A 56,372-nucleotide genomic window follows, 5' to 3' on the forward strand; every position below is an offset into this window, starting at 1 on the left:
CATGAACACCCACAGCACGCCAGTCGCGTCGGAACAACTGATGGCCAATGCCATTCGCGTTCTGGCCATGGACGCGGTTCAGGCCGCCAATTCGGGCCACCCCGGTGCGCCCATGGGCATGGCCGATGTCGCCACCGTCCTGTTCAACCGGTTCATGAACATCGACCCCAGCGCCGACAAATGGGCCGACCGCGACCGCTTTGTCATGAGCGCGGGCCACGGATCGATGCTGGTCTATGCCATAAACCACCTGCTGGGCTATGACGACATGGACATGGACCAGTTGCGCAACTTCCGCCAGATGGGCGCGCGCACCGCGGGTCATCCGGAATATGGTCACGCCAAGGGCATCGAAACCACCACCGGCCCGCTGGGGCAGGGGATTTCGACCGCAGTTGGCATGGCGCTGGCCGAACGCATGCTGAACGCCCGGTATGGCGACGACCTGGTCGATCACTATACATATGTGATCGCGGGCGACGGCTGCCTGATGGAAGGCATCAGCCACGAAGCCATCGACATGGCCGGCCACATGAAGCTGGGCCGCCTGATTGTGCTGTGGGATGACAACGGCATTACCATCGACGGTGGCACCGACATGTCGACCTCGACCGACCAGCAGGCGCGCTTTGCCGCCAGCGGCTGGCACGTGCAGGGCGTCGATGGCCACGACCCCGACGCCGTCGCCAAGGCGATCGAGGCCGCCCGCGCCGATGACCGTCCTTCGATGATCGCCTGCAAGACCATCATCGGTTTCGGCGCGCCCAACAAGCAGGGCAGCCATTCGGTTCACGGCGCGCCGCTGGGTGACGCGGAAATCGCCGCTGCCCGCGAAGGCATGGGCTGGGACCTGCCGCCGTTCGAAATGCCGCAAGAGGTCTATGACGGTTGGCACGCGATTGCTGCCCGCGGTCGCGCGGCCCGCGAAGCCTGGGTTGCGCGCCTGGCCAAGAGCGACAAGAAAGACGCGTTCCGCGCCGATTTCGCGCCGGTGGATGCCGCCGCGCTGGACGCCTCGATCAACGCATTCAAGCACCAGATCAGCGAAAGCGCCCCCAAGGTTGCCACCCGCAAGTCCAGCGAAATGGCGCTGGAGGTGGTCAATGGCTGCCTGCCCAACACCGTGGGCGGGTCTGCCGACCTGACCGGCTCGAACAACACCAAGACCTCGGGCATGACCCCGGTCAAGTCGGCGGACTACAGCGGCAACTACATGCACTATGGCATCCGGGAACACGGCATGGCCGCGGCGATGAACGGGATCGCGCTGCACGGTGGGCTGAAGCCCTATGGCGGCACCTTCCTGGCCTTTGCCGACTACATGCGCGGCTCGATGCGCCTGTCGGCGCTGATGGGGGTGCCGGTGGCCTATGTGCTGACCCACGACTCGATCGGGTTGGGCGAAGACGGGCCGACCCACCAGCCGGTGGAAACCGTCGCCAGCCTGCGCGCCATGCCGAACATGCTGGTGTTCCGCCCCGCCGATACCGTGGAAACCGCCGAGGCCTGGCAGATCGCGATGACCGAGGAAACCACGCCCTCCGCGTTGTGCCTGTCGCGGCAGAACCTGCCGACCGTGCGCACCACGCACAGCGACGCGAACTTGACCGCCAAGGGCGCCTACGTCCTGCGCGACACCGATGGTGCCCGCGACGTGACCCTGATCGCCACCGGCTCTGAGGTCGAGATCGCCATCGCAGCCGCCGAAGCGCTGGCCAGCGACGGGATCAAGGCGGCGGTGGTCTCGGCCCCGTGTTTCGAGCTTTTCGCCAAGCAGGACGCGGCCTATCACGCCGAGGTTCTGGGCGATGCGCCCCGGATCGGGATCGAAGCCGCCATCCGCCAGGGCTGGGACCTGCTGCTGCGCCCCGAAGACGGGTTTGTCGGCATGACCGGTTTCGGGGCATCGGCCCCGGCGCCCGAGCTTTACCGCCATTTTGGCATCACCCCCGAGGCCACCGCCGACCTGGCGCGCAGCCTTTGCAAGTGAGGACATAATCCATGACGATCAAGATTGGTATCAATGGTATGGGCCGGATTGGCCGCTGTACCTTCAACCACATTGCAGAAAGCGGCCGGAACGACATTCAGGTCGTCAAGATGAACGCCACCGGGCCGATTGAAACCAACGCCCACCTGCTGCGGTATGACTCGGTTCATGGCCGGTTCCGCGGCGATATCCGGGTGGACGGCAACACCATGGACGTGGGCAACGGTCCGATCGAGGTGATGTCGACCTACAACCCCGAAGAACTGGACTGGTCGGGCTGCGACGTGGTGCTGGAATGCTCGGGTGTGTTCAACTCGAAGGAGCAGACCCAGATTCACGTCAAGAACGGCGCCAAGTCGGTGCTGATCTCGGCCCCGGCCAAGGGCGTGGACAAGACCATGGTCTTTGGTGTGAACCACCGCGATCTGACCAAGGACCAGATTTTCGTGTCGAACGGCTCTTGCACCACAAACTGCCTGGCGCCTATGGCCAAGGTCCTGAACGACACAATCGGCATCGAGCAGGGCATCATGACCACCGTGCACAGCTACACCGGCGATCAGCCGACGCTGGACCGTCGCCACAAGGACCTGTACCGCGCCCGCGCTGCGGCGATGTCGCTGATCCCGACCTCGACCGGGGCCGCCGCCGCGATTGGCGAAGTGCTGCCAGAGTTGAAGGGCAAGCTGGACGGCTCTGCGATCCGGGTGCCGACGCCGAATGTCTCTGCCGTCGACCTGACCTTTGTCGCCAGCAAGGACGTGACCGTCGCCGACATCAACGAGATCATGGCCGAGGCCGCCGCCGGCTCCATGCATGGCGTGATGAGCTATGAGACCGAGCCCAAAGTGTCGGTCGACTACAACCACGACAGCCACAGCTGCAACTTTGCCAGTGACCAGACCAAGATCATGGGCACGCGGCTGGTGCGCGTGATGGCGTGGTACGACAACGAATGGGGCTTCAGCTGCCGCATGGCAGACAACGCCGTGCACATGGGCCGCGTGATCGGCTGAGACCGGAACAGACAGGAGAGAACGACAAATGGCACTCATCACCCTGCGCCAGCTGCTGGATCACGCCGCCGAGTACGGCTATGGCGTTCCGGCCTTCAATATCAACAACATGGAACAGGGCCTTGCAATCATGCAGGCGGCGCAGAAATGTGACAGCCCGGTCATCATGCAGGCCAGCCGCGGCGCCCGGTCCTATGCCGGCGACATCATGCTGAGCCACATGATCCAGGCCCTGTCGGAAATGTATCCCGACATTCCGATCTGTATGCACCAGGACCATGGCAACAACGAACAGACCTGCCTGTCGGCGATCAAGCACGGCTTCACCTCGGTGATGATGGACGGCTCGCTCAAGGCTGACATGAAGACCCCCGCCGACTGGGACTACAACGTCGACATCACCCGCCGCGTGGCCGAGATGGCGCATTGGGTCGGTGCGTCTGTCGAAGGCGAACTGGGTGTTCTGGGTTCTCTGGAAACCGGCGAGGCAGCGCAGGAAGATGGTTCGGGTGCCGAAGGCAAGCTCAGCCATGACCAGTTGCTGACCGACCCGGACGAGGCGGCCGAGTTCGTCAAGATGACCAAGGTCGACGCGCTGGCGATTGCCTGCGGCACGTCGCACGGGGCGTACAAGTTCAGTTCCAAACCGACCGGCGAAACGCTCGCGATTTCGCGGATCGAGGAAATCCACGCCCGTATCCCGGACGTGCACCTTGTCATGCACGGTTCGTCGTCGGTGCCGCAATACCTGCAGGACCTGATCAACGATTTCGGCGGCGAGATGCCCCAGACCTACGGCGTGCCGGTCGAGGAAATCGAGCGCGGCATCAAGTCGGGTGTGCGCAAGGTCAACATCGACACCGACAACCGGATGGCCATCACCGGCCAGTTCCGCAAGGTTGCGATGGAGAAAAAGACCGAATTCGACCCGCGCAAGTTCACCATCCCCGCCATGCAGGAAATGGAAAAGCTGTGCCTGGATCGTTTCGAACGGTTCGGCACCGCCGGCAACGCGTCCAAGATCAAGGTCATCGACCAGGACGAAATGGCCAAGCGCTATGCCTCGGGCGCACTTGACCCGCAGGTGGCGCCGAAAGCCGCAGCCGAGTAACGGCTTGCCAAGAGCGGCATGGCGGGGCTACCCCCGCCGTGCCAGCAACATTGCCCAAGGAGGAGTGGCAAGATGTCCTTTGACCGTTCGATCAAGATCGCCCCGTCGATCCTGTCCGCCGATTTTGCCAATTTCGGTGCCGAGATCCGCGCCATCGAGGCGCAGGGCGCCGACTGGGTCCATGTCGACGTGATGGACGGCCATTTCGTGCCGAACCTCACTTTCGGCCCGCCCGCCGTCAAGGCGTTCCGCCCGCACGTCAAGACCTTCATGGACGTGCACCTGATGATCGCCCCGGTGGACCCTTATATCGAGGCCTATGCCGAGGCCGGTGCCGACATGATCGTCGCCCACTGGGAAGCCGGCCCGCACCCGCACCGCACGCTTCAGGCGATCAAGGCGCAGGGCGTCAAATGCGGCATCAGCCTGAACCCGGGCACCCCCGCATCGGTCATTTCCGAGCTGCTGGACCTCGTCGACATGGTTCTGGTGATGAGCGTCAACCCCGGTTTCGGCGGTCAGAAGTTCATCCCCACCAGTATCGAAAAGGTGCGCCAGGTGCGTGAAATGATCGGCGACCGTGAAATCCACATCCAGGTGGATGGCGGTGTCGATCCGACCACCGTTGGCCCGCTGGTTGCTGCCGGGGCCGATTGCTTCGTTGCGGGCTCTGCCGTGTTCAAGGGCGGGTCTGTCGACAACCCCGATGTCTATGGCGCCAACATCCGCGCGATCCGCGACGCCGCGGAAGGCGCGCTGAAGGCGGCCTGAGGCATGGCGGTTACCCCCCCTGTCTGTGACTTCGGCTGGGCGGCGGCGGATTTCGCGCTGCCCGGCACCGACGGCAAGACCTGGACCCTTGCCGACGTGAAGGGTGAAAAGGGCACGCTGGTGATGTTCATCTGCAACCACTGCCCCTATGTGCTGGCCGTGATGGACCGCATCCTGCGCGATGCGCGCGACCTGCAGGCCATGGGCATCGGCGTGGTCGCGATCAGCGCCAATGACGCCGAAAGCTATCCCGCGGACAGCTTTGACAACATGAAAGTCTTCGCCCAAGATCGCGGCTTTACCTTCCCCTATCTCTATGACGAAAGCCAGGACGTCGCCCGCGCCTATGACGCGGCCTGTACGCCGGATTTCTTCGGCTTCGACGCCGGGCTTGGTCTGCAATACCGCGGCCGCCTGGATGCCAGCCGCAAAGAAGCCGGCCCGCCCGACCTGCGCCGCGACCTGTTCGAGGCGATGAAGCAGGTTGCCGAAACCGGTCAGGGGCCCGCGGATCAGATCCCCTCCATGGGGTGTTCAATCAAATGGAAGGCGGCATAACCATGGCCCGTATCGTATTCGACCTAGACGGCACGCTGATCGACAGCGCGCCGGACATTCACGGCATCGCCAATGCCCTGCTGGCCGAAGAGGGGATCGACCCGATCACGCTGGCCCAGGCGCGCGATTTCATCGGCAACGGCGCGGCGGTGTTCGTCAAGAAAATGCGCCTGGCCTGCGGCATTCCCGACAGCGAGCAGGACCGGCTGCACGAGGCCTTCGTCGGGCGCTATGACGATGCGGTCAACCTGACCGTGCCGTACCCCCATGTCGAAGCCGCGCTGAAGGCGCTGAAGGCCGAGGGGCATATCCTTGGCATTTGCACCAACAAGCCGATCCGCCCGACCCACGCGGTACTGAAGCACCTGAAGCTCGATGGCTATTTCGACACGTTCTGGGGCGGCGACAGCCTGCCCACGCACAAGCCCGACCCGGCGCCGCTGTTCGCCGCGTTCGAGGCGCTGGGCGATGGCCCGATGCTTTATGTCGGGGACAGCGACGTGGACGCGGGCACCGCTGTGAACGCCAAGGTGCCGTTCCTGCTGTTTACCGAAGGCTACCGCAAGCAGCCGGTCGCCGAGATGCCGCATGACGTGGCGTTTTCCGACTTTGCCGACCTTCCGGGGATCGTGGCGCAGATGCTGGTGGATGCCGCATGACGATCGAGGCGCTGATCTTCGACGTGGACGGCACGCTTTCGGAAACCGAAGAGGCGCATCGCGCCGCGTTCAACCAGACCTTCGACGCCCATGACATGGGCTGGCACTGGACACGCGCGGATTACACCCGGCTGCTGAAGACCACCGGCGGCAAGGAACGGATGCGCGCCCATCGCGATGCCGAGGGGCTGGACGGCCCCGACGACGACACGATCGCGGCGCTGCACAAGGAAAAGACCGCGCGCTATGCCGCGCTGGTCGAAAGCGGCGGGCTGGGGCTGCGCCCCGGCGTGGCCGACCTGATCTTCCGGGCGCGCGCGGCCGGTCTGCGCGTGGCCGTGGCCACCACCACCAACCGCCCGAACGTCGAGGCGCTGTGCCGGTCCTGCTGGGGCAAAGAGGCGGAAGAGGTGTTCGAGGTCATCGCCGCCGGCGACGAGGTCGCCGCCAAGAAACCCGCGCCCGACGTGTTCCAGCTTGCGCTGGACCGGCTGGGCATCACCGCCGACAAGGCGCTGGCGTTCGAGGACAGCCGCAACGGTGTGCTGTCCGCCACGGGGGCGGGGATCGCCACCATCGTCACCCCGTCGGCCTATACCGAAACGGATGATTTCAGCGGCGCCGTGGCGATCATCGCGGACCTGACGGAACCGCACTGGCCCGAGGTTCTGGCCGACGCGATGGGGCAGGGTGCCAACGCCTGAGCCTTTCGTCGATGCTGAAAGCGCCCGGCCCCGCGTGCCGGGCGCTTTTGCGTTTGCCGCCTAAGACCAAAGTGGAATTTCCGTGCCCGCGTGGCTTGCCTAGTCTGACCCGAGGCGCGGTGCCTGTCCGGCCCCGCCGCAAGGGAGGACATACCATGCTCAAGCACATCCTGTGCGCCGCGGCCCTGTGGCTGGGCGCGACCACGCTGGCCCAGGCGGATATGCCGGTGCTGCGCGCCGCCATGCTGGAAACCGGCACGGTGAACTGGGAACTGGACACGATCAAGCACAACGGGTTCGACGCCGCGAACGGGTTCGATTTGCAGGTGCAAGGCATGGCGGGCAACCCCGCGACCCGCATCGCGTTCCAGGCGGGCGAGGCCGATCTTATGGTGGCCGACTGGATCTGGGTGGCGCGGCAGCGCGCGGCCGGCAAGGATTACGTCTTCGTGCCCTATTCCAAGGCGGTGGGGGCGCTGCTGGTTGCCGCGGACGACCCGGCACGGACACTGGCCGACATGGCAGGCCGCAAGATCGGCATCGCGGGCGGGCCCGTCGACAAAAGCTGGCTGATCCTGCGCGCCTATGCCCGGCAGGCGTATGGCATGGACCTTGCGGCGGAAACCGAACAGGTCTTCGGCGCGCCGCCGCTGATTTTCAAGGCGGGCCTGTCGGGTGACATCGACGGGGCGATCAATTTCTGGCACTTCGCCGCAAAGATGGAGGCCAAGGGCATGCGCCCGCTGATCACCGTGTCCGACGCGGCCATGGCGCTGGGGCTGGACCCGGAGGTGCCGCTGCTGGGCTATGTCTTTCACGGGGCGATGGTGGCCGAACACCCCGAGCTTGTCGCGGGGTTTGTCGCCGCCTCGCGCGCAGCCAAGGATGCGCTGGCCACCGATCCCGCCGCGTGGGACCGTTTGCGCCCGATGATGCGGGCCGCATCAGATGCCGATTTCGCGGCGCTGAAAGCCGGGTTTCTGGCCGGGATCCCGGCCCCCGGTCCGATCGACACCGACGCCGCCGCGAAGATGCTGCACCTGATGGCCGAACTGGGGGGCGAAAAGCTGGTCGGCGCGGCGGACAGTCTGCCCGAGGGCGTCTTTGTCCAGCCGCTGAACTGACATGTGGGTCGGTCGCGCAGCCTCTTTGCTGATCATGCTGGGTGCCTGGGCGCTGGCGGCGCATTGGGTGGCCGACCCGCAGACCCTGCCCACGCCGTTGACCGTGGGCGGGATCATCGTGACCGAAGCGCGCAACGGGGATTTGGCCCACCACATGATCGCCACGCTGGGCCGCGTTACCGCGGCCTTTCTGCTGGCCATGTCTGCGGGGCTGGCCGCCGGGCTGGCGCTGGGGCGCAGGCCGGGGCTGAATGCCTGGGTCGACAACCTGCTGGTGGTGATGCTGAACCTGCCCGCGCTGGTGGTGATCGTGCTGTGCTATGTCTGGATCGGGCTGAACGAGGTCGCGGCGATCACCGCGGTCGCGCTGAACAAGATCCCGATGGTGACATTGATGATCCGCGAAGGCGCGCGGGCGGTGGATGCCCAACTGTCGGCGATGGTACGGGTCTACCGTCCGTCTGCGGTGATCGTGCTGCGCGACGTGATGCTGCCGCAGATGGCCCCGCAGATCGCCGCCGCCGGCCGGTCCGGGCTGGCGCTGATCTGGAAGATCGTGCTGGTGGTGGAATTCCTGGGCCGCCCGGACGGGGTCGGCTTTCAGATCCACCTCGGGTTTCAACTGTTCGACGTGGGACTGGTGCTGGCCTATGCGCTCTGCTTCGTGGTGGTGATGCTGTGTGTCGAAGGCGCGATCCTGCGCCCGTGGGAAGCCCGCGCCAACCGCTGGAGGCTGGCGTGATCCGGGTCTCGCTGAACCGCAAGGGGCAAGGCGCTGTGCCGGTGCTGGGTCCGATGGAACTGTTGGTGCCACCGGGTGAAACCGCAGCGATCCTGGGGCCGTCGGGGGTGGGCAAGTCCACGCTTCTGCGGATCGTGGCGGGATTGGACAGCGCGTTTGACGGCACGCGGCAGGTGCCCGGGCGTCTGGGCGTGGTGTTCCAGGAACCCGCGCTGTTGAAATGGCGCAGCGTGGTCAAGAACCTGACGCTGATGACGGGTGTGTCTCGGGCCGGTGCCCTTGACCTGCTGGCAGAGGTCGGGCTGTCAGGCAAAGCGCATCTGTTCCCCGGCCAGCTGTCGCTTGGTCAGCAACGCCGCCTGTCCATCGCCCGCGCGCTGGCGGCAGAGCCGCAGGTGCTGCTGCTTGATGAACCCTTCGCGTCGCTTGACCCCGCGCTGGTCGCGGACATGGCGATGCTGATCCGCCGCGCGGTGCGGGGCCGTGGCGCGACCTGCCTGCTTGTCACGCACAGCCTGAACGAGGCGCAGATGCTGGCCGACAAGTCGTACCGGCTGATCGGCCAACCGGCCCGGCTGGTGCCGTTGGAAAGCCGGTTAGAGCCTTTGCGGCGTGCGGTTTCCGGCGACTGATCCGGACCGCTTGAAAGGGGGCGGTCGGGCCTTGTGCTTTGGTCGCATCCGGTGAGATCGGAAAGCCGGGCGGCTGCTGATGCGATAGATTGAAAGCGGCGCACAACCGACTGAAAAAGATATATTTATGTGATGAAATATACTTGGGAATTGTCCCGGCTTCCCCCGGTGTGGGCCCCCCGTGCGATCCAGGGAAAAGCCGCTACGACCATGGTCCAATTTGCCCCTTCATCCGTCGCTCATAAGGTCCAAACCATCGCCGGAGACCGGGTGCGCAGAGCCGCTGCTCATCCCCTCCGGGACGCTGAATTCAACATCACTGTTCCATGGGAGGACTGACATGAACGTACAATCCGCACGCCAGATGAGCGCCGCTCTCGATACCACGCACCTTGGGGTCGCGTTCCCGTTCAAGGCGCGTTACGGCAACTTCATCAACGGCCAGTTCGTCGAGCCGAAGTCGGGCCAGTATTTCGAAAACACCACGCCGATCACCGGCGAAGTGATCTGCGAATGCGCCCGGTCGAACGCCGATGACATCGACGCAGCCCTGGACGCGGCACATGCGGCGTTCCCGGCCTGGGGCAAGACCTCGACCACGGAACGGTCGAACATGCTGCTGAAGATCGCGGACATCATGGAGGCCAACATCAACCTGCTGGCGGCGGCGGAAACGCTGGACAATGGCAAGCCGATCCGGGAATCCATCGCCGCCGACGTGGCGCTGGGGATCGACCACTGGCGGTATTTCGCGGGCTGCATCCGCGCCGAAGAAGGGCATATCTCGGAAATCGACGCGACCACCTATGCCTATCACATCCCCGAGCCGCTGGGCGTCGTCGGCCAGATCATCCCGTGGAACTTTCCGCTGCTGATGGCGATCTGGAAACTGGCCCCGGCGCTGGCAGCGGGCAATTGCGTGGTGCTGAAGCCTGCGGAACAGACCCCGGCGTCGATCATGGTGCTGATGGAACTGATCGCTGACGTTCTGCCTGCGGGCGTGCTGAACGTGGTCAACGGTTTCGGCCTTGAGGCAGGCAAGCCGCTGGCCAGCTCCAACCGGATCGCCAAGATCGCCTTCACCGGCGAAACCACCACCGGCCGGCTGATCATGCAATATGCCAGCCAGAACCTGATCCCGGTGACGCTGGAACTGGGGGGCAAGTCGCCCAACATCTTCTTTGCCGACGTGATGGATGCCGACGACACCTATTTCGACAAATGCCTGGAAGGCTTTGCCATGTTTGCGCTGAACCAGGGCGAGGTCTGCACCTGCCCGAGCCGCGCGTTGATCCAGGAATCGATCTATGACGATTTCATCGCCCGCGCCATCGAACGGGTGAAGGCGATCAAGCAAGGCAACCCGCTTGAAATGGGTACGATGATCGGCGCCCAGGCCTCGACCGAGCAAAAGGAAAAGATCAGTTCCTATCTGCAACTGGGCAAGGACGAAGGGGCCGAGGTGCTGTGCGGCGGCGACGTCGCCACGCTGGCGGGTCTTGAGGGCGGCAACTACATCACTCCGACCGTGTTCAAGGGCGACAACAAGATGCGGATTTTCCAGGAAGAGATCTTTGGCCCGGTGCTGTCGGTCACGACCTTCAAGGACGACGCCGAGGCGCTGGAAATCGCCAATGACACGCTGTACGGCCTTGGTGCCGGCGTCTGGACCCGCAATGGCAACCGCGCCTTCCAGTTCGGCCGCGAAATCCAGGCCGGCCGGGTCTGGACCAACTGCTACCACGCCTATCCGGCGCATGCGGCCTTTGGCGGATACAAGCAGTCGGGCATCGGCCGCGAGACCCACAAGATGATGCTGGATCACTACCGCCAGACCAAGAACCTGCTGGTCAGCTACAGCCCCAATGCGCTCGGGTTCTTCTGAAACCACCTCCCTGGGTCAGTTCTGACCTTCCTGGCCGGTCCCGCCCCCGTGGTGGGGCCGGTGTATGTTTTTGCAGACCATGGAAAGGAGCCTACGATGCCACAGGCAAAAGTGTCAGAGATGACGGTGACCGCAACCCCCGCCGCGCTGGACCTGCTGGACCAGATCAAGGCGCGCCACGGGGCGGACTTGCTGTTTCACCAATCGGGGGGCTGCTGCGACGGGTCGGCACCGATGTGTTTCGCGCAAGGCGACTACATCGTCGGGGACTATGACGTGATGGTCGGGCGGATCGGCGGCGTTCCGTTCTACATGAACGGCGAACAGTACGAAAAGTGGAAGCATACCGACCTTGTGATCGATGCGATCCGGGGGATCGGCGGGATGTTCTCGCTCGACAACGGGACGGACTGGCGCTTTCTGACCCGGTCGGATGTCTGCATCCGATAGGGGGGTCAGGCCACGGCCTGCGTCAGGAACCGGCGCAGGTCGGCCAGGTTCAGCGGCTTGTGCAGCAGCGCGGCGCCGATCCGGTCGCAGGTCTGTTGCAGGTCGGGCGCGCGGTTGGCGGTGATCACGCAGGACGGCAGCGGGCCATAGCGGTCCTTGAGCCGCTGGATCGCATCGGTGCCGAACGTCCCGTGATCCAGCTGGTAATCGGCCAGGATCGCATCTGGGGCGATGTCGATTTCATCCAACAGCGTTTCTGCCTCTTCCAGCCCGGCACAGGGCAGGGCGTCGATGCCCCAGCCTTCCAGCGTCAGGGTGATGGCATTGCGCAGGTTGTCGTCGTTTTCGATCAGCAGGACGATGCGGTTGTGCAGGCTGCCGATGCCGGTGGCTGATCCGCTGTCGTCGGGTTTTGGCAGCCCGTCGGGGGCGGCAAGTGGCAGTTCGACGGAAAACACCGTGCCCTTGCCGACCTCTGAGCGCAGTCGCAGCGGGTGGCCCAGCAGCCGGCAGGCGCGTTCGACGATGGCAAGGCCCAGCCCCAGGTCTTCGGCGCTGCTGGCGGCGTCGAGCCGGTGGAATTCGTCAAAGACGCGGTCCTGCTGGTTGTCTGGGATGCCGGGGCCGGTATCCCAGATCTCGACCCGCAGGGTGCGGGCGGTGCGACGTGCCCCGACAAGGACCTTGCCGGTCTGGGTATAGCGGATCGCGTTCGACAGCAGGTTTTGCAGGATGCGGCGCAGATAGGTGGCATCGCTTTGGGCAAAGGCCCGCGTCGGCACCATGCGGAACCGCAGGCCTTTGCGTTCGGCCATGGGCTGCAATTCGTCCCTGAGCTGGTCAAGCATCACCCCAAGAGAAACCGCGCCGACGTTCAGTTCGGTCCGCCCGGAGTCCAGTTTCGAAATGTCCAGAAGCGCACCAAGGATGTTTTCCACGCTGGCCAGCGCGCTGCTGGCTTTCGACAGCCGTTCGGCCAGCTCTGGCGAATGCACATCGTTTTCCAGCGAGGCGACATATAGCTTGGCTGCCGACAGTGGTTGCAGCAGGTCATGGCTGGCCGCTGCGACGAAGCGCGATTTCGACGCGTTGGCGCGTTCGGCCACCCGCAGCGCATCCTGCAATTCCAGCGTGCGTTCCGCGACCCGCCGTTCCAGCGTTTCGTTCACTTCGTTCACCGCGCGGATCGCGTCGCGTTCCGACGTGATGTCGGTAAAGCTCATCACGAAGCCTTCGTTCGGCATTTGTTGGGCAAAGACGGCCAGGGTCCGGCTGCCGATGCCGATTTCGAACGACAGCGGCACACGCCGGGTGGAATGGGCGACCCAGTCCTCGATGCTGCGTTCGTCGGCATGGTCGATGAAACGCAGTTCCGACCGGATGCGGTCATAGAGCGTGCCGAAGAACGCGCCCAGGTGAAACCGGTTGATCGGGATCGACAGCAATTCCCCCGCGCGCCGGTTCCAGCCCAGAAGGCGTCCTTGCCGGTCGAAGATGCAGACCCCCTGGTTCAGGTGTTCCAGCGTGGCGCGGATCAGCTTGTCCTGGTCGTCCAGCAGGCGCTCGCGTTCCTGCCGCTCCAGCCGCATGATGTCGGTCACGTCGGTTTGCAGCACCACGGTGCCGCCGTCCGGCGTGCGGTGTTCACTGACTTGCAACCAGCGGCTGCCGGCCATGCGGGCATTGAACACAACGTGGTTGTCGCGGTGCCGCAGCATCCGCTGTGCGGCCCAGTTTTCCGGCGTTTCGCCATCGGGCAGGGACAGGTAAGGGCTGCGCGACACCAGCCGGACGTAATCGGCAAAGGCCAGCCCGGGGCGGAACAGGTGATAGATGTCGCGCATGTGCTTGCCGAAGCGGCTGTTGCACATGACCAGCCGTTCCTCGGCATCGAACAGCGCGAACCCTTCCTGCACGGTTTCGATCGCGTTGGCGAGGTTGGCGCGCGCCTCTTCTGCCTCGGCATTGGCGCTGGCCAGCTTCGCGTTCGAAACGTTCAGCAATTCCAGCGTGCGTTCCAGTTCGCGGGTGCGGTCGCGCACGACCTCTTCCAGCATCGCGGCGCGCTGGAACTGGGCATAGGCGGCCCCGGAATCGTCGGTGCTTTGCTCGACGCGGCGCATCAGCGCCTCGGTGATCTTGCGCAGCTTTTCGTTTTGGCGCTCAAGCGAATCCGCGTCGTTGATAAGGCTTGTCAGCATGGTCACTCTGGGGGCGGATAGATGGCAACGCCGGTCAGCGTCTGGTTGACATGCATGGAATTGATCTGCTCGCCATAGGTTGAAAAACCCACCACCCGGTGTTCGCGAAACAGTTGGGAAATGCGCCCGGTCAGCTGTTGCTGCTCTGCCTCGATCCGGCGGAACAGGCAGTCGCAGGCCAGGATCGCGTCGGGCTTGCCGTGGGTTTCCAGCGTCCGAAGCTGGGTTTCCAGGTGCTCGATCATGTCGCTGGCCCGCGCCAGTGTCAGCACCAGGCCCTCGTCTATGGCCGAGAAAAACGCCAAGTCACCTTCCTCGGTCACCTGCTGGATCGAACGGACATGGTGCCGCCCGCCGATCCGCACCACCAGCGGGTTTGCGGCAAAGGTGAAGGTGGACAGCTGTTCGGGATCCTTGCCCAGCATCCGCGCGTATTCGCGCGCGGCGGGTTCGGCGTTGATTTCATGCACGATCCGCCGGTCGGGCGAGGCGCGGGTGACGACCATGCGCCGCTCTGTCGGTTCATAATGGTCGGTCTTGAACACCTTGACCCGACAGCGGGTGCGCAGTTGCGCAATGACGGCGGCGTTGGTCAGCACCGCGCCGTCATGCAGCACAAAGGTGGCTTCGAACCGGTCGTCATCGCCCGCCGATCCGCCGAACAGCGGCACCGGACCCAGCCCCGCGGCGATCTGCGACGTCAGCGTGTCTTCCTGGGTCGAAACACCGTCGATCATCAGGAAGTTGAAGTCGGATTCCCAATCGGGGGTTTCCCGGATCAGGGCGTTGCGGCTTTGGATCATGCGGTCGATCACGGCGGTGGCGTCGAAGTTGTCCAGGTCCTCGACCACCACGGTATTGGCGCGGAAATGGGCCTGCGGAAACCCGACGGCGACGATCTTGCCAGAGTCATAACCCTGACAGGAAATTTCCCCGGCGGTGGTGCAGCCGATGACCAACGTACCGGGAAACGCGGCATTTGCCTCGGCGGCAATCGCGGGAATGTCGGCACTGGACGAAATGAACAGGGCCACAAGCGTCAACGGCGCATCGCCCATCAATCCGGCCAGTTTGGTCACAGGGGTCGGCATGTCGTGTTCGACCGTTGCTGCACGCACGATTTCCGGGGCGCAGACACGCGCCCCGGACGGACCTGAAAGCTGGTCCATCTCCTCTCCTCCCTCAAAACGTCGTGCAGGTTAGGCGGACGGGCCCGGATCGTGCAAGACGTTTGCAAAGCTGGCTTCAGAGGCCAGCAGCACAGCCTGGGTGCGGCTTTGCACCCCCAGTTTGCGCATGATCGCCGTGACATGCGCCTTTACCGTTGTCTCGGCAATCGACAGGTCATAGGCGATCTGTTTGTTCAGCTTGCCCGCGCAGATCAGTTGCAGGATGCGGGCCTGTTGGTTGGTCAGTGTCGACAGGCGGCTGATGGCGTCATCGGTGTCGGGCGCCGTGCTGTCCTCCAACAGCACGTAACCCGCGGGGATATACCGCCCGCCGCCCGCAATCGCGTCGATCGCCTCGCGGAAAACGTCGCGCTGGCTGTGCTTGGGCACGAAGCCCGCGGCCCCGGCATGAATGACCGAACTCACGATGCGGTTGTCGGCCATGGACGACACCACGATGATCGGCGTGTCGCTGGCGTTCCGCAGCCGCAACAGCCCCTCCAGCCCGTTCACGTCGGGCAGGTTCAGGTCAAGGATCACAAGGTCGGGCTTGCCATCGCTTGCGATCCGGTCCAGTGCGTCCTGCAGGCAGGCGGCGGTGGTGATGGTGTTGACCGATGACAGCGCCTTCAACGTCATCGACAGCGCATCGCAGAACAACGGGTGATCGTCGACGATCAGAGCCTTGTCGAACGCGGTCTTGTCCGCGTTCCGGTCCAGCACGGCAGCAAGCATGGCCGATGTCCTTTCTCCCAACCTGTCGAAGCGTAGCGCACAGAGGGCGCAAATCCAAATACGCCTAAAGTCGTAGAGCGGACAAAGAGAACGCGCGCCTCGCAGGGCGCGCGTTCCGGTTTGGCCTGTCGGGGGAAGGGTCAGTTCGCCGAGGCCAGTTGCTTGGGCAGTTTGAACGTCCAGACCATGCCGCCCTGGTTGAGGTAGTTCACCTTCTTGGCGACCTCGCCCCCCCAGAGCGGAACCGCGCCGCCCCAGCCGGATACGATCGAGACATATTGCTCGCCGTCGCTTTCCCAGGTCACCGGCTGGCCAACGATGCCAGAGCCGGTCTGGAACGACCACAGCACCTCGCCGGTCTCGTCATCCAGCGCGAGGAACTTGCCCTCGGGCGTGCCAAAGAACACCAGCCCGCCAGCGGTGGTCATCACGCCGCCCCAAAGCGGGGCGTCGTTCTTGTATTCCCACTTCCATTCGCCGGTGTTGGGGTCGATCGCCTTGAGGCTGCCGATATGGTCCTCGTAGTTGGGCTTGATGGTAAAGCCCGCGCCAAGATAGGCCGCGCCCTTCTTGTAGCTGATCGGCTCGTTCCAGATGTCCATGCCCCATTCGTTCGACGGCACGTAGAAATTGCCGGTCTTCTGGCTATAGGCCATCGGCATCCAGTTCTTGCCCCCCAGGAAGGACGGCGAGGCGAAGATCACGTCGCCCTTCTTGCCATCGGCGGCGGCGGCCGGGTTGCCGGGGCGGTTGGCCTCGACAAAAATCGGCCGGCCGGTGTCGTCGATGCCCTCGGCCCAGGAAATGTCCTTGACGAAAGGGGTGGCAGAGACGAACGCGCCGTCTTCGCGGTTCAGCACATAGAAGAACCCGTTGCGGTCGGCGGTGGCAAAGCGTTTGTTGCCGGCGGCGTCGGTAAAGGCCACCACCTCGTTCACGCCGTCATAGTCCCAGCCTTCGCGCGGGGTGGTCTGGAAGTGCCACTTGATTTCGCCTGTCTCGGGGTCGATGCCAACGCGGCTGGCGGCATAGAGATTGTCGCCGGTGTTGCCGTCGACCGGCGTGCCCGCGCCGCGCAGGTGGCTGTTCCACGGTGCCGGGTTGCCGGCGCCAAAGACCAGCGTGTCGGTGTCGGCGTCATACGATCCGCCCAGCCAGGTCGCGCCGCCGCCGGTCTTCCACATGTCGCCCGGCCAGGTCGCGTTCAGCGTGCCGGTCATGGTACTTTCCTGCCCCATGTAAGTGCCCATGTGGCCCTCGATCATCGGGCGGGTCCAGACCAGGTCGCCGTTTTCGGCGTCATAGGCATAGACCATGCCGACAATCCCGAATTCGCCGCCGGAATTGCCGACGATCACCTTGCCGTCGACGATCAGCGGCGCGGCGGTATAGCTGTAGCCCGCCTTGTAGTCCGCGATCTTCTTGCGCCAGACCACGTTGCCGGTCTTGCGGTCCAACGCCACCAGCCGCGCGTCCAGCGTGCCGAAATAGACGTTGTCACCATAGATCGTGGCACCGCGGTTGATCACGTCGCAGCAGGGCAGGATCCCTTCGGGCAGGCGGGCGTCGTATTGCCAAAGCTCAGTGCCAGTCTTCACGTCGATGGCATAGATCCGGCTGTAAGAGCCGGTGATATACATGATGCCGTCATAGATCAGCGGCTGGGTTTCCTGCCCGCGCTGCTTTTCGCCGCCAAGGCTGAAGGCCCAGGCCGGGATAAGGTTGTCGATATTGTCCTTGTTGAGCGTGTCCAGCGGGCTGTAGCGTTGCAGGTGCCGCCCCATCCCGTTGGTGACCACCTGGGTGGTGATCGTCTGGTCGTTGGCCAGATCGTCCTCGGTCACGCCTGCCTGGGCCATGCCCGCGATCAGGGTGCCAGCGACGACTGCTGTCATAAACCGGTTCATTTGCGTCCTCCCGCCGAAAAATCAGTTGCTCCGACGGGGCGGATGCCCCCCCGGCGCTGACAGTATCGGGGCGGCCTTGGCACGGCGAAATTGCACAATGGTCGTAGGGCGCGGCAGTCGGGCCCGGGCGCGCGGCGGCAAACGCCAAAGGGCACGCCGGTCCCTGGTCGAAACCGGCGTGCAACGCTGTGTTTGAAAGAGGATCGGCTGATTATCTGCTGATTTTACTTAGAAATCTCGGACCCATCCCGCGTGGTGATCGATTCCAGATACGCGAGGATGAACGCTTGAACCGTGGCGTCTTCGATGCCCACATGGCGCATCTTGGTGCCGGGCATGAACCCGTCATTGTCTTCCATCCATGCGCGCAGCGCGGCGGGTGTCCAGACGATGCCCGACGCCTCCAGCGCGATGGAATAGTCATAGTCGGGATAGCTGCCCGCGGCGCGCCCGATGATGTTTTCCAGCGGCGGGCCATAGCTGGCGTCCGACGCATCCGCGGCATGGCAGCGGCGGCATTCGGCCTCGAACAGGGTGGCGCCGGCGGCGACCTTCACCTGCTGAAAGGTGGTTTCACTGGCAATCGCGGGCAGGCCCGGCACGCACAGCGCCAGAACAAGGGGGGAGAACAGGGGTTTCATGGATCGTATCCTTTGGCTTGGACGGTTCCGGGCAGGCATGCGCCCTTCGCGGATCCAAGCGCAAAACGCCCTGAATTGCATTTGTCCTTTGGTCGTACCCTTGGTGATAGAGTAACCTTTGCAAAAGGTTATAGGGCCTTGTTGAGGGTTTTTAAGTCTTGCGGCGTAGCATTCCGCGCGCCGGGTCGTATCCCCAAAGCGCCAGCGCCAGAAATCCTGCCGCCCAAAGGCCGGTCCAGCCAAGCGCCGGCAGGTTCGCCTGGGCGTAAAGCGCGAAACGGATCGCCTCGACCGCCTGGGTAAAGGGGTTGGCGGCGCAGATACCGTACAAAAAAGCCGAACTTTCGGCCATTTTCCACAGCGGGTACAGCGCCGAAGACAGAAAGAACATCGGGAAGATGACAAAGTTCATCACCCCGGCGAAATTCTCCAGCTGCCGGATCGCCGAAGACAGCGCCAGCCCCAGCGCCCCCAGCATGATCCCCGCCAATGCCAGCGCCGGCAGGGCGGTGACATACCCCAGCGCCGGAAAGGTGATGCCAAACCCGGCGGCGATGCCAAGGAACGCGGCAACCTGAAGGATCGACACCAGCGTGCTGGCAAGGATGCGGGACAAGAGCAGCCACCAGCGTGGCTGTGGACTGGTCAGCAAAAGGCGCATCGAGCCCATTTCCCGGTCATAGACCAGAGAAAGCGAGCTTTGCATCCCGTTGAACAGCAAGATCATCCCGCAAAGCCCTGGAACGATGTAGATTTCATAGGTGATGTAGGTCTCGTAGGGCGGCGTGATCGACAAGCCAAGCGCGGCGCGAAAGCCCGCGGCAAAGACCAAGAGCCAGACCAGCGGTCGCACCAGCGCGGACAGGAAGCGCCCGCGCTGGCGGACGAAGCGGGCGGCCTCGCGCAGGGCGATGGCGCGCAGGGCGATCAGGCTGCCGCGCATGTCGGGGCCTTGCTTTGTCTTTGGAAATAGTCGGCCAGCGGCTGCGCGCCGCGCAGGGTGGCGCAGGTGCCATCAGTGCGGACCTGGCCGTGGTTCAGGATCACAAGCTGGTCTGAATCGCGCACCTCATCTGACAAATGTGTGGTCCAGAGAATTGTTTTCCCGTTATTTTCCGACAGGTCGTGCACATGGCGCGTGATCGCCGCGCGGCTGGCCGCGTCAAGCCCCACGGTTGGTTCGTCCAGCAAAAGGACCGCCGGATCGTGCAGCAGGCAGCGGGCGATTTCCGTCCGGCGCCGGTGCCCGCCGTTCAGGTCGCGCACCCGTTCACGGGCGCGTTCGCCCATGTCCAGCCGGTCCAGCGCTGCGGCGATCCGGCGCCGCGCGTCGCGCCCGCACAGCCCCTGCAGCGCAGCGAAATAGGTCAGGTTGGCCTGCACCGTCAGGTCCAGGTCCAGCGTCGGTTGCTGGAACACCACGCCGATCTGCGCCAGCGCCTTGCGCGGGGTCCGGGCAAGGTCGTGCCCCATGATCTGAATCCGCCCCGTCCGCGTCGTGAAAAGCCGTGTCAGCAGGGCGAACAACGTCGATTTCCCGGCCCCGTTCGGGCCCAGCAGCGCGCAGAACCGTCCCGGCTCGACCCGAAAACTGACATCGCGCAGCGCCTGTTTTCGGCCGTAGCTGAACGACAGGCCGTCGACCACCAGCCCGGTCATTTGATCTCGATCTCCAGCCGCTGGGTGTCGCCGGTCGTGCCGGGAACCTTCAGGTGATAGCGCCCCGGCTTGATCGCGACAAAGCCGATCTCCATCACGCCCGCCGCGTCGAATTCGACGCTGTCGAGGCCCAGCGGACGGATCTCCAGCCCCTCGATCACGATCTCGTCGATCCAGATCGCGCGAAAGAACCCGGGCCCGACAAGCCCCAGTTCCTGGCTGCCGTCGGACTGGATTTCGACCTCGTAATAGGTGCCGGACCGCAGCGCCCACGCGGTGTCTGCCAGCGGCATTCCCGCCGACAGGGTGATGGGCCGCAGGTCGTGTTTGTTGCTGCGGGACAACAGCCCGGCAAGGCCGAAGGCGTGGCCGTCTTCAACCGCCAGCGCGGGCGTGGCGATCAGGGCAAGGATCAGGGGCAGACGGTGCATGGCGGGTTCCTTCGGGCTGGGTCAGGGGCGAAAGGCCGCGCCCCAGGGGAAGCGGCCAACCTTGATGGTCTTGATCGGCTTGCGGCGGGCGACGTCGATCACGGTGACGTCACCGGACACGCCGTTGGTGGTAAACAGCAGCGACTTGTCGCCGTTGAAGGCCATGTGCCAGACCCTGCGCCCGACCAGGATGTAGTCCTCGACCTCGTAGGTTTCGGCATTGACCACGGCGACATGATTGGCCGGGCCAAGCGCCACGAACGCGGTCTTTTCATCGGCGGTCAGCTCGAATCCCACGGGCTGCACCCGGTCGGGATGCACGCCTTTGACAGCGAAGCGGATCTTGCCCTTTTCACCCTGTGTCGCGGTGTCGAAGACGGAAATCGTCCCGCCAATTTCCGCGCTCACCCACAGCTCTGTTCCGCGCTTGACGAATTCGGCATGGCGCGGGCGGGCATCGACCAGCGTATTGGCAAACAGCTGGCGGGTTCCGGTGTCGATCCAATGCGCCATGTTGGTGGTTTCCGACGTGGTGATCGCGATCGTGCCGTCGGGGCTGATGGCCATGCCTTCGGGTTCGATCCCCACGTCGATCTGGGCCAGGACGGTGCGGGTTTCGGTATCGACCACGGTGGTGATCGCGTCGTCTTCGTTCGCAATGTAGAGGTGCCGGTCGTTCGGGTGCAGCACGAACTGTTCAGGGTCTTCGCCCGACGGCAGGTTGTGCAGGATTTCACCGGTTTCCGGGTCCATCACCTGCACCGTGTCGCTGTCCGAGGCGCAGATATACAGCCGCGAATAATCCTGGTTGAAGGTGATCCCGCGCGGGCGGTCGCCGGTGGGCAGGGTGCGGATCACCGCCAGCGTGTCGATGTCGATCACGCTCAGCGTGTCGTCCTTTTCGTTCGATACCCAGATTTCGCCGGCGATCAGGGGGCTGGCGGTCAGCATGGCGCAAAGCGCGGTGGTCAGGCGCAGGGTCATCGGAAAGCCTCGCAGGTGGTTTCGGGGCGATCCTGCCCCAGCGTGTCCAACTCGCTGTGCTGGTGCAGGTAACCGGGCAGGGGCGCCTGTTCGGCAAGCGCCGTTCGGGTGACCAGCGGAATGGGCTGGCGCATCTGGCCGTTCCAGGCGCGGAAGGACAGCGGACGGCCCTTGAAACCCGCCAGCGCGAAATCGGGCCCAAGCAGGTAGGCGCGCAGCGTGGCGGGGTCGGCAGAGCCGGTGCGGGTTACCGCCTCTCCGATCGCGCGGACGGCGGCCCAGGCGGCATAGTCCTGCGCCTGCATGTCCCGGCCGGCGTGGTCGGTGAACCGCGCTTGCAGTTGCGCCGCGCCCCATTGTTCGACCGGTGCCGCCCAGGCCAGCGCGCGCAACCCTTCCGACCCGGCCACCGGGCGCGGCAGCCAGGTGTTGAAGGGGATGTAGCGGGCGAAGTCGTGCAGTTCGTCCGCCACCAGCAGCAGGTCGTAGGCGCCAAGCTCCTGCGTGAAAACCGGCACTTCCTGCGCGGCGTTGCGGCGCATGTCGGCATCGAAGGCCCAGGTTTTCTCGGCCCGCAGCGTCAGCCCGTATTTGCGCGCGCTGACCCGCAGGGCCTGGGCAAAGGCGGTATCGTCGGGGTGCGTGCCGGAAATCAACGCAAGGTCGGACCAGCGCTTGAACCGGGCAAATTGCATCAGCGCATCGGCCCGCATGGCAAAGGACGGCAGGCTGTGCAGCAGGTTGGCGCGGCAGTCCGCCCCACGCAGCGCGTCATCGGCGCGGGCGGTGTTGAACAACAGCGCGCCCCGCGCCTCTGGCAGGTCGGCGATCCGCACGAGCACCGGCGCGGGCGCATCAACGATCAGCAGCGACGCCAGCGCCAGCGCGTTTTTCGCGGTTTTCAGCGGGTCCGCGCCCGGCGGCACGTCCATGATTTCCAGCCGATGGGTCTGGCCAAGAAACCGCCCCGTCGTGACGTTGTCGGCCAGCGCGATCTCGGCCCCGTCAAGGCCCAGCCGATCCGGCACCGGGTCAAGGTTGGACAGAACCGGCGGGCGGTCCTGTTCGACGCGCAGGTAGACCATGGTCACGGTGACCTCTGCGCGCAGGGGCAGGGCGGCGAAAAGCGCGAAAAGCAGAAACAGGACGCGCATGTCTCCTCCCTCGATCCACGCTGCGGGTGTCAGGCCCCGACGATACGGCGCGCGCCACCCGCGCGGCCATTCGACCATCGTCGTAGGCCCGCACGGCCCAACCTGAACCTTGGTCGAATATCGTCCGGTCCGGGGGCGGGATAGAACGGGGCACCACTGACGAAAGGGAGGACCGAGATGTTCAGACTGCCCCACGCCACCGCCGCCGCGCTCATTGCTTCTGCCGTGCTTGTGCAGGCCCATGGCGACGTGGCCCCCCAGCCGATGAACACCGACGCGCTGCCCGAGGTGGGCGAGGACTGGCTGACCGAGAACCCTTATCGCGACATGGGCCCCGACGTCTGGCAGACCGCGGTCGAAATCGGCGACAGCGGGTACAACCAGAATTGCGCGCGCTGTCATGGTCTGGGCGTCGTGTCGGGCGGTCTGGCCCCCGACCTGCGCTTTCTCGAGGCCGAGGAATACGGCGACGAATGGTTCATAGAGCGGTTCCGCCACGGCTATACCCAGAACGGCACCACCAAGATGCCTGCCTTCGGAGAGCTTCTGGGCCAGAAAGCCGCTTGGGCGATCCGCACCTATATCGAAACCCGGCCCGATGACTACGGGGTCGAGGAGGCCACACCGCGCCTGACCGAGATCCGCGACACTCTGATGGATATGGCGCAGGGCGGGCAAGGGGCGGACATCGCGGCCTTGCAGGCGGAGCTGACAGACATTGCGGCGGAAATCGAAACCGCTTCTGGCGCGCCGGTGGCCGACAGCGTGGCCTTCCGCGCCGCACACCTGATTTCTGGCGACACCCCGAACCCTGCCGCGGCGGCCGAGGCGCTGACCATCGGCCTGTCCGCCGCGCATTGAGGGATGGGGCACATGCCGGGAACACTGCGCGCGGGGCTGCTCTCCTCACTGCTTCTGGCCATTTGGCCGGCTTTGCCCGCGCAGGCCCGCTGTTCCGAGCATGTGCCCCAGGCACGGCCGCAGAACGCATCGCGCGATATCGTCGGACAGGACCTCGACACGATCCTGGAGCGCGGGTTCATCACCTTCGCCGCCTACGAGGATTTCCCGCCCTGGTCCTATGAACAGGGCGGCAACCCCGTCGGCGTCGATATCGATATCGGCCGCTTGATCGCCGAGGCTTTGGGCGTGACGGCGCGTTTCATCCTGGTCGCCCCTGGCGAAACACTGGAAGACGACCTGCGCAACTGGATCTGGAAAGGCCCGGTGGTGGGCGGATCGGTGGCCAACGTGATGCTGCATGTGCCCTATGACAGCGCTTTTGCCTGCCGGGTGGAACAGTTTGTCTTTACCGGTCAATACCATGTCGAAGAGGTCGCCATCGCCTATCGCCGCGACGCCTATCCCGACGATCCGCCGGTTCCGGCCTATTTCCGCTTTGACAGCGTGGCGGTCGAAAATGACTCGATTGCCGATTTCTACCTGTCTGCCTTTCCGGGCGGGCAGGTGTCGCGCAACGTCCAACGCTTTCCGACCATGGCAGCGGCGATGAAGGGCCTGACAGACGGAAAGACCAAGGCCGCGATGGGCCCGCTTGCGCAGCTCGAGGCCGGTTTGAGCGATGAACTGGCCGTCCACGCGCCGCCGCTGCCGGGGTTTGCCGTTGGCAGTTGGGTCGCCGGCGTCGGGGTGCATGTCCGCTATCGCGCGCTGGCCTATGCCGTCGATGACGCGATCGTCGCGGCCATTCAGGACGGGCGGATGGCGCAGATCTTTGCCGCCCATGGCCTCAGCTTTCGCCCGCCCGAGATGCGCTAGCCGATCCGGGTAATCCGCCCCGTGGCATCGACCAGCAGCACCCGCGCGCCCTGACCCGGCAGGCGGGACAGGCAACCGTCGATTTCCGTTTCTGACATCAGGCAGAACGCGGTCGAGGCCGCGTCGGCCACCGCCGCGCTGTCGGCCTCGACGCTGACCGTGGACCACAGCGGTTGGCGCTGGCCTTTGGGGTCCAGGATATGCGGCGTGCCAGAGTTCAGCACCATCGCCCCGGGGCTGGAGGTCGCGCGCGCGCGGTTGGTCAGGGGCTCTACCGCCAGCATGGCGCCCGCCGGATCCGCGACGCCCAGGCGAAACGGCCCGCCAAGCGCCGCGAATTCCCCGATATTGACCAATGCCCGCGTCAGCCCGTGGCGCACAAGACAGGCGCGGGCAAGGTCGGTGGCATATCCCTGCGCGATGCCGTTGAACGTCAGCGCCTGACCGGGGGCAAGCCGGATGCCTGTCGCATCCTGGCGCAGCGCGGTCCAGTCCGGCACATCGGGGACGCTGTCGCCGCGTGCCAGGGCCTGCCACATGGGCTGCACCGACGGGTCGAACAGGTCCGCCGTAGCAAGGTGCAGATCGTCACACAGGTGCATCAGTGCCGCGAAATCGGGATCAGGCCGCGCCAAACGCCCGTCCCGGTTCAACCGCGACAGGGCGGACCCGGGGTCATACAGGCTGAACTGTTGCTCGATATGGGTCAGCACGGCGCGCACCGCGGTCAGGGCGGCCTTTGCCTGTGGCGCGGGCGCATGAAGGGTCAGCGCCACCTCTGCCCCCAGGGCGTAGCCTTGCCAGCGCAATGGCGCGGCATCCGCGGGCAGGGCCAGCGCGGCGGCGCTGAGGGTCAGGAAACGGCGGCGGGTCAGGGTCATTCGGCGGCGTCCTTCCGGGGGGCACGCGCCGCGCGCTTCGCCGACAGGATCAACGGCACGCAACGGTTTGGATCGTCGTGGATGGTTACGCAGTCAAGGCACTGGAAGCATTCGGAATAGTCGATGCCGCCGGTAGGCCGGATCGCGCCATAGGCGCATTTCACCCGGCACAACTGGCACGGGCTGCCGCAGTCCCGCCGCCGCGCGATCCAGTCACGTCCGCGCAAGAGCCCGCCAAGTGCCATCACCGCGCCCAGCGGGCAGACATAGCGGCAGTAGCCCTTGAACAGCAGCAGCGATGTCGCAAGGATCGCCACGGCATAGGCGACAAAGGGCCAGTCACGAAGGAAGACGGTGGTGATCGCGGTCTTGAACGGTTCGACCTCGGCCACGGTATCGATCTCGTCCGGGGCGACGAACACGGTCGCGACCAACCCCGCCAGCAAGACATATTTCCCCAGTTTCATCCGTTCGTCCCACAGTGCCGTGGGCTCTACCGTGGGCAGGCGCATACGGCGGCCAAGGGCAAAGGCGAATTCCTGCATCGCACCGAAGGGGCAAAGCCAGCCGCAGAACAGCCCGCGCCCCCATAGCACGAAGCCGAGGATGGCAAAGGCCCAGACGATCAACGAAAACGGATCGTAAAGCAGGAAGGCAAGGCTGCCGCCCTCGGTCACGGTGCGCAGCACGCCCAGCACGGTGACGATCGACAACTGCCCCTGTCCCCACCAGCCGACAAAGCCCAGAACGGCGGCCAGAACCGTCAGGCGGATCGCCGGAAAGGCGCGCAGCCCGGCCAGGCGGTTCATCCGCAGCAGCAGGATGGCGCACAGACCCGTCAGCATCAGCGACAGGGCGATCAGGTCTGTCGCCCGGTCGCGCAGCGCGGTCAGCCACGGCGGCGCGGGGGCCGCGGGCGCCTTGGGATGGGTGAAGAACCGCGCCGCTGTCCGATGCGGCACATCAAGGGTGACGGTGCCGATCTGTGGCTGGAACATGCCGTGTTCGCGCACGGCGGCAACCTTCAGAACCCAGTCGCGGCTTGGGTCGAACCCCAACCGCCGGTCGGTGCGCAGGATCATCGCCACGCCCTCGGGCACGCCGCTGGCCAGCTCGACCAACAGGTCGCTGTCGCGCAGCGCCACCGGCAGCCCGTCCTGTTCCGCCTGCAACCAGTCGGGCGCGGTGTTGCGCACGAAATCAGGGCTGACCAGCCCGTGACGGGCGGTTTCGATGACAAGGATCGGTTCCTCGTCGGGGAAAATCGACAGGAAGCCCCGCAATTCGTCATAGCCCGCGTCCGACAGTGCCGCGCGGGCGATCGAGGCGGGGCCAAGATCGACGACCCAAAGATCCAGATAGGGCGCATCGGGATCGGCCTGCGCCTCTGGATCGTCCTCGGCCCAGATCGTGCCGGCAAATTCGGCGTCGATCCGGGCGTTGGTGACCACCTTGTGCGTCGCCAGCCCTTGCGCGACCAGATCGGCCCAGGTCAGCGGCTCGGAATGGTCGGGGTCGGGAAAGCCGGTGGGACCCTTGGCGATGCCCTGCATCTTTTCGCGCGCCACCGCCAGCGCTGCGCCCATGATCGATTCATGCGCGATCCGGACCGAGGCGGTGGCCTTGGTCACTCCGTCCAGATAGGTGACCCCGCTGCCCGTCGCGCCATGGCCATAGGGGGTACCGACAACCATCGGCTGGTTGATCGACAGGCCCTGGTATTGTTCCACGAACTTGTGGAACGGCGCCTGGCCAAGGCCAGAGACAAAGATCGGCTCGTTGTGTTCGATCAGGCGCACGTCGATGAACCGGCCATCCAGATCCAGCAGGACCAGCAGGTTGATCGGTGCGCCGGAAAAGCCGGGCAGGGGCGCCAATGGCTCGGTCTGAAAGACATAGCCCGCCTCGGCCCCGCCGGAATTGAGCAGGGCATGAACACCGTCCTCACCCAGCGGCTCGCCCAGGGCGTAGGGCGGCAGGATCAGCGCGGCCAGCCCGTCACGATCCAGCGGATCGGCCAGAACCGGTCCGGTCACGGACAGCAGCAACACAAGAAGGGCAAGGACAAGGCGCATGGGCACAGGTTAGGACCAGCGCCCCTGCGGGAACCATTGGACCTTGGTCGCGCTTGGTCAGCGTTGGTCTGACAGGCGCTGGCGGCTTTCCAGCCGGGCAAACAGCCGCGACAGGCCGAAACACAGCACGAAATACAGAACCGCGACGACGATATAGGTTTCGAACCGGCGTTGCGACGACACGGCGATTTCCGTACCGACAAAGGTCAATTCCTGTACGGAAATCAGCGATACGATGGAACTGTCCTTGACCAGCATGATGAACTGGTTGGCCAGCGGCGGCGTCACCGCGCGCAGCGCCTGCGGAAAGACTACCAGCCGGAAAACGTAGAACGGCTTCAGCCCGACGCTCTTGGCGGCTTCGATCTGCGATTGCGGGACGGATTCGATTCCGGCCCGGACGATGACCGCGATATAGGCCGCCTCGAACATGGCAAGGCTGATGACGCCCGCGATGAAGTTTTCCAGCAATACCGGCGGCCCGGCAACAAGGCCGGTGATGCGTTCGGCGCTGGGGCCCATGTTGCGGGCCCAGCTGTCGATGCCGAGCGCCGGGATGATCTGGGACGACACGAAGAAATAGAAGACGAAGATGAAAACCAGCGGCGGCACGTTGCGGATCAGCCCGACATAGGCGCTGCTGGTCAGACGCGGAAGCAGCCGCGTGCGACTGGCGAGGATCCCAAGGGTCAGCCCGATGATGCTGGCCAGAAGCATGGACCACAGCGACAGGCGGATCGTGGTCAGGAACCCTTCGAGCAGGAGGTTCGGTTCCCACCAGCCGGTTTCGGCGTTGGGGCGGAACAGGGCGCGGGGCAGAAAGCTCCAGTTCCATTTGTAGACCAGCACGTCGGACACGCGGTACCACAAGAACAGCACGAACCCCAGCACAAGGCCGATGATCACCAGGTCAAAGAGGCCGAAGTGGCGTTTCCGGTCGGGATCTGGATACATGAAGGCGCCTGTCGTGGTCTTGCGATGTGGGGCGGCACGTGACCGCCCCGACTGTTTTCAAACTCAGTCCGGAACCTGGTCGGCCCAGGGACGACCGCCGAACCAGTACTGGTGCCGCTCTTCCAGCCAGCCGTCGCGGGTGCGCAGGCGGATCCAGTTGTTGAAGAAGTTCAGCGCATCCGGATCCCCCTTGCGCAGGGCAAAGGCTTCGTCCGACGGGTCGATCTTGGTGTCGGTCGCGGCAAAGACCACCTCGGGGTTGTCATAGATCACGAAGGCGGGCAGCGGCTGCGAGCCAAGCATGATGTTGGCATTGCCGTTCAGCACTTCCTGCACCACCTGGTTCTGGTCGTCGAACAGCCGCAGCGTGGCCTTGGGGAAATGTTTCTTGATGTATTCGCACGGGGTTGCACCGCGACGGCACGAGAAGGTCACGTCGGTCGAATTGTAGCCTTCGGGCCAGACGATATCCTTGGAATTGCCGATGTTGGCCATCGTGCCCACGGACGAATGGGCGTAAGGCTCGGTGAAATTGACGGTCAGGTTGCGCGCCGGGGTGACCGACATGCCGCCGATGATCACGTCGAACTTGCCAGAGATCAGGGCGGGAATGATGCCGTCCCAGGCGGTGGGCACGAATTCAACCTCGACGCCCATGTCTTCGGCGACTTTCTTGGCGACGTCGATTTCAAAGCCGATCAGGTTGCCGTCCTTGTCGCGCATCGCCCAGGGCACGAAGGTGGCCATGCCGACCTTGAGCACGCCGCGGCGCTTGATGGTTTCGATCACGCTGTCGCCGGACAACGCTTGCTGGGTGTCCTGCGCCTGCACCGGCGCGGGGCCGGTCAAGGCAAGAGCCGCGACCGCGGCGATGGCAAGGTTTCGAAGGAATTTCATTGTCTTACTCCCGTTGGATGAAGGCGTTTGCTGCATTGTTATCGTTGGGCGCGTCTGCTGCGCCGTTCCAGCCATCCTGCAATGGCCGACAGGGTGATCGTCAGGCACAGGTAGATGCCGGCAACGGTCAGCCAGATTTCAAAGGTCATGAACGTGTCGGCGATGACGGTTCGGCCTTCGTTGGTCAGGTCGAAGATCGCGATCGTCGACACGATGGCCGAGCTTTTGGTCAGGTTGACCATGGAGGATGTCAGCGGCGGCAGCATCAGCGGCACCGCCTGCGGCAGCACGACCTTGCCATAGACCACCCGCGAGCGCAGGCCCAGCGATGATGCGGCTTCCCACTGGTCGCGGGGTACCGACAGAATGCCGCCGCGAATGATTTCCGAAATGAAAGACGCCTCGAACACCGCAAGGCACAGGACGCCGGTCCAGAATCGTTCGATCCCCAGAATGGGGGACAGGACGAAGTAGAACAGGTACATCTGCACCAACAGCGGCGTATTGCGGATCAGCTCAAGATAAACCGTCGCCAGCGCATGCCCGGCATAGGACCGCGACAGGCGCAGCAACGCCACCGCCAGCCCGATGCCAAAGGCCAGCACCGCACCCCAAAGCGTGATTTGCAGCGTGACGATCAGGCCCTTGATCAGCGGGCCCCAGATGATTTCCCCGTCGATTTCGCGATAGAAATAGCGCGGCACGCGGTACCACTGCCAGTTATAGCGCATCGCGCCGGCACCGGCGACGACGCCCCAGATGATCAGCGCCACACCGGCCAAGAAGATCACCCAGTCCGACGTGTTGCGCCGCAACAGGCCAAGCCGCGCCTTGCGGTCATGTGCCCGAAGCATTTCGATGGTGTCTGGTCCGGGTGTGGTCATCTGTGCCTCGCGCTCGGACCAAGGGTATTTTCTGCGCGCGGATTTGCACAGACATCAGGAAAGATTTTACTGGCAGTAAAAGATTTTTCCTGAAGCGGTGCAATTTTTTTATGCAGCGCGGCCATTGCGGCCGCGCCACGACATAGGTCAGCCAAGGATGCCTGGCAAGCGCAGCCCGTGGGTGCGGGCGCAGTCCAGCGCCTCGTCATAGCCGGCGTCTGCGTGGCGCATGACGCCGGTGGCGGGGTCGTTCCACAGCACACGTTCCAGCCGGCGCGCCGCGTCGTCGGTGCCGTCGGCGCAGATCACCATGCCGGCGTGCTGGGAAAAGCCCATGCCGACGCCGCCGCCGTGATGCAGGCTGACCCAGGTTGCGCCGCTGGCGGTGTTCAGCAGCGCGTTCAGCAGCGGCCAGTCGCTGACCGCGTCAGAGCCGTCCTTCATCGCTTCGGTTTCCCGGTTCGGGCTGGCGACCGATCCGCTGTCAAGGTGGTCACGCCCGATCACCACCGGGGCCTTCAGTTCGCCCTTGGCCACCATGTCGTTGAACGCTAGCCCCAGCCGGTGCCGGTCGCCCAGCCCCACCCAGCAGATCCGCGCCGGCAGACCCTGAAAGGCGATGCGGTCGCGGGCCATGTCCAGCCAGTTGTGCAGGTGGGTGTTGCCGGGGGTCAGTTCCTTGACCTTCTGGTCGGTGCGATAGATGTCCTCGGGGTCGCCCGACAGCGCGGCCCAGCGGAACGGACCGACGCCCCGGCAGAACAGCGGGCGGATATAGGCGGGCACGAAGCCGGGGAAGGCAAAGGCATCGTCCAGCCCTTCTTCCAGCGCGACCTGGCGGATGTTGTTGCCGTAATCCAGCGTCGGCACGCCCGCGTTCCAGAAATCCACCATCGCGGCGACATGGATCTTCATGCTGGCACGGGCAGCGGCCTCGACCTCTTTCGGGGCGGTTTCGCGTTTCGCGCGCCAGTCCGCCAGCGTCCAGCCCTGCGGCAGATAGCCGTTCACCGGGTCATGGGCCGAGGTCTGGTCGGTCACGATATCCGGGCGCACGCCCCGGCGCACCAGTTCGGGGAAGATGTCGGCGGCATTGCCGTGCAGGCCCACCGATTTCGCCTCGCCCGCGGCGGTCCAGCGCGCGATCATTTCCAGCGCCTCGTCCAGCGTTTCGGCCTGTTCGTCGACATAGCGGGTGCGCTTGCGGAACGCGATCCGGTCGGGGTCGCATTCGACCGCCAGACAACAGGCCCCGGCCATGACGGCGGCCAGCGGCTGCGCGCCGCCCATGCCGCCCAGGCCCCCGGTCAGGATCCACTTGCCGCGCAGGTTGCCGCCATAGTGCTGGCGCCCGGCCTCGACAAAGGTTTCATAGGTGCCCTGCACGATGCCCTGCGAGCCGATGTAAATCCACGACCCGGCGGTCATCTGGCCGTACATCATCAGCCCCTTGCGGTCCAATTCGTTGAAATGGTCCCACGTGGCCCAATGCGGCACAAGGTTGGAATTGGCGATCAGCACGCGCGGCGCGTCCGCATGGGTGCGGAAGATGCCGACCGGTTTGCCGGATTGCACCAGCAGGGTTTCATCCGCTTCCAGGTCGGTCAGGGCGGCGGTGATGCGGTCGAAATCTTGCCAGGTTCGGGCGGCGCGGCCGATGCCGCCATAGACCACCAGTTCGCCGGGGTTTTCGGCCACCTCGGCGTCCAGGTTGTTCATCAGCATCCGCAGCGGGGCCTCGGTCTGCCAGCTTTTCGCGCTGATCTCGGGACCACGGGCGGCGCGGATGGTGCGGGCGTTGGGAAGATGGGTCATCGGGGCAGCTCCAGTATCGTTTCGGTCAACGCGGCCAGGATATCCCCCAGCCAGCGGCGCAGGTGCGTGGCCTTGGGCGTGTCATAGGCCCAGGGCGCGGCTTCGTCGGTCAGGTAGGCGGATTGCGCCAGTTCCATCTGAATGGCGTGGATGCCGTCCGCCGGGCGGCCATAGTGGCGCGTGGTCCAGCCGCCCTTGAACCGGCCGTTCAGGACAGTGCGATAGCCCGTGGCGCCTTGCGCGATCCGCAGCGCGGCCTGTTCGATGTCCGGCGCACAGCTTTGGCCGTCGGCGGTGCCGATGTTGAAATCGGGCAGGGTGCCGTCAAACAGATAGGGAATCCGCGACCGGATCGAATGGCAATCATACAGCAGCACCGCGCCGTGTTTCGACCGCAGCCGCTGCAGTTCCAGCGACAGCGCGGCGTGATAGGGCGCGTGAAAGGCATCGCGGCGCCGCGCGATTTCCGCCGCGTCTGGTTGGTGCCCGTCGCGATACAGGGGCCGGCCGTCGAAATCGGTCAGCGGGCACAGGGCGGTTGTGTTCTGCCCGGGATACAGGCTTTCGCCATCCGGCGGGCGGTTCACGTCCACGGCATAGCGATGGGTCCCGGTGCGCACCACGGTCGCGCCGGGCAGCAGCCCGTCGTACAGCCGGTCGATGTGCCAGTCGGTGTCGGCGAGGGCCAGCCCAACAGGCGACAAGGCCGCGCGGACCTCGTCCGGCAGATCGGTGCCGGTATGGGGCAGGGCAAGGATGACGGGCAGGTCGCCCCGGGAGACTTCGATGGTCATGCGTCCTCCAGCTGCAGCAGCGGCCCGACATCGGCGGCGTCCAGCAGTGCGCGGCTGCGCAGCAGCGCGGCGGCGGTTTCCAGATCGGGGGCAAGGAACCGGTCCTGCGCCAGTTCGGGAACATGGCCGCGCAGTTCCGCGATCACCGCCTGCAACGTCAGGCTGGTTTGCAGCGGCGCGCGGTATTGCACGCCCTGGGCGGCGCACAACAGTTCGACCCCAAGGATATGACCCAGGTTGTCGGCCATCCGCATCAGCCGCCGGGCCCCATGCGCGGCCATCGACACATGGTCTTCCTGATTGGCCGAGGTGGGGGTTGAATCGGTGGTGCAGGGGTTGGCGAGGTGCTTGTTCTCGCTCATCAGCGCGGCGGTCGTCACCTCGGCGATCATGTAGCCGGAATTCAGCCCCGGCTCTTTCGTCAGGAACGGCGGCAGGTCAAAGCTCAGCGTCGGGTCCACCATCAGCGCCACGCGGCGCTGCGCAATCGCGCCGATCTCGGCCAGGGCCAGCGCGATCTGGTCGGCGGCAAAGCCCACCGGTTCGGCATGGAAATTCCCGCCCGACACGATGCGCCCGCAGTCGCGCAGCACCAGCGGGTTGTCGGTGGCGGCGTTGGCCTCGATCACCAGCGTAGAGGCGGCGTGGCGCAGCAGGTCGATACAGGCGCCCATCACCTGTGGCTGGCAGCGGATGCAATAGGGGTCCTGCACCCGACTGTCGCCGTCGCGGTGGCTTTCGCGGATTTCCGATCCGTCCATCAGCCTGCGGATCGCGGCGGCGGCTTCGATCTGGCCGCGGTGGCCGCGCAGGGCGTGGATTTCCGGCAAGAGCGGCGCAGTCGATCCCATGATCGCGTCGGTGGTCAGCGCAGAGGTGACCAGCGCCGCGCCCGCCAGCCGCCAGGTTTCGAACAGGCCCGCCAAGGCATAGGCGGTGCTGAACTGCGTGCCGTTGATCAGCGCCAGCCCCTCTTTCGGGCCCAGCGTCACCGGCGCCAGCCCGACCAGCGCCAATGCCTGCGCCCCGGGCAGGGTTTCCCCGCCCACGCGCGCGTGCCCTTCGCCGATCATCACCGCCGCCATATGCGCCAGCGGGGCCAGGTCGCCCGAGGCCCCGACGGACCCCTGATCGGGCACCACGGGCATCACGCCACGGGCCAGCATGCCTTCGATCAAGTGCACCACGTCCAGCCGCACACCCGAGGCGCCGCGCCCAAGCGACAGCAGTTTCAGCGCCATCATCAGGCGCAAGACGCTGTCGGGCATCGGTGCGCCGACACCGGCGCAATGCGACAGGATCAGGTTGCGCTGCAAGGTTGCGGTCTGGTCGGGGGCGATGCGGACATGGGCCAGTTTGCCGAAGCCGGTGTTGACGCCATAGATTGCGGCGTCACCCGCCGCCGCCCCGGCGATCACCTGCGCCGCTGCAACGATTTCCGGGTGGGCCGAAGGGTGCAGGCCCATAGGGCCTGTCCCACGATAGACCTGCTCCAGTTCGGTCAGCGTGGTTGCGCCGGGGCGCAGGATCAGTTCGGTCAAAGGGTGCCTCCGAAGATGCGGGTGTGCAGGGGGTTGAACCCGATGCGATAGGACAGTTCCGCCGGGTGGCCGACGTTCCAGAGCGCGATATCGCCGCGCATGCCGGGCGCAAGCGTGCCGCAATCGGTCAGCCCAAGGGCGCGGGCGGCGTGGCGCGTGGCCCCGGCCAGCGCTTCTTCGGGGGTCAGGCCAAAGAAGGTCGCCGCCATGTTCATCGCCAGCAGGATCGACGTCATCGGGCTGGTGCCGGGGTTGCAGTCGGTGGCGACCGCCATCGGCACGCCCGCTGCGCGCAAGCCCTCGACCGGCGGTTTGCGGGTTTCGTGCAGGGTGTAGAACGCGCCGGGCAACAGAACGGCCACCGTGCCGGCGCGCGCCATTTCGGCGATGCCCGCACCGTCCAGATATTCCAGATGATCGGCCGACAGCGCCCCGCGTTGCGCCGCCAGCGCCGCGCCACCTAGGTTCGACAGCTGTTCGGCATGCAGCCGCAGCGGCAGGCCAAGCGCCTGCGCCCGGTCGAACACAAGCGCGATCTGGTCAGGGGAAAAGGCGATGCCTTCGCAGAAACCATCGACGGAATCGACCAGCCCTTCGGCATGGGCGGCCATCAGCGCGGGCAGACAGACCTCGTCAAGATAGGCATCCGGGCGGCCCGCGTATTCCGGCGGGATCGCGTGGGCGCCCAGAAAGCTGCGGTGAACGCGGATCGGGCGTGCGTCGGCAATCCGCGTGGCAGCGCGCAGCATCTTCAGCTCGTCCGCGATGGAAAGGCCGTAGCCCGATTTGACCTCGATCGCGGTCACGCCCTCGGCGATCAGCGCATCGACGCGGGGCAGGGCCGCGGCCAGCAGGTCGGCTTCGGTCAGGGCGCGCGTTGCGCGCACGGTTGAAACGATGCCGCCGCCCGCTTTTGCGATGTCCTGATAGCTGGCCCCCTGCTGGCGCATTTCGAATTCGCGTGCGCGGTCGCCGCCGAACACCACATGCGTATGGCAATCGATCAGCGACGGCGTGGCCAATCGTCCGCCGCAGTCCCGCGCGGGCAGGGCGGCAAGGTTCGCAGGCAGGTCGGCGGCGGGGCCGGCAAAGTCGATCCGGCCATTGCGCAGGGCAATCGCGCCGTCTGGGATCAACCCGTAGGGGGCGCCGCCGGGCAGCATCGTGGCCAGCGTCAGGTGGGTAAGGAGGGTGTCGGACATCGCAGAATCGGACTTGCTTGATCTGCGTATATTCATATTATGTGCATACATAAATTCAAGCCCACAAAAAACAGGTGTTCTCAGAATGACCGTGTTGATCGCCAAGACCGCCCTGCTGCCCGACGGCTGGCACGACGACGTGCGGATCGAGATCGGAGACGATGGCCGTATTGCTTCGGTGCAGGCGGGCGTGGCGGGCAAGGCGACCCACGACATCCTGCTGCCCGCGCCGGTCAATCTGCACAGCCACGGGTTTCAGCGCGCCATGGCCGGGCTGACCGAGGCGCGCGGCCCCGGCGGACAAGACAGTTTCTGGACCTGGCGGCGGCTGATATACCGCTTCCTTGCCGTGCTGGACCCCGACGATATCGAGGCGATCACCGCCTTCGCGCAGGTCGAGATGCTGGAAGCGGGCTTTGCCACGGTCTGCGAATTCCACTACCTGCACCACGGGCCGGGCGGGGCTCTCTATGCCAACCTGGCGGAACTGTCGGCGCGGGTTGCGGCGGCGGCGGACCTGACCGGGATCGGACTGACGCTGTTGCCGGTGCTGTATACGCATGGCGGCTGCGACGGGCGGGCGCTGGCGGGTGGACAGCTGCGGTTCGGCAATGACGTCGACCGGTACGCGGCGCTTCTGGACGGGGCGCAGGCGGCGCTGGGCCCCCGGCCCGATGCGGTGCTGGGCCTTTCGGCCCATTCGTTGCGGGCGGTGTCCCCCGATGTTGCGGCGGCGCTGCCGCAGATGCGGGCCGGGGCCCCGATCCACATGCATGTGGCCGAACAGAAGGCCGAGGCCGCCGAGGTGCATGCCGCCCATGGCGCGCGCCCGGTGGAACTGGCGCTGAACGCGGTTGGCGTCGATGCGCGCTGGTGCCTGATCCATTGCACCCAGATGACCGATGCCGAAACTGCGGGGTTGGCGCAAAGCGGTGCCGTGGCCGGGCTTTGCCCGGTGACAGAGGCAAGCCTTGGCGACGGGATTTTCCCGGCTGCGGACTTTGCTGCGCGTGGCGGGCGCTTTGGCGTAGGGACGGATTCCAACATCCGGATCTCTCTGGCCGAGGAACTGCGCCTGCTGGAATACGGCCAGCGTCTGCGCGACCGCGCCCGGGCGGTTCTGGCGGACGCGGGTGTCTCGACCGGGCGACGGATGTATGACGCGGCGCTTGCCGGGGGCGCGCAGGCGGCAGGCCGCGCGACTGGCGCGATCCGGGTCGGGATGTGGGCCGACCTTTTGACCTTGAATGCCAGCGCGGTCGACCTGATCGGGCGTCGGGGCGACGCGATCCTCGATGCGTTCACCTTTGCCCGGGGCGATGCCATCAACGAGGTCTGGAGCGCGGGCCGGGCTGTGGTAAGACAGGGAACCCATGTTGCGCGGGCGGCGGTGGAACGCCGGTATGCCATGCGCCTTGCCCGGATACTGGACCGCCTATGACCGCACCGCGCCTGCAAAGCTGGACCGCTATCGTCGAGGAAGTGACCCGCCGGATCGCCAGCGGTGACTGGGCGCCGGGGGCGTTGATCCCGAACGAGGCCGACCTGGCCGCGGAATTCGGCTGTTCCCGCACCACGGTCAACCGCGCGCTGCGGGACCTGGCGGACAAGGGGGTGCTGGACCGGCGTCGCAAGGCCGGAACCCGTGTGCGCGACCTGCCCGACAGCCGCGCGCGGCTGGATATCCCCATCGTGCGCAAGCAGGTCGAACGGCGCGGCGCGCAGCATGGCTATCACCTGCTGCACCGCGATCATAGCGCGCCGCCACCGGCCATTGCGGCGCAGCTGGAGCTGGAGGCGGGGCAAAAGGCGCTGCACCTGACCAGCCTGCACACCGCCGATGGCCAGCCTTTCGTGCTGGAAGACCGCTGGATTTCCACCCTGGCCGTGCCCGACGCGCTTCAGGCCGATTTCGCCGCTTGCAACGCGAACGAATGGCTGGTGCAGAACGTGCCGCTCAGCACCGGGGAAATCGGCCTGTCCGCCGCCCCGGCCGGCGCGGAAGAGGCCGAGGTTCTGGGCTGCGCGCCGGGGACGGCTTTGTTCCGGCAGGACCGGCTGACGCGCAACGCCGGGATGCCTGTCACTGCCGTCACAATGCTCTTTGCGCCCGGCTACCGGATGCGTCTGGACCTCTGAGGGTTGCATTTGCGCGCCGCTTCGGGTCTGACCAGAAGAGGGCGGCAAAGGGCCAGCGATGCAGCAGGACAAATCCAGCGGGAAAGAAAAGCAGGGGCTCGACCTTCTGGTCGGGCTGGCGGTCAAGGCCGAACGCAGCCAGGCCGGGCTGACGCTGGCGGAACTGTCAGAGCGCTCTGGCGTGTCGGTGCCGATGATTTCCAAGATCGAACGCGGACAGGTGTCGGCCTCGCTCAGCACGCTGAACGCGCTGGCGCGCGGGGTGGGCGTGCCGATCATCAACTTCTTTGCCGAAACCGTCGAGATCGGAGAGGTGTCGCTGGTCCGTGCGGGCGAGGGCATTACGGTGCGGCGTGCCGGGTCGACCTATGGCCATGTCTACAAGCAGATGGGCCGGGTCGAAACCGACGGGATGGAGCTGGAAACCTACCTGATCACGCTGGAGGCACCGGTCACCGGCACGCCGATCTTTCAGCACGGCGGGATCGAGCTGACTCATATGTTCGACGGGGCGCTGACCTATCGCGTGGGCGAAGAAACCTATGACTTGAAGCCCGGCGATACCCTGACGTTCGAAGCCAGCGTGCCGCATGGTCCGGTGCGCATGGATTCAGCAACGGCCACGTTCTTGACGGTGATCACGCGCGCGAAGTAGAATTTTCCCTTGAGGAAAATTTTTTCTCGTGAATACGTTTCCTTGTTGCCAAGCGAGGGAGGCCGCGATGTCGGCAGAGGTGCTGACCCCTATCACGCAAGCATTGAACGATGGCGCGCTGACACGGCGCGAACTGAAGGCGCTGATGCAGCGCTCGGACGGCCCGGCGCTTTGGCGGCTGGGGGTCTGGGCGCTGGCGCTGCTGGGGACCGGGTCGCTGATCTGGCTCAGTCTGGGGACGTGGCTGGTCTGGCCCGCGATGTTCCTGCACGGCATCCTGATGGTGCATCATTTTGCCCTGCAGCACGAATGTGTGCACTACACCCCGTTCAAGACGCGCTGGCTGAACGACGTGATGGGCAACCTTTGTGGGTTCATCATCGCGCTGCCGCACCAGTTCTTTCGCTATGAACATTGCGACCACCACACCCACACGCAACTGAAAGGCAAGGACCCCGAACTGATCGAGCTGCCGATCTCGGTCTGGAGATACCTGTGGTATATCTCTTCGGTGCCGTACTGGTGGGCCAAGATCAAGGAATTCACCCGCCACAGCCTTGGCAGGATCGCCCCGCACGAGGCAGAGTTTCTGCCGAAAGAGGCCTATGCCACCGTGTTCTGGGAAGCGCGGATCATGCTGGCGCTATACGCCGCGATCGTGCTGTTTTGCGCGGTGACCGGCTGGTGGGCGCCGGTCTGGTACTGGTGGCTGCCGGTGCTGCTGGGCGAGCCGGTGATGCGCTGGATCCGCCTGACCGAACATGTCGGCCGCCCCAATGTGCGCGACATGCGGGAAAATACGCGGACCAACCTGATTTCGGCACCGCTGGCCTTTCTCAGCTGGAACATGAACTACCACGCGGAACACCACTACGCCGCGTCGGTGCCGTTCCATGCCCTGCCCAAGCTGCACAAGAAGCTGGACGGCTACGTCTATGTCGAGCCGCGCGGCTACCTGGGCGCGCACCTGGATATCCTGGCGCAACTGACCGGGCGCCAGCCGCGCAGCGACCGGCCCGGGGGGCAGACGTGACCGCAGCGGCGCGGGACAAGACCTGGCAGGACCTGATCGCGGTCGCAGAGCTTGAGGCGGGCGACGCCACACCGGTGCAGCTGGGACGCAGGGAACTGGCGGTTTTTGACACGGTGGACGGGATCTTTGTCAGCTATGCACGCTGCACCCACGGGGCGGCGAACCTGTGCGACGGCTATTTCGACGGGCGGCGCATCGAATGCCCGCTTCACCAGGGGCTGTTCGATGCCCGCACCGGTGCGTCGCTGGCGGCCCCGGCGCGGGTGCCGCTGCGGATGATCGAGGCACGGGTGATCGACGGCCGCGTGCAGGTGTTGGTCTGATTTGGAACGGAAAGGATTGGCCGATGTCGGCATGGATCAAGATGATTTCGGACGAAGAGGCGGACGCCGACCTGATGGACGCGCTTTCCCTTGCGCGCACGCCGCATGGAACGGTGGACAACGTGATGCGCGTGCATTCGCTGCGCCCCAACACGATGCGCGGGCACGTCATCCTGTACCGCGCGGCGCTGCATGACGATGCCAACACGCTGCCGATGTGGTTGCAGGAAACCCTCAGCTCTTATGTCTCGATCCTGAACGATTGCCCCTATTCGCTGGCCAACCACTGGAAAAACGCCCGCCACCTGATCGGGGACGCGGCCAAGGCCGACGCGATCGAGGCGGCGATGGCCGCCCGCGCACCGGAACGCGCGCTGGGCGGGGCGGAACTGGCGCTGATGCGCTATGCCGAGAAACTGACCCTGCGCCCGGGACGGATGGAAAAGGCGGATGTGGATGCGTTGAAGGATGAGGGGCTGGATGACGGGCAGATCCTCGAAGCCAACCAGATCATCGGATATTTCAACTATGTCAACCGCTTGCTGAACGGTCTTGGGGTAACAACGGACGGCGACGTGGTGGGATATTACGCGGGGGACGAGGGCTGATGCACGCGCCCGATTTCTCTGCCAGCCGCCTGCTGCCGGGGGTCGATCTGACCGCCCCGGGCAAGCGCGCCGGCCAGATCGGGCTGTTGCATTCAGACAATGACAACCCGCTGGGGGTCTACCCGATCCCGGCGATGTGCATCGTCGGCGGTGTGGGGCCGACGGTGCTGCTGCTGGCCGGCGTGCATGGCGACGAATACGAAGGCCCCGCCGCGCTGACCCGGCTTTACCAGGCGTTGGAACCGTCGGACGTGACCGGGCGGCTGATCTTCCTGCCGCAGCTGAACGCCCCGGCCTGCACGGCGGGCACACGGGTGTCGCCGCTGGATGGCGGCAACCTGAACCGCGCCTTTCCCGGCGCGGCAGATGGCGGACCGACGGCGCAGATCGCCCACATGGTATCGGCCTGCCTGATGCCTGTTTGCGATGCGGTGATCGACCTGCATTCCGGCGGCAAGGCGTCCTGGTTCGTGCCCTGTGCGCTGGCCGCACGCGGGCGGGACGGCGCGCCCGACGTGGCGAACATGGCGCTGGCGCGGGCCTTCAGGGCGGATGTGATCTGGCAACTGGGCGCGGCGAATGACGACCGGTCGGTGAACGGCGCGGCAACCGCGCACGGCATCCCCTGCATCGCGGCGGAACTGGGGGGTGGCGGGTATGTCGGCATCGATGCGTTGCAGATCGGCGAGGCCGGCGTGCGCCATGCCCTGATCCAGCTTGGCGTTCTGCAAGGCAAGGTGCCCGAGGCCATGCCGCGCGTGGTCGAACTGTCCGCGCCGGGCCACCGGGTGACCGCGCCGGTCGCGGGTGTATACCTGCCCGCGCGTGCCGCCGGCGAAGACATCGCGGCGGGCGAACGGCTGGGCCAGATCGTGACGCCCGCGCAGCCCGACGCCGCACCAACCGAGATCCGTGCCGAAACCTCTGGCCTGATCCTTGCCGAAACCCGTCGCGCCGCGGTTGTGCCCGGTGCCTTTCTTGCCTTCATCGCGGGGGCGGCCTGAGCCGCCCGCGCCCGTACCCGGAGAGCCGTCATGAGCTATGCCACCGCCCGCAAGACCGAAGCGGATGAAATCCCGGTCATCGACATCACGCCGCTGCGCGACGGCACCGACCCGGGCGGCGTGGCCAAGGCCTTGCACGCCGCCAGCACCGGGTTGGGTTTCATCTATGTCCGCGGGCATGGCATCCCCGACGCGGTGATCGACGCCGCCCGAACCGCGGCCTATGCGTTCTTTCATGCCGAGCCCGCGCAGAAGGAAAGCGTGCGGGTGTCGTCCAGTCACCGGGGCTGGCTGGGACGGGGCGGCGCCAAGATGCAGGACGATGCCAAGGCCGATCTGAAGGAAAGCTTTATCTGGGGGTTCCAGGACGAAACCGGCAGCACGCCGGACGATCACCCGTTGCGCGGCGACAACCGCTGGCCGGCGTTCCAGCCCGGTCTGGAAACAGCGGCGATGACCTATTTTCACCACGCGCACGCGGTGGCGCATCACCTGATGCGCGGCTTTGCGCTGGGGCTGGACCTACCCGAAGGGTTTTTCCTGAAAACCGCCGACACGCCGCTGAGCCGCTGTTCCTTTGTCTATTACCCGCCGCAGGACGCCGACGCGGGCGCCGACCAGTTCGGCGTCGGTCCGCACACCGATTTCGGTGTGCTGACGGTGCTGTGCCAAGACAATGTCGGCGGTTTGCAGGTCGAGGATGCCAATGGCGACTGGATCGAAGCGCCGCCGATCCCCGGAACGCTGCTGGTGAACGTCGCCGATTTGTTGGCGCGCTGGACCGACGGGGCCTATAAATCCACGACGCACCGGGTGGTCAACAGTTCGGGGCGGGAACGCATGTCGCTGGTGCTGGCCTTCGACCCGAACCCCGAAACCGTGATCGACGCGCGCGAGGTGTTCGGCGCCGAACACCCCCCGAAGTCCGAGGCGATCACCTGTGGCGACTACCTTGTCTGGCGGTTCGCCAAGGCCTTTGCCTATCGCAAGGAGGCGCAGAATGCAGCATCTGGCCGATGACACCCGGCAGGCGCTGTCGCGGGCGGCGCGCAACCTGTTGTGCGACTGCGGCGGGTTTGCCCCGGGCGACGAACTGCTGATCTACCGCGAGGACGCGCGCCACGGCTGGTATGACGCCGCCGTTGCCGACGCCGTGGCGCAAGAGGCCGCGCGCATGGGCATCGCGGTGCGCCTGACCGATGCACCGCCGCCCGCCGCCACGCCGGACCCGGCGGTGGCAGGGGTCTTGGCGTCGCCGGCCAACATCGTCTATTTCGCCCGGATCGGCGACCAGGACCGGTTCGGCGCTGCCGGCGCGGCGGGCCGCCGGGTGATGGTCTATGCCCGCAATGCGGCTGACCTGGCCTCGCCCTTCGGGCAGGTGCCGCACCAGGCGATGCGCGCGTTCAAGGCCGCCGTCGATGGTGTTCTGATCCGCGCGCAGCAGATCGAGATCACCTGTCCCGCCGGCACCCGCATCACCGGATCGGTGGCGCAAAAGACCGCGACGCCACAGGACACCACGATCCGCCGGTTCCCGCTGGGGGTGCCCGCGCCGGTGTCTGCGACGGATTTCAGCGGGCGCGTGGCGCTTGTTGGCGGGTTGACGCCCACCGGCAACCGGGCCTACGACCCCGCCGTTCTGGCGCTGCAAGCGCCGCTTTTCGCGCATGTCGAACAGGGGCGCATCACCGGGTTCGACGGGCCCGAGGATCAGGTCGCAAAGGTCACGGCGCACTATACGGCGCTGGCCGAAGCCTTTGGGCTGGACCCGTTCGTGGTGCATTCCTGGCACGCCGGGCTGCACCCGGGTTGCCCGTTCTTCGACGCCATGGACGACAGTCGGGACTATTGGTCGAACACCGTGTTCAGCAATCCGCGTCTGCTGCATTTCCACACCTGCGGCACAGAACCGCCGGGTGAGATCAGCTGGAACCTTGTCGATGCAACGGTCAGGGTGGATGGCGCGCCGCTTTGGGATGCGGGCGTTCTGAAGCCGCGCGGTTTCGGGGCGCTGTCAGCCTGCCTGGATGCCTATCCCGTGCTTCGTGACCTGTTTCCGGGCTGATTCCGGGCCGCGACGACACCGCCCGCGTGCCCGTTGCGCCTTGCCATGTGCAGCACCGACCGGCGCCGTGCGGTCAGGCCCGGTCCGCCCGCACCAGCCATTCCAGGCATCCGGCCGCCGCTTCGACCGGGTCGATCACCGGAACGGGCAGGCGGGCGCGCAGGCCGTTGACCACCCTGACCATTCCCGCGCAGCCCAGCACGATGGCATCGATCCCGTCTTCGGCAATGGCCGCCCCAGCCTCTGCCGCGATCCGGTCGATCACGCCGTCGGGGTCATCTTCCAGCGCAAGCACTGGCACCTCTGAGGCACGCACGCGGCCAAGCAATCCCGCCAGGCCATAGCGGTGGATATTCTCCTCGATCACCGGGACCGAGACCGATAGGGTCGTCACAACGCTGAACTGCCATCCGCGCAATGCACAAAGATGATAGGCGGCCTGGCCGATCCCGATCAACGGCACGGGCACGCTGAGCGCCGCCGGTTCCAGCGCAGTGTCGTCGAAACAGCCAATCACGATGCCGGCGGCCCGACGCTCTGCCGCTTCGCGCACCCGCACCAAAAGGGGAGGCGACGCGGCTTCGCCATCCTCTCGCCTCTGGATCGCGGGCGGTCCACCGAAGGATGTCCAGCCCTCCCAATGCAATGCGGGAGCTGCGCGTTTCGCCACGCCCAGCATCGCGTCTGTCATGGCCGCTGTGCAGTTGGGATTGATTATGATTGCCGACATGCGCTCAGACCATGCCCTTGCCCGCATCCGACCCGGCCCGCGCCCGGCGGCGTCCCAGGATCCAGACCACCAGGATAAAGACCCCGATCACGACGAAGGAAAACACCGTGGTCAACGTCCCCAGCGCAAAGATCACCGGGGTGGTGACATTGGTTGTCATGCCAAAGATTTCCAACGGCAGCGTGTTGTAGCTGCCCGCGGTCAGCAGGGTGCGGGCGAATTCGTCATAGCTGAGCGTGAAGCCGAACAGCGCGACCCCGATCAGCGACGGCGCGATGATCGGCAGCACCACGTGGCGGATCGTCTGCCACGCGCTTGCGCCAAGGTCGCGCGCGGCCTCTTCATAGCTGCGGTCGAAGCGGTTGAAGACAGCGAACATGATCAGCAGGCCAAAGAGCAGGGTCCAGGTCAGCTGCGCGCCAAAGCCCGATGTCGCCCAATGCACCTTCAGCCCCGATTGAGAAAAGATCAGCCCGACGCCCAGCGAGATCAGGATCGACGGAATCACCAGCGCGGTGATGATCAGGTATAACAGCACGGTCGATCCGGCGAAGCGCTTGCGGAAGGCCAGCCCCCCCATCACCGATACGACGACCGTGGTCACCATGACCATCAGCCCCAGCGCAAAGGACCGCCGGAACGAGCCCCAGATGTCGCCCACCGCCTGTTCCTGGAACAGGTCGTAGAACCAGTGCAGCGACACGCCGCGCATCGGGAAGGTCAGCCCGCCCTGCGGCCCCTGGAACGACAGGATCGCAATGGTGATCGTCGGGCCGTACAGAAAGATCAGGAACAGCGTGAAGAACGCGGCGAGGATATAGAACGAACGCGGGCGCGGTTCCATGTTACAGTTCCTTCCGGATATCGACGAAGCGCAGCAGGATAGCGATCACCAGCAACACGGTCACCAGCAGCACCACCGCCGTGGCCGAAGCCGAGGGATATTGCAAAAGCCCGATGTCGTTGGAAATCAGCCGCCCCACGTTGGCCTTCTGGCTGCCCGACATGAAGCGCACGGTGATGAAATCGCCCATCACCAGCGTGACGACAAAGATCGTGCCGATCATGATGCCGGGCTTGGTCAGCGGCACGATCACATGCCACAGCGTCTGCCAGCCGGTCGCCCCCGCATCCGCCGCCGCCTCGATCAGCGACCGGTCGATGCGCATCATCGTGTTGAAGATCGGCACCACCATGAACAGCGTGTACAGGTGGACAAAGGCCAGGATCACGCTGAAATCGCTGAACAACAGCCAGTCCAGCGGTTCGTCGATCACGCCCCAGGACAGCAGCGTCGAATTGGCCAGCCCGTTGCGGCCCAGGAACGGGATCCACGAGATCATCCGGATGATATTCGAGGTCCAGAACGGGATCGTGCACAGCAAGAACAGCGCGATCTGCCAGTTGAGCGACCGGATGTGGAAGGCCAGGAAATAGGCCACCGTAAAGCCGATCGCCAGGGTAAACGCCCAGGTGATCGCAGCATATTTGAAGGTGTTCAGGAACACCCGCCAGGTCACGCTGGACCCGAACAGGTAGTCGTAGTTGTCGAACTGGAAGGCGGGGTAGATCGACCATTCGGTCGCGCCCCAGAAACTGACGATGACGATCATGATGACCGGCAAAACCAGGAAGCCCCCCAGCACAAGCGCCAGTGGTCCGGCCATCAGCCAGCCGCTCACATGCCGGTTCTTGAGAAAGTCAGCCGCCATTCCCGCGCCTTTGCATCTTTTGCTTTGAAAATACCCTCAAGGGGGGTCTGGGGGGACGGAACGTCCCCCCAGCCGGGGGGGGGGGGGGGCGGCCGGCCCCCCCCCCCCCCCCCCCCCCCCCCCCCCCCCCGGTCGCTTGCGTCAGCAAGCGAAACCCGGGTTCATCAGGCCGCGATGAACTCGTTCCATTTGTGCACCATGTACTGGTTTTCGTCCATGACGGCGTTCCAGCAGGCCACGGCCCCCATGCGGTCATAGAACGATCCGCCGTCGCGGGTGTCGCCCGCGCCCGCCAGCTTGTCGCCAAACGGAGAGGTGATCTCGCCGGTTGCCGGCTTGCCTTCGAACCAATAGCCCCACTCGTCCGCGGTCATGAAGTTCTTCGAGGTTTCCGGCACCGCCGAGTAATAGCCCTGGCGCATCAGGAAGCCGCCGACCCAGCCGTCGAGATACCAGTTGATGTATTCGTAGGCCGCGTCCAGCTCCATGCCCGAGAGCGATTTCGACAGGCCGATGCCGCCACCCCAGCTGCGATAGCCCTCTTCCAGCGGCTGGTAGACGCAGGGGATGCCGCGCGACTTGACCGCGGTGATGGCGGGCGACCACATCGACTGGATCACCACCTCGCCCGAGGCCATCAGGTTGACGCTTTCGTCGAAGGTCTTCCAGAAGGCGCGGAACTGGCCCATCTTCTTGGCCTCGGTGAAGATGCCGATGGTCAGGTCGATTTCTTCGCGGGTCATGTTGCCCTTGTCGGCATATTTGTGTTCGCCCATGGATTCCACGACCATCGCCATGTCCATGATGCCGATCGAACTGATGTCGAGGATCGACGCCTTGCCCTTGAACTCGGGGTTCAGCAGTTCCGACCAGTTGTTGATCGGGCGGCCGATCAGGTCGGGGCGGATGCCCAGCGTATCGGCGTTGTAGATCGTCGGGATCAGGGTCATCCAGCCGGTTTCCTCGCTGGCGAACCTGGTCGAGCCGGGGCCGTCGACAAACCCGACGGTATGCGGCGCGGTGCCCTGCGCGATTTCAGAGGTCGGCGTCAGCTTGCCCGACCGGAAGATGCCGACGATCTTGTCGTCGTTCTTGATCTTCGAGGTATCCATCGCCTGCAGGTTGCCGGTCGGCCAGACCTTCTTGCAGATCCAGTATTCGATGTCGGCGATGTCGAAGCTGTCGGGCTGGGTCGCTGCGCGCTGGGTCACGCTGTCGGAATCGAGCGCGGTCATTTCCAGCGTGATGCCCAGGTCTTCCTTCACCTTGGTCGCCACCTCGTTGAGGTTGGACACGCCGGTGCCAAACTGGCGCAGGACGATATTCTTGCTTTCCTGGCCCCAGACCATCGGCGCGGGCAGCGCGGATGCTGCGAAAGCCGCGCCGCCGGCCTTGAGGAGCGAACGCCGCGAATAGCGGACTTTCGAAATGGTCGTCATGTCAGTTTCCCTGTGTTGATTGTGCGTAATTCGTCACCGGCGCAGCGCGTGGGCCGCGGCGCCGTCCCAACCAAGGCCCACGGCCTCGCCCACATTCTTCGGTGCGCCGAAGAAATCCTTGTCCGTCAGCAGCGCCGTGACTTCCTGATCGCCAGCGATGGCGGCGGTCAGGGCGACATGCGTGCCCTGGTATTCGATGGCGGTAATCCGGCCTTCCAGCTTCGCGCCCTCGGACGGGCCCAGTTTCAACTGGTCGGACCGCACGGCAATCTGCCCCTCGGGCAGGGCGATCACGTTATGCGATCCGATGAAGCGCGCGACGAAGGCGGTGGCGGGGGCGTCGAACACGTCATGTGTCGGGCCGGCCTGTTCGATCACGGCGTTGTTCATCACCACGATCTCGTCCGCCAGCGCCAGCGCCTCGTCCTGGCCGTGGGTGACGTGGATGAAGGTGATGCCCAGTTCCTTTTGCAGAGGCGGCGCAGTTCGGCCCGCATGCGGACGCGCAGGAACGGATCCAGCGCCGACAGTGGTTCATCAAGTAACAGCACCTGGGGGCTTGGTGATCAGCGCCCGGGCCAGTGCCACGCGCTGTTGCTGGCCACCGGACAACTGGTCGGGCAGGCGATCGGCCAACTGGGTCATGTCGACCAGTTCCAGCATCTCCATCGCCTGTGTCTTGCGCGTTGCGGCGTCCACGCCCTTCATTTTCAGGCTGAAGGCCACGTTGTCGGCCACGCTAAGGTGCGGAAACAGGGCATAGCTTTGGAACATCATCGCGGTGCCGCGTTTCGCCGGGGGCAGCGAGGCGATGTTGCGCCCACCCAGCAGGATGGCGCCTTCGCTGACACTTTCGTGCCCGGCGATCATCCGCAGGGTCGAGGACTTGCCGCATCCCGACGGACCCAGCAGACAGGCGTATGTGCCTGCGCTGAACATGTGGTCGATGCTATCGACAGCCACGGTCTTGCCGTAGCGCTTGGTCAGCTTCACCAGTTCAAGATCGAGTTCGGATCGCATGTAACCCCCGGTTATCCTGAAACAAGCGTTGGCCGAGGTCGGGCGATTCCGGGAAAGACAAAACCTTTCCACGTGGGCACAAAACAGTCCGTACCGAAATTATGTGCGAAAAATAGTAGATTGTGCAAAGTATGATGAATATATTGTGTACAATATGACTTCTGATCGTCCAGAGTTCGCCTGTGCCTTGTTGTCCGAACGGGGATGATCTATCTAATTCGCAGAGCATCTAAGAGGGTTGCACCGTGGACGGATCACAACCGGCACCACCGTCGGCCGACGAAATCGCGGTCAAACTGACAGAAGCCGTGCACGAGCATCGTGTGTTGCCCGGAATGAAGCTGTCAGAAGACGAAGTCGGAGAGGTCTTTGGCGTTGGCCGCACCGTTGTCCGGCAGGCCCTGCGCAGCCTGGCCCATGACGGGTTGCTGCGGACCGAACGCAATCGCGGTGCCTTTGTCGCAAAGCCGTCGATCAAGGATGCGCGCGAGGTGTTCGAGGCCCGCGCCCTGCTGGAACCCCGCACTGCGCGCGCGGCGGCAGAACGCACCACACCGGCCGATATCGCGCTGTTGCAACGCCATATCGAGGAAGAACGCGCCGCGCTTGCCGCGGGGCGAACCGGGCAGGCGCTGCGGCTTTCGGGGTACTTCCACGTCGAAATCGCGCGCATAGCAGACCAGGCCACGATCGAGGCCTTTATCCGTCAGTTGGTGTCACGCTCGTCGCTGGTGATCGCGCTGTATTGGCGTCGCCGCAACGCGATCTGCGAAAGCCACGCGCACCACGCGCTGCTGAACGCCCTGCGTGACCATGACAGCGATGCGGCAGAAGACCTGATGAAGGGCCACCTGCTGGATCTGCTGTCGCAACTGGACTTGAGTGAACACCCCGAGGAAAGGTTGTCTTTGCGCGAGGCGCTGACGTCATGATCCAGACCCGCCGGATGACAGTCGAGGACCTGAATACCGTACTCGACTGGGCGGCGGAAGAAGGCTGGAACCCCGGTCTGGACGATCCCGCGGTGTTTTTGCAAACCGATCCCGACGGGTTCTTCCTTGCGCTGGACGGCGATCAGCCGGTGGCGGCGATTTCTGTCGTCAATCACAGCGATGATTTTTCCTTTCTGGGCCTTTATATCTGCCGGGCCAGTCACCGGGGCCGGGGCATCGGGCTGGCGCTCTGGACCGAGGCGCTGGAACATGCGGGCGCGCGGACGGTTGGTCTGGACGGGGTGCAAGACCAGCAGGCGAATTATGCCCGCTCCGGCTTTCGCCACGCGGGCGGAACGACGCGCTACTCAGGGACGCTTGCAGGCTATGACCACCGTGCGGCGCTGCCGGTTGAACCCGCAGACGTGATGCGGCTGGTCGTGCTCGAAGCCGGGGCCTCTGGCTGGGAAAAGCGCCGCTATCTTCAGGGGTGGTTCACGGACACAGCCCACCGCAAGACCTTTGTGGTGTCCGAAGGCGAACGGATCACGGGTTTTGCCACCGTGCGGGCCTGCCGCGATGGGGCCAAGATCGGCCCGCTTTCGGCGCTGGACGAGGCAACCGCATTGGTTCTTCTGGAAAAATGCGCGGACGTGTTCGCCGGTGAAATCATTGTCGATGTGCCGTCGTCATCCGATCTGCTGAATGATATTTGCAACGAACTTGGGCTGGTTCCGGGGTTTCAGACCGCCCGCATGTACCGCGGCCCGTCACAGCCCGGTGCATCACGCCTGTTCGCGGTGGCATCGCTGGAACTGGGCTGAGCGCTATACGGTCACGGCTTGCAACAGTGCTTCTCGCGAAACCTCTGCCTTGGTTCCGGCCATGGTCACCGCGCCACGCCGCAGGACGGTAAAGCGGTCGGCGAGGTCATAGGCGAAATCGAAATACTGTTCGACCAGCACGATGGCCATGCGGCCCTCGTTGCGCAGTTTGCGGATCACCTCTCCGATCATCTGGATGATATTGGGCTGGATGCCTTCGGTCGGTTCATCCATCAGCAGCAGCCTGGGCCGGGTGATCAGCGCGCGGGCGATGGCCAGCTGCTGCTGTTGGCCGCCGGACAGGTCGCCGCCACGCCGGTGCTGCATGGCCTTCAGCACCGGGAACAAGTCGAACATTTCCTCGGGTACGGCGTGATCGGATTTCGGCAGGCAGGAAAACCCGGTCTCAAGGTTTTCGCGCACGGTCAGCAGGGGAAAGACCTCGCGCCCCTGCGACACCAGCGCGATGCCCTTGCGGGCCAGTTGGTGCGCAGGTAGGACGGGCAGGGCCTCTCCATCCAGCGTGATGGTGCCGCCCGAACGGGGATGCCGCCCGGCGATCGCCCGGATCAGCGATGTCTTGCCGACGCCGTTGGTGCCCATCAGGCAAGTCACCTGTCCGGTATCGGCGCTTAGATCGACGCCGTGCAGGATGCGGCTGTGGCCATAGTGCAGGGTCAGGTTTTCAACACGCAGCATTGCTTATCGTCCCAGGTAAACGTCGATGACCTGCTGGTTCGCGGTGACATGGTCGAGGCTGCCCTCGGCCAGAACCGCGCCTTCGTGCAGCACGGTCACCTTGCAGTTCAGCCGGCGGATGAATTCCATGTCATGTTCGACCACCACAACCGCGCGGGTCCGGGCGGCCTCGACCAGGATGTCGGTGGTGTGTTCGCGTTCCGACGGGGTCATGCCCGCCGCCGGTTCATCGACCAGCAGAAGGCGCGGTTCCTGCGCCAGCAACATGCCGATCTCCAGCCATTGCTTCTGCCCGTGCGACAGCTCTCCGGCCTTGCGAGGCAACTGGTCGGCCAACCCGATTTCGCCCGCCAGTGTTTCGACCTTGCCCAGATCGACCGTCGTGGGCTTCCAGAACATCACGGCAAATGCCCGGCGGTCGTTTTTCAGCGCCATCAGCAGGTTTTCCTGCACGGTTTGATCCTCGAACACGGTGGGTTTCTGGAACTTGCGGCCGATGCCTTCGCGGGCGATGCGGGCCTCGTTCAGGCCCAGCAGGGAAATGCCCTTGTCCCCCCACAGGATACGGCCCTCGTCCGGTTTGGTCTTGCCGGTGATGATATCCATGAAGGTGGTCTTGCCCGCGCCGTTCGGGCCGATGATCGCGCGCAGCTCGGCCGGGCCGATCTGGAACGACAGGTTGTTGATGGCGCGGAAGCCGTCGAAGGTGACGGAGACACCCGAGACTTCCAGCAGCGTGTTCAGCCGGGCGGTCATTCGGTGGCCTCCTCTTCGCGCAACGATCCCTTGTCGGGGCCCAGCGGTGCGCCGTGACGGTCGGGCGACCGGCGATGGGCGATCAGGTCGAACAGGCCGCCGATGCCTTTGGGGGCGAACAGCGTGACCGCGACAAAGCTGAGACCCAGGAGGATCGTCCACCAGTCGACCCAGGCGATGGTATAGATCCCAAGGTTGATGTCCGGGGCCTGGCCGCCGGTGAAATAGCTGGAGACCAGCGAGACGAAAACCGCGCCGATCACCGCGCCGTACAGTCGCCCGCGCCCGCCGATGGCGACCCAGACCGCCAGGTAGATCGAGGCGATGGGCGCCAGTTCCGCCGGGTTGATGATGCCCGCCTGCGGGTAATACAGCGCCCCCGCGATGCCCGCGATCATCGCGGTGACGGTGAACAGGACCAGCTTGTAGCCCTCGACCGAATAGCCGAGAAAGCGCACGCGCGCCTCGTTGTCGCGGATGCCACGGATGACCGAGCCGAACTTGCCCGACACCAGCCAGGCGGCAAACAGATACCCCAGCGCCAGCGCCAGCGCCGAGGCCCAGAAGAACCACACCGACAGCAGCGCCTGTGGCACGTCATCGAGGTGGGGGATGTTCTGCAGGCCGGACAGGCCGTTGTTGCCGCGCAGACCGCTGTCGTTCTGGAACAGGTAGAGCGCCAGCGCCAGCGTCATCGCCTGGGTCAGGATCGACAGGTAGACGCCGGTCACGCGGCTGCGGAAGGCCAGCCAGCCAAAGACCAGCGCCAGCAGGCCGGGCACGGCGACAACCAGGATCAGCTGGACCTTCAGGCTGTTGGCGAAGCTCCAGATCAGCGGGAAGTCCGACGATCCGACCACGCCGAAGATCTGCGTGGCGATGGCGTCGCTGACCTCTTGTGCCGTGGGCGGGATCGGGCTGCCCGCAAGCGAGGTTTCGACGATCTGCCGGGTGCGTTCATACATCAGCCACATGCCGATCATGTAGCCACCGAGCCCGAAGAAGGCGAAATGCCCAAGGCTGAGGATGCCGGCGTAGCCCCAGACCAGGTCCATTGCGACGGCGATCAGCGCCAGGCACAGCGTCTTGCCCAGGGTCTTGACGTAGGAGGTCGAGATCAGCCCCATGCCGGTGCCTTCGGACAACACCGTCACGGCGACAGTGAACAGGCCCAGCACGGCAAGGAAGCTCAGCACCGAGGGGGTTCGGGTCAGGAAGCCTTGGGTCATCGCGTGGCCTCTTTGGTGTGGCGGGTGTGCCGTGTGGCACCCGGTTGGGGGGCCAGCCCCCCAAACCCCCCGGAGTATTTTGAGAAAGATGAAAGGTTCGGGCCGGTCGGCATGATCAATCCCCCGCGGCGCGGCCCTTGAGCGCGATGATGCCGCGCGGCCGGAACTGGATGAAGATGATGATGAAGACGATCATGAAGGTTTGCGCCGCCAGCGTGTTGGACGGGTTCAGCCATTCGATGCCCTTTTGAAGCACGCCGATCAGGCCCGCGCCCAGAAGCGTGCCCCAGATGTTGCCGACGCCGCCGACGACCACGGTCATGAAGCTTTGCACGATGTAGTCGGAGCCGAGCTCGGACGTGACCTTGGCGAACAGGCCGATGGCGACGCCTGCGATGCCGGCAATGCCGGAGCCGAGGCCGAAGGTCAGCATGTTGACCCGTTCGGGGTTGATGCCCATCGACGCCGCCATGCCGGGATTTTGCGTCACCGCGCGGGTTTCGAGGCCGAGGCGGGTGCGTTTCATGATCAGCAGGAACAGGCCAAGGAACAGCAGCGCCAGCACGAAGATCGCGATGCGGATGTAGCTGATCGAGACCACGTCGTTCAGCACCCAGGCGCCGCCCAGCCAGTCGGGCGAGGTCAGCGGGCGGGCCTGCGTGCCGAAGATGTTCTTGAACAGTTGCTGCAGCGCGATCGAGATGCCGAAGGTGGCCAGCAGGGTTTCCAGCGGGCGATTGCAAAGGAAGCGGATCACCAGCCGTTCCAGCGCCACGCCGGCGGCAAAGGTTACCGCGAAGGCCAGCGGGAGCGCCACGAAGATCGACAGCGTGTGGTTGGGGATGACCTGTTGCACGACATAGCCGGTATAGGCGCCCATCATGATGAATTCGCCATGGGCCATGTTGATCACGCCCATCACGCCGAAGGTGATGGCCAGGCCGATGGCGGCGAGGAAGTAGATCGAGGCCAGCGACAGCGCGTCGAGCCCGAGGTCGAGCGCCTGGTTCAGGCCGACTTTGACCTCGATGCTGCCAAGCGCCTTGCGGGCGGCGTCGGTCACGGGTCTGGACGGCTCGGCGTAGACCTCGGCAAAGCTGTACTGCGCTAGGGCTGCATCGACCGCGTCCTCTGTGAGGTAGGGGGCGACCTGTCCGGCGGCGGCCAGCGCGGTGTAGACCTCGACCCGTTTCGCAGGATCGGACAACGCGGCGACGGGCACACCGCCGACCTTGCCGCCGTCGATATGGCTCATCAGCGCTTCGCGCACGGCGTCGGGGGTGATGCGGGGCGGGGCCTTGCCACTGTCGGACAGCAGGGCATAGGCCACGTCGCGGGGCAGGGCGTCGCTGCCGGGTTTGAGAAGGGCGGCGGTGTTGACCCCTTCGGGCACGGGGCCGTGGAACACGGTCAGCCTTGTTGCCAGCAGCGGGTTCAGCGCGCCGCGCACGTCAAGACCGAGGTCGCCGGACATGTCGCCGATGGCAGTGATCCGGGCGTTTTCGTCCGGGTCGTAGGCGATGGTCAGAAGGCGTTCCAGCCGTGTCTTGCGCGCCTTTAGGCCGGCATTGGATTCGGGGCCGATCGACGCCCTCAGCGGGGCCAGCAGATCGGCATTGGCGTCGCGTTCCAGCGATACCAGCGCGGCGTCACGCCGGGCCGGGTCGGGGTCGAGCAACTGGAACTGCACCAGCGCGGTGCCCAGCAGGGCGCGAATGCCGGAATTTGGCTTGATCTGTTTCAGGTCGCCCTTGTCGGCGGTGCCTGCGCTTTGCCCGGTATCGAAATCGTAAAGGGTATAGGCCGATCCGCCGGCCGGTTCGGCGCGGAAGAACAGGCCGTCATCTTGGCGCTGCCACATGTCCTTGGCCTGCCACGCCTGAAGAACGGCCTGGGCCTGTTCGAGCCCGGAATTCGCGACCGCATCGATGGCCGGGCCAATCGTCTTGCGCGAGCTTTTGACAATCGTGTCTGCGTGCTCTTGAAGGACCGCCTGCATCGGGCCGGTCGCGTCCTGGGCGCGCAGCGGCAGGGCAAGAAGCGCAAGCGCCATGACGACGCAGAAAAGGACCTGTCTCAGCATGACTACCCTGACGGAGAACGGAACCGGGCGGCAGGAAAACCTGCCGCCCGCAGGAACTTAGTAGTTCGACTTGATCTGAACGCAGGTCTTGGTCTCGGTGTTGTACATGCCGCAGCCGAGGTCTTTCCAATCCGATTCCAGAACCGCCGATTCCGGCAGGAAGTCGGTCCAGGCGTCGCCCGGCACCGGGTCGGTTTCGCTGATGATGTCGAACTGGCCGTTCGCCATGATCTCGCCGATGAGGACCGGTTTGGACAGGTGATGGTTGGTGCCCATCACCGCCATGCCGCCGGTCAGGTTCGGGAATTCCTGGCCCCACATTGCCATGCGCACCGCGTCCACATCGGTGGTGCCGGCGGCGGTGGCGGCGTTCACCCACATGTTGAAGCCGATGTAATGCGCTTCCATCGGGTCGTTGGTCACGCGTTTGTCGTCGCCGATGAAGGCATGCCACTGCTTGATGAACTCTGCATTGGCCGGGGTGTCGGCGGACATGAAGTAGTTCCACGCGGCCAGGTGGCCCACAAGGTTGCTGGTATCGAGGCCGGAGAGTTCTTCTTCGCCGACCGAGAAGGCGACAACCGGAATGTCGTCGGCGGAAATGCCCTTGGCCGCCAGTTCCTTGTAGAAACCGATATTGGCGTCGCCGTTGATGGTGGATACAACACCGACCTTCTTGCCGTCGGCCGCCAGCGCGACCACGTCGGACACGATCTTGGACCAGTCGGAATGGCCGAACGGGGTGTAGTTGACGAAGATGTCTTCGGCGGCAATGCCCTTGGATTTCAGGTAGGATTCAAGGATGTTGTTGGTCGTCCGCGGATAGACGTAGTCGGTGCCCAGCAGGGCGAATTTCTCGACCCCCAGTTCGTCCAGGTAGTAATCCACCGCCGGGATCGCCTGCTGGTTCGGGGCGGCGCCGGTATAGAACACGTTCTTCGACGATTCCTCGCCTTCGTACTGGACCGGGTAGAACAGCAGGCCGTTCAGTTCCTCGATCACCGGCAGCACGGACTTGCGCGACACCGAAGTCCAGTTGCCGAACATCACGTCGACCTCGCGCACGGTCAGCAGTTCGCGCGCCTTTTCCGCAAACAGCGGCCAGTCAGAGGCCGGGTCGACCACGACCGCCTCAAGCTCGCAGCCCAGCAGCCCGCCTTTCTTGTTCTGCTCGTCCACCAGCATCAGCATGGTGTCTTTCAGCGTCGTTTCCGAGATCGCCATGGTGCCGGACAGCGAGTGCAGGACACCCACCTTGATCGGGCAGTCGGCGGCAGCGGCGGCCGACGCCATGGCGGCAACCGCAACGGTGCCGAAAAGTGCGGTCTTGATGGTTTTCATAGATATCTCCTGGCGCGGGAACCAGACAGCCACTTGCCTGGACAGGCTTTGTCCGGCAGGCTTCCCCCCGCAACGTGTGTTGCATCCGTGTGGCGGCCGGACCGATCGCAACTTCGTTTGGCCGTCACACACCCGCAGCTTTCACGTCGCCGTGACCCTGCAGGCCTCGAAACGTTTCGGCATTGGCCGTATTGTCGCCAATCTAATTCGTCAGTTGTGTGCGACACTCCATGCCGCTGCACATAATCTGGGCAAATGCCTTGGGCGGTTGCCGCATATACAGGCGCTTATGGTGCAATGCAGCAAAGGCTTGGGCAGAGCCAGGGCAGTCGCCGCAGGTGGCGCGCGGCGCAACTGCCCCAGGGTCAACGTTCCAGAATCATCCGGCCGTTGCTGATTTCCAGCCTGGAAAAGCGCTGCAGATAGGTCATG

54 protein-coding genes and 1 pseudogene (1 of these 55 only partly in view) are annotated in these 56,372 nt (G+C 65.1%); 25 read left to right on the forward strand and 30 right to left on the reverse strand.

The features are described from left to right. Position 1: 1 nt before the first annotated feature. The 12 genes from tkt (at position 2) to VK792_RS10555 (ending at position 11,642) form a co-directional block, all read left to right on the forward strand. Positions 2-1,990 (forward strand): transketolase, encoded by a 1,989-nt coding sequence (tkt, locus tag VK792_RS10500; RefSeq protein ID WP_326297436.1) that lies wholly within the window; start codon positions 2-4, stop codon positions 1,988-1,990. Between the two features lie 11 nt (positions 1,991-2,001). Continuing rightward, positions 2,002-3,006, forward strand: coding sequence for a type I glyceraldehyde-3-phosphate dehydrogenase (gene gap / locus VK792_RS10505; protein ID WP_326297437.1), 1,005 nt, complete (start codon positions 2,002-2,004; stop codon positions 3,004-3,006). A 28-nt stretch (positions 3,007-3,034) separates the two neighbouring features. Next, positions 3,035-4,117: a class II fructose-bisphosphate aldolase gene (gene fba, locus VK792_RS10510; protein WP_326297438.1), complete on the forward strand. Its 1,083-nt coding sequence runs from the start codon at positions 3,035-3,037 to the stop codon at positions 4,115-4,117. 72 nt (positions 4,118-4,189) lie between these two features. Next, complete coding sequence (rpe, locus tag VK792_RS10515) at positions 4,190-4,888, forward strand: ribulose-phosphate 3-epimerase (RefSeq protein ID WP_326297439.1); 699 nt, start codon at positions 4,190-4,192, stop codon at positions 4,886-4,888. A gap of 3 nt (positions 4,889-4,891) precedes the next feature. Next, positions 4,892-5,446, forward strand: a complete 555-nt coding sequence (locus VK792_RS10520; RefSeq protein ID WP_326297440.1) for a thioredoxin family protein — start codon at positions 4,892-4,894, stop codon at positions 5,444-5,446. A 2-nt stretch (positions 5,447-5,448) separates the two neighbouring features. Continuing rightward, the gene (gene gph / locus VK792_RS10525; protein ID WP_326297441.1) at positions 5,449-6,105 is read left to right on the forward strand and encodes a phosphoglycolate phosphatase; all 657 of its coding nucleotides are present in this window, start codon (positions 5,449-5,451) and stop codon (positions 6,103-6,105) included. Next, positions 6,102-6,809: an HAD-IA family hydrolase gene (locus VK792_RS10530; protein ID WP_326297442.1), complete on the forward strand. Its 708-nt coding sequence runs from the start codon at positions 6,102-6,104 to the stop codon at positions 6,807-6,809. The genes gph and VK792_RS10530 overlap by 4 nt, the downstream gene beginning before the upstream one ends. Positions 6,810-6,964: 155 nt before the next feature. Then, positions 6,965-7,933 (forward strand): ABC transporter substrate-binding protein, encoded by a 969-nt coding sequence (locus VK792_RS10535; RefSeq protein ID WP_326297443.1) that lies wholly within the window; start codon positions 6,965-6,967, stop codon positions 7,931-7,933. Position 7,934: 1 nt separating this feature from the next. Beyond that, positions 7,935-8,675 carry an ABC transporter permease gene (locus VK792_RS10540; protein WP_326297444.1) on the forward strand — a complete coding sequence of 247 codons (741 nt, stop codon included), beginning with the start codon at positions 7,935-7,937 and terminating at the stop codon, positions 8,673-8,675. Then, a complete protein-coding gene (locus VK792_RS10545; protein WP_326297445.1) occupies positions 8,672-9,307 on the forward strand; it encodes an ABC transporter ATP-binding protein in 636 nt (211 codons plus the stop codon). Before VK792_RS10540 ends, VK792_RS10545 begins: the two co-directional genes overlap by 4 nt. Before the next feature lie 364 nt (positions 9,308-9,671). Continuing rightward, the gene (gene adh / locus VK792_RS10550; RefSeq protein ID WP_435404842.1) at positions 9,672-11,192 is read left to right on the forward strand and encodes an aldehyde dehydrogenase; all 1,521 of its coding nucleotides are present in this window, start codon (positions 9,672-9,674) and stop codon (positions 11,190-11,192) included. 96 nt (positions 11,193-11,288) lie between these two features. Then, positions 11,289-11,642, forward strand: a complete 354-nt coding sequence (locus VK792_RS10555) for a DUF779 domain-containing protein (protein WP_326297447.1) — start codon at positions 11,289-11,291, stop codon at positions 11,640-11,642. Positions 11,643-11,647: 5 nt separating this feature from the next. Here VK792_RS10555 and VK792_RS10560 read toward each other — a convergent pair whose 3' ends face one another. The 10 genes from VK792_RS10560 to VK792_RS10605 all read right to left on the reverse strand — a co-directional run bounded on the left by VK792_RS10560 (position 11,648) and on the right by VK792_RS10605 (position 22,523). Further along, positions 11,648-13,843: a hybrid sensor histidine kinase/response regulator gene (locus tag VK792_RS10560; protein ID WP_326297448.1), complete on the reverse strand. Its 2,196-nt coding sequence runs from the start codon at positions 13,841-13,843 to the stop codon at positions 11,648-11,650. Between the two features lie 2 nt (positions 13,844-13,845). Continuing rightward, positions 13,846-15,012 (reverse strand): FIST N-terminal domain-containing protein, encoded by a 1,167-nt coding sequence (locus tag VK792_RS10565; RefSeq protein WP_326297449.1) that lies wholly within the window; start codon positions 15,010-15,012, stop codon positions 13,846-13,848. 30 nt (positions 15,013-15,042) lie between these two features. Then, positions 15,043-15,747 carry a response regulator transcription factor gene (locus VK792_RS10570; protein WP_326297450.1) on the reverse strand — a complete coding sequence of 235 codons (705 nt, stop codon included), beginning with the start codon at positions 15,745-15,747 and terminating at the stop codon, positions 15,043-15,045. A gap of 140 nt (positions 15,748-15,887) precedes the next feature. Continuing rightward, positions 15,888-17,654: a PQQ-dependent methanol/ethanol family dehydrogenase gene (locus VK792_RS10575; protein WP_326297451.1), complete on the reverse strand. Its 1,767-nt coding sequence runs from the start codon at positions 17,652-17,654 to the stop codon at positions 15,888-15,890. A 224-nt stretch (positions 17,655-17,878) separates the two neighbouring features. Further along, positions 17,879-18,295 (reverse strand): c-type cytochrome, encoded by a 417-nt coding sequence (locus VK792_RS10580; RefSeq protein ID WP_326297452.1) that lies wholly within the window; start codon positions 18,293-18,295, stop codon positions 17,879-17,881. 151 nt (positions 18,296-18,446) lie between these two features. After that, positions 18,447-19,238: an ABC transporter permease gene (locus tag VK792_RS10585; protein WP_326297453.1), complete on the reverse strand. Its 792-nt coding sequence runs from the start codon at positions 19,236-19,238 to the stop codon at positions 18,447-18,449. Beyond that, positions 19,223-19,954, reverse strand: a complete 732-nt coding sequence (locus VK792_RS10590; protein ID WP_326297454.1) for an ABC transporter ATP-binding protein — start codon at positions 19,952-19,954, stop codon at positions 19,223-19,225. The genes VK792_RS10585 and VK792_RS10590 overlap by 16 nt, the downstream gene beginning before the upstream one ends. After that, entirely contained in the window at positions 19,951-20,385 is a 435-nt protein-coding gene (locus tag VK792_RS10595) for a hypothetical protein (protein WP_326297455.1), read from the reverse strand. The genes VK792_RS10590 and VK792_RS10595 overlap by 4 nt, the downstream gene beginning before the upstream one ends. Positions 20,386-20,406: 21 nt before the next feature. Beyond that, positions 20,407-21,369 (reverse strand): YVTN family beta-propeller repeat protein, encoded by a 963-nt coding sequence (locus VK792_RS10600; RefSeq protein ID WP_326297456.1) that lies wholly within the window; start codon positions 21,367-21,369, stop codon positions 20,407-20,409. Continuing rightward, positions 21,366-22,523, reverse strand: a complete 1,158-nt coding sequence (locus VK792_RS10605; protein ID WP_326297457.1) for an ABC transporter substrate-binding protein — start codon at positions 22,521-22,523, stop codon at positions 21,366-21,368. Before VK792_RS10605 ends, VK792_RS10600 begins: the two co-directional genes overlap by 4 nt. A 177-nt stretch (positions 22,524-22,700) precedes the next feature. Here VK792_RS10605 and pedF point away from each other — a divergent pair, with 177 nt between their 5' ends. Next, positions 22,701-23,384, forward strand: coding sequence for a cytochrome c-550 PedF (gene pedF, locus VK792_RS10610; protein WP_326297458.1), 684 nt, complete (start codon positions 22,701-22,703; stop codon positions 23,382-23,384). Between the two features lie 12 nt (positions 23,385-23,396). Continuing rightward, positions 23,397-24,302 carry a substrate-binding periplasmic protein gene (locus VK792_RS10615; RefSeq protein WP_326297459.1) on the forward strand — a complete coding sequence of 302 codons (906 nt, stop codon included), beginning with the start codon at positions 23,397-23,399 and terminating at the stop codon, positions 24,300-24,302. Here VK792_RS10615 and VK792_RS10620 read toward each other — a convergent pair. From VK792_RS10620 to hutI, 9 genes are all read right to left on the reverse strand, one after another. Further along, complete coding sequence (locus VK792_RS10620) at positions 24,299-25,183, reverse strand: FAD:protein FMN transferase (protein ID WP_326297460.1); 885 nt, start codon at positions 25,181-25,183, stop codon at positions 24,299-24,301. The genes VK792_RS10615 and VK792_RS10620 overlap by 4 nt on opposite strands. Continuing rightward, positions 25,180-27,258, reverse strand: coding sequence for a 4Fe-4S binding protein (locus VK792_RS10625; protein WP_326297461.1), 2,079 nt, complete (start codon positions 27,256-27,258; stop codon positions 25,180-25,182). The genes VK792_RS10620 and VK792_RS10625 overlap by 4 nt, the downstream gene beginning before the upstream one ends. A gap of 57 nt (positions 27,259-27,315) precedes the next feature. Next, positions 27,316-28,212 (reverse strand): amino acid ABC transporter permease, encoded by an 897-nt coding sequence (locus VK792_RS10630; RefSeq protein WP_326297462.1) that lies wholly within the window; start codon positions 28,210-28,212, stop codon positions 27,316-27,318. A 63-nt stretch (positions 28,213-28,275) separates the two neighbouring features. After that, on the reverse strand, positions 28,276-29,109 hold the full coding sequence (locus VK792_RS10635; protein WP_326297463.1) for a transporter substrate-binding domain-containing protein: 834 nt from the start codon (positions 29,107-29,109) through the stop codon (positions 28,276-28,278). A 38-nt stretch (positions 29,110-29,147) separates the two neighbouring features. Next, entirely contained in the window at positions 29,148-29,993 is an 846-nt protein-coding gene (locus tag VK792_RS10640) for an amino acid ABC transporter permease (RefSeq protein WP_326297464.1), read from the reverse strand. Positions 29,994-30,140: 147 nt separating this feature from the next. Further along, complete coding sequence (hutU, locus tag VK792_RS10645; RefSeq protein WP_326297465.1) at positions 30,141-31,808, reverse strand: urocanate hydratase; 1,668 nt, start codon at positions 31,806-31,808, stop codon at positions 30,141-30,143. After that, positions 31,805-32,602, reverse strand: a complete 798-nt coding sequence (gene hutG / locus VK792_RS10650; protein WP_326297466.1) for an N-formylglutamate deformylase — start codon at positions 32,600-32,602, stop codon at positions 31,805-31,807. Before hutG ends, hutU begins: the two co-directional genes overlap by 4 nt. Continuing rightward, the gene (gene hutH / locus VK792_RS10655; protein ID WP_326297467.1) at positions 32,599-34,143 is read right to left on the reverse strand and encodes a histidine ammonia-lyase; all 1,545 of its coding nucleotides are present in this window, start codon (positions 34,141-34,143) and stop codon (positions 32,599-32,601) included. Before hutH ends, hutG begins: the two co-directional genes overlap by 4 nt. Beyond that, positions 34,140-35,345, reverse strand: a complete 1,206-nt coding sequence (gene hutI, locus VK792_RS10660; protein ID WP_326297468.1) for an imidazolonepropionase — start codon at positions 35,343-35,345, stop codon at positions 34,140-34,142. Before hutI ends, hutH begins: the two co-directional genes overlap by 4 nt. An 85-nt stretch (positions 35,346-35,430) precedes the next feature. Here hutI and VK792_RS10665 point away from each other — a divergent pair, with 85 nt between their 5' ends. The 9 genes from VK792_RS10665 (at position 35,431) to VK792_RS10705 (ending at position 43,175) form a co-directional block, all read left to right on the forward strand. Beyond that, positions 35,431-36,786, forward strand: a complete 1,356-nt coding sequence (locus VK792_RS10665) for a formimidoylglutamate deiminase (RefSeq protein ID WP_326297469.1) — start codon at positions 35,431-35,433, stop codon at positions 36,784-36,786. Next, positions 36,783-37,484 (forward strand): histidine utilization transcriptional repressor HutC, encoded by a 702-nt coding sequence (hutC, locus tag VK792_RS10670; RefSeq protein ID WP_326297470.1) that lies wholly within the window; start codon positions 36,783-36,785, stop codon positions 37,482-37,484. The genes VK792_RS10665 and hutC overlap by 4 nt, the downstream gene beginning before the upstream one ends. 58 nt (positions 37,485-37,542) lie before the next feature. Next, positions 37,543-38,139 (forward strand): helix-turn-helix domain-containing protein, encoded by a 597-nt coding sequence (locus VK792_RS10675; RefSeq protein WP_326297471.1) that lies wholly within the window; start codon positions 37,543-37,545, stop codon positions 38,137-38,139. 67 nt (positions 38,140-38,206) lie between these two features. Continuing rightward, positions 38,207-39,172 (forward strand): fatty acid desaturase family protein, encoded by a 966-nt coding sequence (locus tag VK792_RS10680; RefSeq protein ID WP_326297472.1) that lies wholly within the window; start codon positions 38,207-38,209, stop codon positions 39,170-39,172. Next, positions 39,169-39,495: a non-heme iron oxygenase ferredoxin subunit gene (locus VK792_RS10685; RefSeq protein WP_326297473.1), complete on the forward strand. Its 327-nt coding sequence runs from the start codon at positions 39,169-39,171 to the stop codon at positions 39,493-39,495. Before VK792_RS10680 ends, VK792_RS10685 begins: the two co-directional genes overlap by 4 nt. A gap of 23 nt (positions 39,496-39,518) precedes the next feature. Beyond that, entirely contained in the window at positions 39,519-40,103 is a 585-nt protein-coding gene (locus tag VK792_RS10690; protein ID WP_326297474.1) for a carboxymuconolactone decarboxylase family protein, read from the forward strand. Next, positions 40,103-41,107 carry a succinylglutamate desuccinylase/aspartoacylase family protein gene (locus VK792_RS10695; RefSeq protein ID WP_326297475.1) on the forward strand — a complete coding sequence of 335 codons (1,005 nt, stop codon included), beginning with the start codon at positions 40,103-40,105 and terminating at the stop codon, positions 41,105-41,107. Before VK792_RS10690 ends, VK792_RS10695 begins: the two co-directional genes overlap by 1 nt. 30 nt (positions 41,108-41,137) lie before the next feature. Continuing rightward, positions 41,138-42,127 carry an isopenicillin N synthase family dioxygenase gene (locus tag VK792_RS10700; RefSeq protein WP_326297476.1) on the forward strand — a complete coding sequence of 330 codons (990 nt, stop codon included), beginning with the start codon at positions 41,138-41,140 and terminating at the stop codon, positions 42,125-42,127. Then, positions 42,108-43,175 (forward strand): hypothetical protein, encoded by a 1,068-nt coding sequence (locus tag VK792_RS10705; RefSeq protein WP_326297477.1) that lies wholly within the window; start codon positions 42,108-42,110, stop codon positions 43,173-43,175. Before VK792_RS10700 ends, VK792_RS10705 begins: the two co-directional genes overlap by 20 nt. A gap of 73 nt (positions 43,176-43,248) precedes the next feature. Here the strand turns inward: VK792_RS10705 and VK792_RS10710 are convergent, their stop codons facing one another. From VK792_RS10710 to VK792_RS10730, 5 genes and pseudogenes are all read right to left on the reverse strand, one after another. Continuing rightward, on the reverse strand, positions 43,249-43,932 hold the full coding sequence (locus VK792_RS10710) for an aspartate/glutamate racemase family protein (RefSeq protein ID WP_326297478.1): 684 nt from the start codon (positions 43,930-43,932) through the stop codon (positions 43,249-43,251). After that, a complete protein-coding gene (locus VK792_RS10715) occupies positions 43,910-44,749 on the reverse strand; it encodes an ABC transporter permease (protein WP_326297479.1) in 840 nt (279 codons plus the stop codon). The genes VK792_RS10710 and VK792_RS10715 overlap by 23 nt, the downstream gene beginning before the upstream one ends. A 1-nt stretch (position 44,750) precedes the next feature. Beyond that, on the reverse strand, positions 44,751-45,617 hold the full coding sequence (locus VK792_RS10720; RefSeq protein ID WP_326297480.1) for an ABC transporter permease: 867 nt from the start codon (positions 45,615-45,617) through the stop codon (positions 44,751-44,753). Between the two features lie 164 nt (positions 45,618-45,781). Beyond that, on the reverse strand, positions 45,782-47,047 hold the full coding sequence (locus tag VK792_RS10725; RefSeq protein ID WP_326297496.1) for an ABC transporter substrate-binding protein: 1,266 nt from the start codon (positions 47,045-47,047) through the stop codon (positions 45,782-45,784). Positions 47,048-47,089: 42 nt separating this feature from the next. Then, positions 47,090-48,076 (reverse strand): annotated as a pseudogene (locus VK792_RS10730) (ABC transporter ATP-binding protein). A gap of 245 nt (positions 48,077-48,321) precedes the next feature. Between VK792_RS10730 and VK792_RS10735 the strand changes: the two are divergent. After that, positions 48,322-49,008, forward strand: coding sequence for a GntR family transcriptional regulator (locus VK792_RS10735; RefSeq protein ID WP_326297481.1), 687 nt, complete (start codon positions 48,322-48,324; stop codon positions 49,006-49,008). Further along, a complete protein-coding gene (locus tag VK792_RS10740) occupies positions 49,005-49,832 on the forward strand; it encodes a GNAT family N-acetyltransferase (protein WP_326297482.1) in 828 nt (275 codons plus the stop codon). Before VK792_RS10735 ends, VK792_RS10740 begins: the two co-directional genes overlap by 4 nt. A 3-nt stretch (positions 49,833-49,835) precedes the next feature. Here the strand turns inward: VK792_RS10740 and urtE are convergent, their stop codons facing one another. From urtE to VK792_RS10770, 6 genes are all read right to left on the reverse strand, one after another. Continuing rightward, positions 49,836-50,531, reverse strand: a complete 696-nt coding sequence (gene urtE, locus VK792_RS10745) for an urea ABC transporter ATP-binding subunit UrtE (protein ID WP_326297483.1) — start codon at positions 50,529-50,531, stop codon at positions 49,836-49,838. Positions 50,532-50,534: 3 nt separating this feature from the next. After that, on the reverse strand, positions 50,535-51,275 hold the full coding sequence (urtD, locus tag VK792_RS10750; protein ID WP_326297497.1) for an urea ABC transporter ATP-binding protein UrtD: 741 nt from the start codon (positions 51,273-51,275) through the stop codon (positions 50,535-50,537). Between the two features lie 8 nt (positions 51,276-51,283). Continuing rightward, positions 51,284-52,516: an urea ABC transporter permease subunit UrtC gene (gene urtC, locus VK792_RS10755; RefSeq protein ID WP_326297484.1), complete on the reverse strand. Its 1,233-nt coding sequence runs from the start codon at positions 52,514-52,516 to the stop codon at positions 51,284-51,286. 115 nt (positions 52,517-52,631) lie between these two features. Continuing rightward, positions 52,632-54,599, reverse strand: a complete 1,968-nt coding sequence (gene urtB / locus VK792_RS10760; RefSeq protein ID WP_326297485.1) for an urea ABC transporter permease subunit UrtB — start codon at positions 54,597-54,599, stop codon at positions 52,632-52,634. A 57-nt stretch (positions 54,600-54,656) separates the two neighbouring features. Then, positions 54,657-55,940, reverse strand: coding sequence for an urea ABC transporter substrate-binding protein (gene urtA / locus VK792_RS10765; protein WP_326297486.1), 1,284 nt, complete (start codon positions 55,938-55,940; stop codon positions 54,657-54,659). A gap of 365 nt (positions 55,941-56,305) precedes the next feature. Further along, on the reverse strand, positions 56,306-56,372 hold the 3' end of the coding sequence (locus tag VK792_RS10770; RefSeq protein ID WP_326297487.1) for a retropepsin-like aspartic protease family protein. It continues 515 nt past the right edge of the window; only the last 67 of its 582 coding nucleotides appear in the window; its start codon lies beyond the right edge, outside the window; the stop codon is at positions 56,306-56,308.

The organism is Mesobacterium hydrothermale, assembly GCF_035818635.1.
In the GTDB taxonomy this organism is placed as follows: Bacteria; Pseudomonadota; Alphaproteobacteria; order Rhodobacterales; family Rhodobacteraceae; genus Mesobacterium_A; species Mesobacterium_A hydrothermale.

Excerpts from the sequence above, each read along its gene's own strand:
- tkt (WP_326297436.1), top strand. The coding sequence starts at position 2 with ATGAACACCCACAGCACGCCAGTCGCGTCGGAACAACTGATGGCCAAT.
- gap (WP_326297437.1), top strand. The coding sequence starts at position 2,002 with ATGACGATCAAGATTGGTATCAATGGTATGGGCCGGATTGGCCGCTGT.
- fba (WP_326297438.1), top strand. The coding sequence starts at position 3,035 with ATGGCACTCATCACCCTGCGCCAGCTGCTGGATCACGCCGCCGAGTAC.
- rpe (WP_326297439.1), top strand. The coding sequence starts at position 4,190 with ATGTCCTTTGACCGTTCGATCAAGATCGCCCCGTCGATCCTGTCCGCC.
- VK792_RS10520 (WP_326297440.1), top strand. The coding sequence starts at position 4,892 with ATGGCGGTTACCCCCCCTGTCTGTGACTTCGGCTGGGCGGCGGCGGAT.
- gph (WP_326297441.1), top strand. The coding sequence starts at position 5,449 with ATGGCCCGTATCGTATTCGACCTAGACGGCACGCTGATCGACAGCGCG.
- VK792_RS10530 (WP_326297442.1), top strand. The coding sequence starts at position 6,102 with ATGACGATCGAGGCGCTGATCTTCGACGTGGACGGCACGCTTTCGGAA.
- VK792_RS10535 (WP_326297443.1), top strand. The coding sequence starts at position 6,965 with ATGCTCAAGCACATCCTGTGCGCCGCGGCCCTGTGGCTGGGCGCGACC.
- VK792_RS10540 (WP_326297444.1), top strand. The coding sequence starts at position 7,935 with ATGTGGGTCGGTCGCGCAGCCTCTTTGCTGATCATGCTGGGTGCCTGG.
- adh (WP_435404842.1), top strand. The coding sequence starts at position 9,672 with ATGAGCGCCGCTCTCGATACCACGCACCTTGGGGTCGCGTTCCCGTTC.
- VK792_RS10555 (WP_326297447.1), top strand. The coding sequence starts at position 11,289 with ATGCCACAGGCAAAAGTGTCAGAGATGACGGTGACCGCAACCCCCGCC.
- VK792_RS10560 (WP_326297448.1), bottom strand. The coding sequence starts at position 13,843 with ATGCTGACAAGCCTTATCAACGACGCGGATTCGCTTGAGCGCCAAAAC.
- VK792_RS10565 (WP_326297449.1), bottom strand. The coding sequence starts at position 15,012 with ATGGACCAGCTTTCAGGTCCGTCCGGGGCGCGTGTCTGCGCCCCGGAA.
- VK792_RS10570 (WP_326297450.1), bottom strand. The coding sequence starts at position 15,747 with ATGCTTGCTGCCGTGCTGGACCGGAACGCGGACAAGACCGCGTTCGAC.
- VK792_RS10575 (WP_326297451.1), bottom strand. The coding sequence starts at position 17,654 with ATGAACCGGTTTATGACAGCAGTCGTCGCTGGCACCCTGATCGCGGGC.
- VK792_RS10580 (WP_326297452.1), bottom strand. The coding sequence starts at position 18,295 with ATGAAACCCCTGTTCTCCCCCCTTGTTCTGGCGCTGTGCGTGCCGGGC.
- VK792_RS10585 (WP_326297453.1), bottom strand. The coding sequence starts at position 19,238 with ATGCGCGGCAGCCTGATCGCCCTGCGCGCCATCGCCCTGCGCGAGGCC.
- VK792_RS10590 (WP_326297454.1), bottom strand. The coding sequence starts at position 19,954 with ATGACCGGGCTGGTGGTCGACGGCCTGTCGTTCAGCTACGGCCGAAAA.
- VK792_RS10595 (WP_326297455.1), bottom strand. The coding sequence starts at position 20,385 with ATGCACCGTCTGCCCCTGATCCTTGCCCTGATCGCCACGCCCGCGCTG.
- VK792_RS10600 (WP_326297456.1), bottom strand. The coding sequence starts at position 21,369 with ATGACCCTGCGCCTGACCACCGCGCTTTGCGCCATGCTGACCGCCAGC.
- VK792_RS10605 (WP_326297457.1), bottom strand. The coding sequence starts at position 22,523 with ATGCGCGTCCTGTTTCTGCTTTTCGCGCTTTTCGCCGCCCTGCCCCTG.
- pedF (WP_326297458.1), top strand. The coding sequence starts at position 22,701 with ATGTTCAGACTGCCCCACGCCACCGCCGCCGCGCTCATTGCTTCTGCC.
- VK792_RS10615 (WP_326297459.1), top strand. The coding sequence starts at position 23,397 with ATGCCGGGAACACTGCGCGCGGGGCTGCTCTCCTCACTGCTTCTGGCC.
- VK792_RS10620 (WP_326297460.1), bottom strand. The coding sequence starts at position 25,183 with ATGACCCTGACCCGCCGCCGTTTCCTGACCCTCAGCGCCGCCGCGCTG.
- VK792_RS10625 (WP_326297461.1), bottom strand. The coding sequence starts at position 27,258 with ATGCGCCTTGTCCTTGCCCTTCTTGTGTTGCTGCTGTCCGTGACCGGA.
- VK792_RS10630 (WP_326297462.1), bottom strand. The coding sequence starts at position 28,212 with ATGTATCCAGATCCCGACCGGAAACGCCACTTCGGCCTCTTTGACCTG.
- VK792_RS10635 (WP_326297463.1), bottom strand. The coding sequence starts at position 29,109 with ATGAAATTCCTTCGAAACCTTGCCATCGCCGCGGTCGCGGCTCTTGCC.
- VK792_RS10640 (WP_326297464.1), bottom strand. The coding sequence starts at position 29,993 with ATGACCACACCCGGACCAGACACCATCGAAATGCTTCGGGCACATGAC.
- hutU (WP_326297465.1), bottom strand. The coding sequence starts at position 31,808 with ATGACCCATCTTCCCAACGCCCGCACCATCCGCGCCGCCCGTGGTCCC.
- hutG (WP_326297466.1), bottom strand. The coding sequence starts at position 32,602 with ATGACCATCGAAGTCTCCCGGGGCGACCTGCCCGTCATCCTTGCCCTG.
- hutI (WP_326297468.1), bottom strand. The coding sequence starts at position 35,345 with ATGTCCGACACCCTCCTTACCCACCTGACGCTGGCCACGATGCTGCCC.
- VK792_RS10665 (WP_326297469.1), top strand. The coding sequence starts at position 35,431 with ATGACCGTGTTGATCGCCAAGACCGCCCTGCTGCCCGACGGCTGGCAC.
- hutC (WP_326297470.1), top strand. The coding sequence starts at position 36,783 with ATGACCGCACCGCGCCTGCAAAGCTGGACCGCTATCGTCGAGGAAGTG.
- VK792_RS10675 (WP_326297471.1), top strand. The coding sequence starts at position 37,543 with ATGCAGCAGGACAAATCCAGCGGGAAAGAAAAGCAGGGGCTCGACCTT.
- VK792_RS10680 (WP_326297472.1), top strand. The coding sequence starts at position 38,207 with ATGTCGGCAGAGGTGCTGACCCCTATCACGCAAGCATTGAACGATGGC.
- VK792_RS10690 (WP_326297474.1), top strand. The coding sequence starts at position 39,519 with ATGTCGGCATGGATCAAGATGATTTCGGACGAAGAGGCGGACGCCGAC.
- VK792_RS10695 (WP_326297475.1), top strand. The coding sequence starts at position 40,103 with ATGCACGCGCCCGATTTCTCTGCCAGCCGCCTGCTGCCGGGGGTCGAT.
- VK792_RS10700 (WP_326297476.1), top strand. The coding sequence starts at position 41,138 with ATGAGCTATGCCACCGCCCGCAAGACCGAAGCGGATGAAATCCCGGTC.
- VK792_RS10705 (WP_326297477.1), top strand. The coding sequence starts at position 42,108 with ATGCAGCATCTGGCCGATGACACCCGGCAGGCGCTGTCGCGGGCGGCG.
- VK792_RS10710 (WP_326297478.1), bottom strand. The coding sequence starts at position 43,932 with ATGCGGGCAAGGGCATGGTCTGAGCGCATGTCGGCAATCATAATCAAT.
- VK792_RS10715 (WP_326297479.1), bottom strand. The coding sequence starts at position 44,749 with ATGGAACCGCGCCCGCGTTCGTTCTATATCCTCGCCGCGTTCTTCACG.
- VK792_RS10720 (WP_326297480.1), bottom strand. The coding sequence starts at position 45,617 with ATGGCGGCTGACTTTCTCAAGAACCGGCATGTGAGCGGCTGGCTGATG.
- VK792_RS10740 (WP_326297482.1), top strand. The coding sequence starts at position 49,005 with ATGATCCAGACCCGCCGGATGACAGTCGAGGACCTGAATACCGTACTC.
- urtE (WP_326297483.1), bottom strand. The coding sequence starts at position 50,531 with ATGCTGCGTGTTGAAAACCTGACCCTGCACTATGGCCACAGCCGCATC.
- urtC (WP_326297484.1), bottom strand. The coding sequence starts at position 52,516 with ATGACCCAAGGCTTCCTGACCCGAACCCCCTCGGTGCTGAGCTTCCTT.
- urtB (WP_326297485.1), bottom strand. The coding sequence starts at position 54,599 with ATGCTGAGACAGGTCCTTTTCTGCGTCGTCATGGCGCTTGCGCTTCTT.
- urtA (WP_326297486.1), bottom strand. The coding sequence starts at position 55,940 with ATGAAAACCATCAAGACCGCACTTTTCGGCACCGTTGCGGTTGCCGCC.